At 67.0% G+C, this 57,399-nt stretch carries 48 protein-coding genes (2 of these 48 only partly in view); 23 read left to right on the top strand and 25 right to left on the bottom strand.

The window, feature by feature from the left end:
- The 3 genes from EYF70_RS01710 to EYF70_RS01700 all read left to right on the top strand — a co-directional run.
- Positions 1-577, top strand: the 3' portion of a protein-coding gene (locus EYF70_RS01710) for a DUF2145 domain-containing protein (RefSeq protein ID WP_229420663.1). It extends 218 nt beyond the left edge of the window; 577 of the gene's 795 nt are visible here — the last part of the coding sequence; the start codon falls outside the window, past its left edge; it ends in the stop codon at positions 575-577.
- A gap of 85 nt (positions 578-662) precedes the next feature.
- Positions 663-1,082 carry a hypothetical protein gene (locus tag EYF70_RS01705; protein ID WP_229420662.1) on the top strand — a complete coding sequence of 140 codons (420 nt, stop codon included), beginning with the start codon at positions 663-665 and terminating at the stop codon, positions 1,080-1,082.
- On the top strand, positions 1,079-1,864 hold the full coding sequence (locus tag EYF70_RS01700) for a DUF2145 domain-containing protein (protein ID WP_131143848.1): 786 nt from the start codon (positions 1,079-1,081) through the stop codon (positions 1,862-1,864). Before EYF70_RS01705 ends, EYF70_RS01700 begins: the two co-directional genes overlap by 4 nt.
- 221 nt (positions 1,865-2,085) lie before the next feature.
- On the opposite strand, the gene EYF70_RS01695 is transcribed toward EYF70_RS01700, so the two are convergent.
- From EYF70_RS01695 to pmbA, 4 genes are all read right to left on the bottom strand, one after another.
- Positions 2,086-5,784 carry a TonB-dependent receptor gene (locus EYF70_RS01695; protein WP_131143847.1) on the bottom strand — a complete coding sequence of 1,233 codons (3,699 nt, stop codon included), beginning with the start codon at positions 5,782-5,784 and terminating at the stop codon, positions 2,086-2,088.
- Positions 5,785-6,264: 480 nt separating this feature from the next.
- Complete coding sequence (locus EYF70_RS01690; protein WP_131143846.1) at positions 6,265-7,218, bottom strand: IS1595 family transposase; 954 nt, start codon at positions 7,216-7,218, stop codon at positions 6,265-6,267.
- Between the two features lie 164 nt (positions 7,219-7,382).
- Positions 7,383-8,471 (bottom strand): TRAP transporter substrate-binding protein, encoded by a 1,089-nt coding sequence (locus EYF70_RS01685; protein ID WP_131143845.1) that lies wholly within the window; start codon positions 8,469-8,471, stop codon positions 7,383-7,385.
- A gap of 83 nt (positions 8,472-8,554) precedes the next feature.
- Positions 8,555-9,907, bottom strand: a complete 1,353-nt coding sequence (gene pmbA, locus EYF70_RS01680) for a metalloprotease PmbA (protein WP_131143844.1) — start codon at positions 9,905-9,907, stop codon at positions 8,555-8,557.
- 91 nt (positions 9,908-9,998) lie between these two features.
- Between pmbA and yjgA the strand changes: the two genes are divergently transcribed.
- The 3 genes from yjgA to EYF70_RS01665 are packed head-to-tail and all read left to right on the top strand — an operon-like array spanning position 9,999 to position 11,950.
- A complete protein-coding gene (yjgA, locus tag EYF70_RS01675) occupies positions 9,999-10,616 on the top strand; it encodes a ribosome biogenesis factor YjgA (protein ID WP_131143843.1) in 618 nt (205 codons plus the stop codon).
- Positions 10,597-11,271: a molybdopterin adenylyltransferase gene (gene mog / locus EYF70_RS01670; RefSeq protein ID WP_229420661.1), complete on the top strand. Its 675-nt coding sequence runs from the start codon at positions 10,597-10,599 to the stop codon at positions 11,269-11,271. The genes yjgA and mog overlap by 20 nt, the downstream gene beginning before the upstream one ends.
- 10 nt (positions 11,272-11,281) lie before the next feature.
- Positions 11,282-11,950, top strand: a complete 669-nt coding sequence (locus EYF70_RS01665) for an alpha/beta hydrolase (protein ID WP_131143841.1) — start codon at positions 11,282-11,284, stop codon at positions 11,948-11,950.
- Between the two features lie 295 nt (positions 11,951-12,245).
- Here the strand turns inward: EYF70_RS01665 and EYF70_RS01660 are convergent, their stop codons facing one another.
- Positions 12,246-12,800, bottom strand: coding sequence for a carboxymuconolactone decarboxylase family protein (locus EYF70_RS01660; protein WP_131143840.1), 555 nt, complete (start codon positions 12,798-12,800; stop codon positions 12,246-12,248).
- A gap of 95 nt (positions 12,801-12,895) precedes the next feature.
- Between EYF70_RS01660 and EYF70_RS01655 the strand changes: the two genes are divergently transcribed.
- Entirely contained in the window at positions 12,896-14,233 is a 1,338-nt protein-coding gene (locus tag EYF70_RS01655) for an aspartate aminotransferase family protein (protein WP_131143839.1), read from the top strand.
- On the opposite strand, the gene EYF70_RS01650 is transcribed toward EYF70_RS01655, so the two are convergent.
- From EYF70_RS01650 to EYF70_RS01640, 3 genes are all read right to left on the bottom strand, one after another.
- Positions 14,234-15,079, bottom strand: a complete 846-nt coding sequence (locus tag EYF70_RS01650; protein ID WP_131143838.1) for a fumarylacetoacetate hydrolase family protein — start codon at positions 15,077-15,079, stop codon at positions 14,234-14,236.
- Positions 15,080-15,132: 53 nt separating this feature from the next.
- On the bottom strand, positions 15,133-16,416 hold the full coding sequence (locus tag EYF70_RS01645; protein ID WP_165497551.1) for an MFS transporter: 1,284 nt from the start codon (positions 16,414-16,416) through the stop codon (positions 15,133-15,135).
- A 65-nt stretch (positions 16,417-16,481) separates the two neighbouring features.
- Positions 16,482-17,876: a KamA family radical SAM protein gene (locus tag EYF70_RS01640; protein WP_131143837.1), complete on the bottom strand. Its 1,395-nt coding sequence runs from the start codon at positions 17,874-17,876 to the stop codon at positions 16,482-16,484.
- A gap of 194 nt (positions 17,877-18,070) precedes the next feature.
- Between EYF70_RS01640 and EYF70_RS01635 the strand changes: the two genes are divergently transcribed.
- The gene (locus EYF70_RS01635) at positions 18,071-18,532 is read left to right on the top strand and encodes a cache domain-containing protein (protein WP_131143836.1); all 462 of its coding nucleotides are present in this window, start codon (positions 18,071-18,073) and stop codon (positions 18,530-18,532) included.
- A gap of 105 nt (positions 18,533-18,637) precedes the next feature.
- Positions 18,638-20,317: a methyl-accepting chemotaxis protein gene (locus EYF70_RS01630; protein ID WP_131143835.1), complete on the top strand. Its 1,680-nt coding sequence runs from the start codon at positions 18,638-18,640 to the stop codon at positions 20,315-20,317.
- Positions 20,318-20,351: 34 nt separating this feature from the next.
- Here EYF70_RS01630 and EYF70_RS01625 read toward each other — a convergent pair whose 3' ends face one another.
- Positions 20,352-20,930 (bottom strand): DNA-3-methyladenine glycosylase, encoded by a 579-nt coding sequence (locus tag EYF70_RS01625; RefSeq protein WP_131143834.1) that lies wholly within the window; start codon positions 20,928-20,930, stop codon positions 20,352-20,354.
- A gap of 215 nt (positions 20,931-21,145) precedes the next feature.
- Here EYF70_RS01625 and EYF70_RS01620 point away from each other — a divergent pair, with 215 nt between their 5' ends.
- From EYF70_RS01620 to EYF70_RS01600, 5 genes are all read left to right on the top strand, one after another.
- Positions 21,146-22,006, top strand: a complete 861-nt coding sequence (locus EYF70_RS01620) for an HDOD domain-containing protein (protein ID WP_131143833.1) — start codon at positions 21,146-21,148, stop codon at positions 22,004-22,006.
- A 29-nt stretch (positions 22,007-22,035) separates the two neighbouring features.
- Positions 22,036-23,229: a hypothetical protein gene (locus EYF70_RS01615; protein WP_131143832.1), complete on the top strand. Its 1,194-nt coding sequence runs from the start codon at positions 22,036-22,038 to the stop codon at positions 23,227-23,229.
- Positions 23,230-23,355: 126 nt separating this feature from the next.
- On the top strand, positions 23,356-25,344 hold the full coding sequence (locus EYF70_RS01610; RefSeq protein ID WP_131143831.1) for a CocE/NonD family hydrolase: 1,989 nt from the start codon (positions 23,356-23,358) through the stop codon (positions 25,342-25,344).
- Between the two features lie 167 nt (positions 25,345-25,511).
- Entirely contained in the window at positions 25,512-26,723 is a 1,212-nt protein-coding gene (locus EYF70_RS01605) for a tetratricopeptide repeat protein (RefSeq protein ID WP_229420660.1), read from the top strand.
- 147 nt (positions 26,724-26,870) lie between these two features.
- Positions 26,871-27,686 carry an alpha/beta hydrolase gene (locus EYF70_RS01600; protein WP_229420659.1) on the top strand — a complete coding sequence of 272 codons (816 nt, stop codon included), beginning with the start codon at positions 26,871-26,873 and terminating at the stop codon, positions 27,684-27,686.
- Here EYF70_RS01600 and EYF70_RS01595 read toward each other — a convergent pair whose 3' ends face one another.
- Positions 27,687-28,256, bottom strand: a complete 570-nt coding sequence (locus tag EYF70_RS01595) for an RNA 2'-phosphotransferase (RefSeq protein ID WP_131143829.1) — start codon at positions 28,254-28,256, stop codon at positions 27,687-27,689. It lies immediately after the preceding gene.
- A gap of 51 nt (positions 28,257-28,307) precedes the next feature.
- A complete protein-coding gene (locus EYF70_RS01590) occupies positions 28,308-29,504 on the bottom strand; it encodes a lipase family protein (protein WP_165497549.1) in 1,197 nt (398 codons plus the stop codon).
- Positions 29,505-29,639: 135 nt separating this feature from the next.
- On the opposite strand from EYF70_RS01590, the gene EYF70_RS01585 reads away from it, so the two are divergent.
- Entirely contained in the window at positions 29,640-30,626 is a 987-nt protein-coding gene (locus tag EYF70_RS01585; RefSeq protein ID WP_131143827.1) for a helix-turn-helix transcriptional regulator, read from the top strand.
- A 49-nt stretch (positions 30,627-30,675) separates the two neighbouring features.
- On the opposite strand, the gene infA is transcribed toward EYF70_RS01585, so the two are convergent.
- Positions 30,676-30,936 (bottom strand): translation initiation factor IF-1, encoded by a 261-nt coding sequence (gene infA / locus EYF70_RS01580; protein ID WP_131143826.1) that lies wholly within the window; start codon positions 30,934-30,936, stop codon positions 30,676-30,678.
- A gap of 563 nt (positions 30,937-31,499) precedes the next feature.
- On the opposite strand from infA, the gene EYF70_RS01575 reads away from it, so the two are divergent.
- Positions 31,500-31,736 carry a hypothetical protein gene (locus EYF70_RS01575; protein WP_131143825.1) on the top strand — a complete coding sequence of 79 codons (237 nt, stop codon included), beginning with the start codon at positions 31,500-31,502 and terminating at the stop codon, positions 31,734-31,736.
- Between the two features lie 13 nt (positions 31,737-31,749).
- Here EYF70_RS01575 and EYF70_RS01570 read toward each other — a convergent pair whose 3' ends face one another.
- Complete coding sequence (locus EYF70_RS01570; RefSeq protein ID WP_131143824.1) at positions 31,750-32,247, bottom strand: DNA-deoxyinosine glycosylase; 498 nt, start codon at positions 32,245-32,247, stop codon at positions 31,750-31,752.
- Positions 32,248-32,417: 170 nt separating this feature from the next.
- On the opposite strand from EYF70_RS01570, the gene EYF70_RS01565 reads away from it, so the two are divergent.
- On the top strand, positions 32,418-32,870 hold the full coding sequence (locus tag EYF70_RS01565) for an Mpo1 family 2-hydroxy fatty acid dioxygenase (protein WP_131148833.1): 453 nt from the start codon (positions 32,418-32,420) through the stop codon (positions 32,868-32,870).
- A 6-nt stretch (positions 32,871-32,876) separates the two neighbouring features.
- On the opposite strand, the gene EYF70_RS31805 is transcribed toward EYF70_RS01565, so the two are convergent.
- Positions 32,877-33,008, bottom strand: coding sequence for a hypothetical protein (locus EYF70_RS31805; protein WP_259772411.1), 132 nt, complete (start codon positions 33,006-33,008; stop codon positions 32,877-32,879).
- Positions 33,009-33,175: 167 nt separating this feature from the next.
- Here EYF70_RS31805 and EYF70_RS01560 point away from each other — a divergent pair, with 167 nt between their 5' ends.
- Both EYF70_RS01560 and EYF70_RS01555 read left to right on the top strand, forming a co-directional pair.
- Entirely contained in the window at positions 33,176-34,132 is a 957-nt protein-coding gene (locus EYF70_RS01560; RefSeq protein WP_131143823.1) for a DMT family transporter, read from the top strand.
- Positions 34,129-34,629, top strand: coding sequence for a GNAT family N-acetyltransferase (locus EYF70_RS01555; RefSeq protein ID WP_131143822.1), 501 nt, complete (start codon positions 34,129-34,131; stop codon positions 34,627-34,629). Before EYF70_RS01560 ends, EYF70_RS01555 begins: the two co-directional genes overlap by 4 nt.
- A gap of 176 nt (positions 34,630-34,805) precedes the next feature.
- Here EYF70_RS01555 and EYF70_RS01550 read toward each other — a convergent pair whose 3' ends face one another.
- The 7 genes from EYF70_RS01550 to hutU form a co-directional block, all read right to left on the bottom strand.
- Positions 34,806-36,335, bottom strand: coding sequence for an ABC transporter permease/substrate-binding protein (locus EYF70_RS01550; protein ID WP_165497548.1), 1,530 nt, complete (start codon positions 36,333-36,335; stop codon positions 34,806-34,808).
- Positions 36,332-37,582, bottom strand: coding sequence for an imidazolonepropionase (gene hutI, locus EYF70_RS01545; protein WP_131143821.1), 1,251 nt, complete (start codon positions 37,580-37,582; stop codon positions 36,332-36,334). The genes EYF70_RS01550 and hutI overlap by 4 nt, the downstream gene beginning before the upstream one ends.
- Positions 37,579-38,184, bottom strand: coding sequence for a HutD/Ves family protein (locus tag EYF70_RS01540; RefSeq protein WP_131143820.1), 606 nt, complete (start codon positions 38,182-38,184; stop codon positions 37,579-37,581). Before EYF70_RS01540 ends, hutI begins: the two co-directional genes overlap by 4 nt.
- On the bottom strand, positions 38,181-39,596 hold the full coding sequence (locus EYF70_RS01535; RefSeq protein ID WP_131143819.1) for a formimidoylglutamate deiminase: 1,416 nt from the start codon (positions 39,594-39,596) through the stop codon (positions 38,181-38,183). The genes EYF70_RS01540 and EYF70_RS01535 overlap by 4 nt, the downstream gene beginning before the upstream one ends.
- Positions 39,593-40,348 (bottom strand): N-formylglutamate deformylase, encoded by a 756-nt coding sequence (hutG, locus tag EYF70_RS01530; RefSeq protein WP_229420971.1) that lies wholly within the window; start codon positions 40,346-40,348, stop codon positions 39,593-39,595. The genes EYF70_RS01535 and hutG overlap by 4 nt, the downstream gene beginning before the upstream one ends.
- A 70-nt stretch (positions 40,349-40,418) precedes the next feature.
- Positions 40,419-42,011: a histidine ammonia-lyase gene (gene hutH / locus EYF70_RS01525; protein WP_131148831.1), complete on the bottom strand. Its 1,593-nt coding sequence runs from the start codon at positions 42,009-42,011 to the stop codon at positions 40,419-40,421.
- 11 nt (positions 42,012-42,022) lie between these two features.
- Positions 42,023-43,717 (bottom strand): urocanate hydratase, encoded by a 1,695-nt coding sequence (gene hutU / locus EYF70_RS01520; RefSeq protein ID WP_131143817.1) that lies wholly within the window; start codon positions 43,715-43,717, stop codon positions 42,023-42,025.
- 278 nt (positions 43,718-43,995) lie between these two features.
- Here hutU and EYF70_RS01515 point away from each other — a divergent pair, with 278 nt between their 5' ends.
- On the top strand, positions 43,996-47,052 hold the full coding sequence (locus EYF70_RS01515) for a heparinase II/III domain-containing protein (protein WP_165497547.1): 3,057 nt from the start codon (positions 43,996-43,998) through the stop codon (positions 47,050-47,052).
- Positions 47,053-47,103: 51 nt separating this feature from the next.
- Here the strand turns inward: EYF70_RS01515 and EYF70_RS01510 are convergent, their stop codons facing one another.
- Positions 47,104-48,012, bottom strand: coding sequence for a LysR family transcriptional regulator (locus EYF70_RS01510; protein WP_131143815.1), 909 nt, complete (start codon positions 48,010-48,012; stop codon positions 47,104-47,106).
- Between the two features lie 143 nt (positions 48,013-48,155).
- Here EYF70_RS01510 and EYF70_RS01505 point away from each other — a divergent pair, with 143 nt between their 5' ends.
- The gene (locus EYF70_RS01505) at positions 48,156-49,025 is read left to right on the top strand and encodes an aldo/keto reductase family oxidoreductase (RefSeq protein WP_131143814.1); all 870 of its coding nucleotides are present in this window, start codon (positions 48,156-48,158) and stop codon (positions 49,023-49,025) included.
- Here the strand turns inward: EYF70_RS01505 and EYF70_RS01500 are convergent.
- The 3 genes from EYF70_RS01500 to ada are packed head-to-tail and all read right to left on the bottom strand — an operon-like array spanning position 49,015 to position 52,520.
- Positions 49,015-50,667, bottom strand: coding sequence for an amidohydrolase (locus tag EYF70_RS01500; protein WP_131143813.1), 1,653 nt, complete (start codon positions 50,665-50,667; stop codon positions 49,015-49,017). The two genes, EYF70_RS01505 and EYF70_RS01500, sit on opposite strands and share 11 nt — an antisense overlap.
- 45 nt (positions 50,668-50,712) lie before the next feature.
- On the bottom strand, positions 50,713-51,399 hold the full coding sequence (locus EYF70_RS01495) for a 2OG-Fe(II) oxygenase (RefSeq protein WP_131143812.1): 687 nt from the start codon (positions 51,397-51,399) through the stop codon (positions 50,713-50,715).
- Entirely contained in the window at positions 51,396-52,520 is a 1,125-nt protein-coding gene (gene ada, locus EYF70_RS01490; protein WP_131143811.1) for a bifunctional DNA-binding transcriptional regulator/O6-methylguanine-DNA methyltransferase Ada, read from the bottom strand. The genes EYF70_RS01495 and ada overlap by 4 nt, the downstream gene beginning before the upstream one ends.
- A 127-nt stretch (positions 52,521-52,647) precedes the next feature.
- On the opposite strand from ada, the gene hutC reads away from it, so the two are divergent.
- Together hutC and EYF70_RS01480 are read left to right on the top strand one after the other, a co-directional pair.
- The gene (gene hutC, locus EYF70_RS01485) at positions 52,648-53,382 is read left to right on the top strand and encodes a histidine utilization transcriptional repressor HutC (protein WP_229420658.1); all 735 of its coding nucleotides are present in this window, start codon (positions 52,648-52,650) and stop codon (positions 53,380-53,382) included.
- Between the two features lie 90 nt (positions 53,383-53,472).
- Positions 53,473-57,399: the 5' portion of a PAS domain S-box protein gene (locus EYF70_RS01480; RefSeq protein WP_165497546.1), read on the top strand. Its footprint extends 708 nt past the window's final position; only the first 3,927 of its 4,635 coding nucleotides appear in the window; its start codon is at positions 53,473-53,475; the stop codon falls past the right edge of the window.

The following is a 57,399-nucleotide window of genomic DNA, read 5'->3' as shown; positions in this document are numbered from 1 at the left end:
GCTGCACTATTCGCACATGGGCATCGTGGTGCGCGACCACCCGGCCGGGCGCTGGACCGTCGTGCATGAACTGAACGAGTGCGGCACGGCCGCCTCGGCGCTGTACAACGAAGGCCTGGGCAACTTCTTCCTGTCCGGCCTGTTCCGCCATGATGCCCAGGTAGTCATTCCCGGCCCCGAAGCGCAGGCGCGGCTGGCCCAGCTGGTCACCACCCGCACCGCGCGCCGCCTGCACGATGCCGACTACAACATGCTGTCGTACGCCTGGTCGACGCGCTACCAGAACTCGAACCAGTGGGTGCTTGAAACGTATGCCGCCGCCAGCGCGCCGGCCGGCCAGGTGGAAACGCGCGAGGAGGCGCAGGCCTGGCTGAAGCAGACGGGCTTCGCGCCGATTACCGTCTACGTACCCAGCGTCAAGCGGCTGGGCGGGCGCATGTTCCGCGCCAACGTGGCGTTCGACGACCATCCGTTCGGCCGCCGCATGGCGGGCCAGATCGACACCATCACCACCGATGCGATCGTGCGCTACGTGCAGGCGGTCGATCCGGCGGCGAAGGTGATCACGGTCGAATGACAGGCAGCCTCGCGTTGCCTTAGATCAGCACCGAAGGCCACGGCGGGCAGGATCATGGCGGCTCCCCAACCGCTGGAGTATCGCCATGACTCGCCTGCCTGCCCGGTCCCGTGTTCTTTCCGTTGCCCTGTCCATTGCCCTGTCCTGCTCCACCGCCCTCACTCACGCCCCCGCCCTTGCCCAGTCCGGCCTGTCGCACAGTGTCGGGGAAATTTCCGGCGTCGTCGTTCTCGGTTCGCTGATCGCCGGCAGCGTCGTCGTGGCCGGATCGCAGAAGGTTGGCGATGGCGTCGAACTGGTGGTGGAAAGCGTGGGCAATGCCAGCCGCTCGACGGTGCGCCTGTCCGGCGCGGCCGCCACCGGCCTTTCCGTCGCAGCCGGCACGGTGGTCGACGTCGTCGCCACCTCCACCGGGCATGCGCTGGTCCTGTCGGGCAAGGTCCTCGCCTTCATTCCCAATGAGCTGGGCGAAGTCCTGCTGCATCGCTCCAGGGTGCCGCAATGAAGGCGCTGGTGCCGATGGTGGCGGCCGCGCTGCTGCTGGCCGCACCGTTCGCGCTGGCGGGCCGCAGTTGCGAGGAAGCCCCGCTGCCGCTGGAAGAAGTGACGACGACGATGAAGCTGGCACAGCGCACGCTGAAGGCGCTCGACGACAGCGGCGCGGCCGTGGCCATGATTTCCCGCGCCGGGCAAGACTTGAGCAAGTATGGCCTGGTGTACTCGCACATGGCTTTCGCGGTGCGCGATCATGCGGAAGGCCGCTGGACCGTCGTGCACGAGCTGAACGACTGCGGCACGGCCGGCTCGGACCTGTGGCATGAAGGCATCGGCAATTTCCTGCTGATCGGCCTGCACCGCCACGCGACGCACGTGCTGGTCCCCGGGCCGGATGTGCAGGCCCGGCTGGTAGCACTGCTCGGCACGCGCACGCCGCGCCGCCTGCACGAGCCCCGCTACAGCATGCTGGCCTATGCGTTCTCGACCCGCTACCAGAACTCCAACCAGTGGGTACTGGAGACGCTCGCGGCGGCCACCGCCCCGCCGGGCAAGGTGGAAACGCGGGCGGAGGCGCAGCAATGGCTGAAAGGCGCCGGTTTTGCGCCGCTGACGATCGAGGTGCCGATGTTCACGCGGCTGGGCGGCCGGATGTTCCGCGCCAACGTGATGTTCGACGACCACCCGTTCGACCGCCGCATGGCGGGGCAGATCGACACCATCACCACCGATGCAATCGTGCGCTTCGTGCGTGCATCGGATAGCGCCGCGAGGGTGTTCGTCGTCGATTGACGGCGCCGGGTGTGATCGAAAGTGTTCGTCGTTCAGTCAGCGGAAGCCATTGCCTTGGAGCGACACGAAAAACGGTGACAGTCACCAATTTCCTGGAAATATTTCCGGAAAAATGGTGCCTGGAAGGAGCGATGGCATGCATGCCATCACCGCTTGGCCGGCGGGGAGCGCTCCGCGAAACCCCGGCCAAGCCACCGTTTCTACTGCAACATTTCCCCCCATCAATTGCGCAGGTTGATACCCACCATCAGGCGCCGGCCCGGGTACGAGTAGTCGTTGATGCTCGGCGTGCCGTCGGCGAAGGCGGCGTACTTGCCCTGGCTGTTCGAGGTGGTTTCCTTGCCCAGGTTGCGGCCCTCGGCGAAGATCTCGATCGAGTCGTTGATGCGGTAGGCGATCTTGGCGTCGATGAAGCGGTTGGCATCGCGGAAGTTCGGCGAGCCGGGGTTGTACGGCTGCACGCCGATCCGGCTGCCACCACCGGCGCTCGGGTAGTTGTTCACCGAGTTCGCGCCGCAGGCGGCGATGCAGGTGAAGTACTCGGCGACGGCCTGCACCGCCACGCGGGCCGACAGCTTGCCGTCGTCATACCACAGCGACCAGTTGTACGAGTACTTCGACTCGCGGGCCGGCGGCAGCGGATCGCCCGTGATCAGGTCCACCACGTTGACGGCCGATGTGGCCGAGCGCAGCTTGGTGTAGTTCAGGTCCAGGCCGAAGTAGCGGAAGTGCCAGGGCAGGAACGTGAACGCCGTCTTGGACGAGAACTCGTAGCCCTTGCGGGTGGTGGCGGCGCCGTTTTCCCACGTGTTGTAGCTGAAGTCCACATCATCGAGCGCCGTGCCGGTTTGCGGATCGACCAGGTTGGAACCCTGGAACACCTTCATGCCGCTGACGCCGGTCACCTGCGCCGGGCCGACCTTGCCCTTCTGGCGGAACGCGGTGACGGAGAACATCGAGTCGATGTTCGGATACCATTCCACGGACAGGTTCTGGTTGCGGTTCGACTGCGGCCGCAGCGCCGGATTGCCCACCGTGCCCGAGCAGCGCATGTCCGAGTCGTCACTGCCGGACACCAGCGCGCGCGTCGCGTCGAACGTGCAGGTGCCCGATGGCAGCAGCGAACTGACGCCCGGGCGCGCCACGGACTTCGACTGGTGCCAGCGCACCACCCACTGGTTCGGCACCACCCACAGCGCCAGGTTCCAGATCGGCAGGTAGTCGGTGTCGCTGGCCTCCATCGTGGTGGCGCGCGTGATCGAGGTGGTAGCCGTACCGCCGGCGACGTTCGGGTTCTGCGGATCGAAATTGGCCGTCGGCACGATCGACGTGAAGGTCATGTTGCCGGTGCCTTCGACCCGGGTATTGACGACGCGAACGCCGGCATTGCCGTCGAGCTCCATGCCGAACGGCAGCGGGCGTTCGGAGAACGGCACGTGGTCGAGCGCGAAGTCGGTCATGATGTAGCCGGACTTGGTGCGCTCGCGGAACTTGCTCACCGGTTGCTGGTACACCTTGCCATCCGTGCCCACGCATTCCTTCACGCAGTTGTAGTTCACGTTCGGCGATCCGACCATGCCGAATACCTTCTCCACGTCGATCTCGGTCCAGCCGTTGATCAGTTCGGCCGGGCGATCCTTGGCACCGGCAAAGAACTGGGTGGTGGCCTTCTGCATCGATTGCGCGATGACATCCTGGAACTGCGCCGGCGTCAGCACGGTCTGGCCGGACTGGATCGTCGCGGCGCCATACGAATTGCTCGGTACGAAACCGTACTGGCACGGCTTGCCGCCCGCGCCCAGCGAGCCTGGCGTGTCCTGGCAGGCGACGAAGGTGCTGCGCACGTTCGCCGACGGCACCAGGATCGCGCGCTGGTAACCCGGCTTGCCGTAGTCACCCACCGCCGACTGTGCCTCGTAACCGCCCGCGCCCCAGCTGTTGCCGGAAGTATCGCGGAAATTGAAGCCGGTCTTCAGGCGCGTCAGGAACGGCACTTCGCTGGGCAGCGAGTAGGTCAGGTCCAGCTTCGCGGTGCGTTCGCTGGTGTCGCTGATCTTCGGCGTGAAGGTGATCTGCGGTGCCTGCGACTGCAAGGGCTGCTGGTCGATCGTATAGGCCGGCACGCCATTGAAGACATTGCCGGCCGCCTTCACCTCGGTCAGGGGCGCTGCCGCCGGGCGCACGGTGGCATACTGCGCCGGCGTGGCCGCGGACGGGTTGCCTTGCGGGAAAGCGTAGCTCCACAGGCCGTTGGGCAGCACCGACAGCGTCGCGGGCCCGTAGTTGTAGGTGAAGGTGGTGCGCTTGTCGCCCTTGGTGAAATCGGACCTGGCATCGCCCGCCATGAACTCGGCCAGCAGCCCGCCCCGGCGGAAGGTGCCGCCCAGCTGCAGGTAGCGGCTGCTGGTTTCCATGATGTTGTGGATCTGGTCCGTGCTCATGTTGCCGTCGGCGATCGTGAACCCGGTCACATGGTGGTTGGCGTCGACCGTGACGGAGCGGGGATCGACGTTGACCACCGCGTTCGTCCATGGAAAGTTCTCGCGGCGCCAGGTCGGCGTGGCGTAGCTGTAATAGCCGGAGCCGGCCACCGGCACGAGCGTGCCGGCCGCCTTGTCTTCGGTATAGGCGGCGCCGCTGTAGGTAGGGCTGGCCGTCGATGTGGGATTGACGGACATGCCGCCCAGGCCGTAGGTCAGGAAATTGTCGTCCACGCGGCGGCGCTGGTAGCTGCCCTTGCCGAACACGGTCAGTTCGTCGGTCAGCTTGAAGTCCAGCCGCAGGTCGAATGAACGGCGCTTGTCGATCTGCCGCTTCTGCACATAGCGCAGCTGCAGGGGCGTGTAATCGTTCCACTGGTTCAGGCACGTCAGCAGTTCATTGCCGCGCTGGTTGATCGCGCCGGTGCGGGTGTTGCCTTCCTTGATCGAATTGACCTCGGCCGGCGTCAGGTTGGGGAAGGCCGCATGGCAGTCCGCCTTGCTCTGTGCCGCCGCCGAGCGCTGGATCAGTTCGAGCGGCGTGGCGGCATTGAAGAACCCGCTCCCTGCGGCCAATTGGCTCTGCAGGAATGGCTGGGTGGCGCTGGCGTTGTCGAGGTCGACGGTAGACGGGTTGAATGCGAACGTCTTCTCCGGCGAGTTGTCGAAGTCGATGGCGCGGGCATAGCCGGCGTTGTTGCTGGTCACTTGCGCCGAGTGCCCTTCGTTGCGCAACTGCGAAGCGGAACCGTTGAACACCACGCCGAGGCGGCCGTTCAGGAACTGGTTCGCCAGCACCAGGTTGCCGTCGGGCGTCCAGTCCTTGTTCAGCGAGTTCTGCGAGCCGGCCAGGCGCAGCGAATAGAACGGCTTCTTGAAGTCCAGGCCGGTGCGGGTCTTGATGATGACGCCGCCGCCCAGCGAGCCTTCCGTCATGTCGGCGGTGGCACCCTTGACGATGTCCACGCTCTTGATCAGGTCGGCCGAGATCTCGCGCAGTTCCACGCCGCGGCCACTGCCGCCGCCATTCAGGTCGGTGCCGCCGCCGGCCTGCACGCCCTGGCCGTCGATCTCCACGCGGGTGACGTCCGGCGAATTGCCGCGCACGGCCACGCTGGTGCCTTCGCCAAAGTCGCCGCGCTCCACGGCGATGCCGGCGATGCGCGAAATCGCCTCGGCCACGTTCCGGTCGGGGAAGGCCCCCACGTCTTCCGCGACGATCGAATCCATTGCGGTGGCGGCGTTCTTCTTGCGCTCGATGCCCGACTGCTGCGAGGCGCGGGTGGCCACCACCTGCACCTTCTGGATCGGCTCGGCGGCCGCGCCGGTCGCGCCTTGCTGCGCCAGGGCCGGGGCGCTGGCCGCCATCGACGCCAGCGCCAGCGAAACGGCGGCGCTCAGCGTGCTGAGCCGGATTGGCTTATTGGTGAAACTGTGCATTCGCTACTCCACTTTTTTAATTGAAATCTTGCTCTTGATTACGTGGGTATATTTAAGCGGCTTATTGCAGCGTTACATTGGCCACCCGGCCATCACTCAGCAAGTTGATCGAATTAGAAAGTTGCGAACGCAGCATAAAAATGGCGTCGATTCACCGGCGGGCGGGATAGCGGGGAACTGGAACCGTTATCAATCGGCGAAATGCGCAGCATTTTGCGGAATCGCTCAGCAAGGTGATCGAAGTGACGGTATTTTGCAGTGCACCATTGCGCAATCGACCGCCAGTTGGTCACCGTTGTATAAAACCAAATACGCATATCCAAGTTGGTCGTATAAAACGGCGGAGGTATTCCAAACCGCCAAAAACCTATAGCGTTTGAATATAGCGGAGCCAAAACAAAGGCGCTGTTCGCGTTAATTGGCCTTGCCGTTTGTCACGGAACTTTTTTGCAGGCCGAGCGGGACAAAGAGCCGACGACCCTAGGCGGGCGCCACGGCAGCACGCAACCATTGCTTCGGTGCTGTCAGCTCGGCGGCATCAAGCACACGCTGCCAGCCGGTGTAATTGGCCAGGTAGCGGCTGGCAACACCGTTAAATCGCCGAAGCCAGGTCTTGAAGCGGCCATGCCATCCGTTGACACCCTGGATATGGAGTGCGCCGCGTGCCCGAATGCCGGCACGCAGATTGATCGCCTCGTGTGTGATGCCGGCGTGCTTCGCAAATGCCTGGTACGCCTTGGCCGAATCGCTGATGAGCAGTACATCGGGCGCCAGCACGGGCTTAAGGTGTTTCAACAACTGGCCAGCGGTGACCGGGCCGCGGCCTGTGACGAAGTCGCAGGTTTGCCGGTTGCGGTCGCGGGCGACGAGAATACAGTCCAACTCGCTGCTGATGCCGCGCTGGCTGGCCTTGCCGCCGCGTTTGCGTGGCGGGCGGTTCAAATGCCGTGAGCCCTTCTGTGATTCGAGGTGATATGTTTCGTCAGCCTCGACGATGCCTGATAGCTGCGGACGAGGCGTCCGAAGTAAGGCGGTGATGAAACGGTGGCGCCATCGAAAGCTGGTCGACTTGGCCACCCGGACGCGCTTGGCTGCCGAGCGCACTGGGGTCGACTCGATCAGGCATTGCAGGTAATGCAGCCACTTGTCGCGCAGGCGCAGACGGGCAAGCGGCGTGCCGGTCAAGGCGTTGAAGCTGCGCCGGCACACCACGCAGCGATAGCGCTGCAAGCCACTTGCCTGCCCACAACGGTGAGAGCGCTGGCACCCGCAACGCGGACACGGCGGCCTTCCGGCGGCTTCCTCGATCAGGCGAAGACACTGGCCTGGCTGTTCGACGTTGGCCAAAAAGCCCTGCAGCAATGCGACCTGATCTCCTGAAAGCTGTTGCTGCATCAACGCTTCGATCAGTACTCGAATATCCACCGTGCCCATGTCGCCTCCCGATATGCATGAAGTAGCTCAACAGGAGATCAGATCATCATTCCGACAGGAAGTTCCCTTAATTACCGCGCACAGCGCCAAAACAAAAGCCGGCGCGGTGGTCGACCACGCCGGCTTCATATAACCTCGGAGTATCTTATTTTTCTATCTGGATATTATTTTCCGCGCCCCGCATTGATCAGGTAATTCTGGATCGGCGCCTCGGCCACCGAGGCCCACTGGTTCTGGTCCTGGCGGAATCTTTTCCACGGGTCGTAGATCTTGCGGAACTTGGCGTTCTTCGAGGCTTCCTCTTCCATCACGGCGGTGGAAGTCTTGAAACAGGCATCCATCACATCGCGCGGATAGGTACGCAGCTTGACGCCGTTCTTCAGCAGCCGGGCCAGCGCGGTGGGGTTCTTCACGTCGTATTCGGCCTGCATCGACACGTGCGCCTCGTAGCTGGCCACCTCGATGGCGGCCTGGTACTCCTTGGGCAGTTTTTCCCATTCCTTGATGTTCACGTAGAACGTGAACGAGGCCGACGGCTCCCACCAGCCGGGCGCATAGTAGAACGGCGCCACCTTGAAGAAGCCCAGCTTTTCATCGTCGTACGGGCCGACCCATTCGGCCGCATCGATCGTGCCTTTTTCGAGCGCCGGGTAGATGTCACCGCCGGCCAGCTGCTGCGGCACCACGCCCAGCCGTTCCAGCACCTTGCCGGCAAAGCCGGCCACGCGCATCTTGGTGCCCTTCAGGTCGGCCACCGACTTGATCTCCTTGCGGAACCAGCCGCCCATCTGCGTGCCGGAATTCCCGCCCAGGAAATTGATGATGTTGTAGTCCTTGAAGAACGCGCGCATCAGTTCGCGGCCGCCGCCCTGGTCATACCAGGCGGTGTGCTGGCGCGACGTGAGGCCGAACGGCACCGCGCAATCGAAGGAAAACGTGGAATCCTTGCCGAAGTAGTAGTACGAGGCGCTGTGGCCGCACTCCACGGTGCCGGCTTGCACGGCATCGAGCACCTGCAGGCCCGGCACGATTTCTCCGGCCGCGAACGAGCGGATGGTGAACTTGCCGTTGGTGAGCTGGGAAATGCGCTTGGTGAAGGTATCCGAAGCGCCGAAGATCGTGTCCAGCGACTTGGGGAAGCTGGAGGCGAGGCGCCAGGAAATGGTGGGCTGGGACTGCGCCAGGGCGGGAGCGGCGATGATGCCCGCACCTGCGCCCGCGGCAGCCTTCGCAATGAAGCGTCGACGTTCCATACGGTCTCCTGAGTTTTTTATAGCGTAGGAAAAACGTTACTGCTCAGGACAGTGTAGGGAAACGCCGATGGCGTGGCAACTGTTCAGTTGCCGGCGACGACCATCTTTTCGATCAGGATGGAACCCGTCTGTTTGGTGCCACGGATCAGCACGTCGTTGCCGATGCCGACGATCTGGCGGAACATTTCCTTCATGTTGCCGGCGATGGTGATTTCCTCCACCGGATACTGGATGATGCCGTTCTCGACCCAGAAACCGGAGGCGCCGCGCGAGTAATCGCCCGTCACGTAGTTGGTGCCCTGGCCCATCAGTTCGGTGACCAGCAGGCCGGTGCCCATTTTCTTCAGCATGCCGGCGAAGTCGTCTTCCGGCCGGGTGAGGTTCGACGTGAGCGACAGGTTGTGCGAGCCGCCGGCGTTGCCGGTGGTCTGCATGCCCAGCTTGCGGGCCGTGTAGGTGGACAGGAAATAGCCCTGCAGCACGCCATCCTTGACGACATCGCGGTATTGCGTGCGCACGCCCTCTTCATCGAACGGCGCCGAACCGATGCCGCCCGGCACGTGCGGATCTTCGCTGACCTGCACGTGTTCCGGGAACACCTGCTGGCCCAGCGTATCGAGCAGGAAGGTGGACTTGCGGTACAGCGCGCCGCCCGACGTGGCTTGCACGAAGGCACCCAGCAGGCCGGCGGCCAGCGGTGCCTCGAACAGCACCGGGCAGGTGCGCGTGGTGATCTGGCGCGCGTTCAGCCGCGCCAGCGCGCGCTCGGCGGCATAGCGGCCGATGGCTTCCGGCGTGGCCAGCTTCTTCGGATCGCGCACCGAGCTGTACCAGTCGTCGCGCTGCATGTGGGCGCCCTTGCCGGCGATCGGCGTGGCGGAGATGGTGTGCCGCGAATACGGGTAGCCGCCGATGAAGCCGCGCGAGTTGGCCGACACGAAGTGCGACTGCTGCACGTGCACGCCGGCGCCTTCGCTGTTGGTCACGCGCGGGTCGACCTGGAATGCGGCGGCCTCGGCGCGCTGCGCCAGCACCACCGCTTCCTCGGTGCTGATCGGCCACGGGTAGAACAGTTGCAGGTCGCGCGGGTCACGTTCGAGCAGGTGTTCCTCGGCCAGCCCGGCCGCTTCGTCGTCCGCCGTGAAGCGGGCGATGTTGTAGGCCGCTTCGACGGTGGCGCGCAGCGATGCGGTGGAAAAATCCGACGTCGATGCATTGCCGCGCTTCTGGCCGACGAAGACGGTGACGCCGAGGCCCTTGTCCTTGTTCTGCTCGATCGTCTCGATCTTGCCCTTGCGAACCGACACCGACAGGCCGCTACCTTCGCTGATCTCGACGGCGGCATCGGTGCCGCCGGTCTCGCGCGCATAACTCAATACGTCTCGCGCGATCTGTTTCAACTGGTCCTGGCTGTGGGTGAAATGCGATTCGCTCATAGGGTGTTTTGGTCGGCTAATCTTTAAAACAGTTATCATAGCAGCCGTTTACCGTTTTTACAGGCGCGCCTGAAGTGGCGCGTTTTTCATCATGCCAAATGCAAACCGCGGGGCCGTCGGCTTCGATTCCTCCGAGTTCCAGGAAAAATACGAGCGTCCCTCCAAGACCGAAATGAAACGCCAGTCCGACGCGCTGCAAGCCCTGGGCCTCGAACTGGTGGAACAGCCGCGCGACCGCGTGAAGCGCGTGCCGATGCCGGAGGACGTGAAGGATGCCATTCTGGAATGCCAGAACATCAAGAATCACGAGGGCCGCCGCCGCCAGCTGCAATTCGTCGGCAAGAAGATGCGCACGCTGACCGAAGAGGAAGTGGCCATCATCCAGCGCACCATCGAAGGCTGGAAAGGCGCGTCGAAGGCCGATACGGCCGCGCTGCATGCGCTGGAGCGCCGCCGCGACAAGCTGCTGGCCGACGACCAGGCACTGACCACCCTGCTGGCCGAGCACCAGGAACTGGATGCCCAGCACCTGCGCGCGCTGATCCGCAATGCGCGCAAGGAACAGGCCGAGAACAAGCCGCCGAAGGCGTACCGCGAGATCTTCCAGCTGCTCAAGGAACTGGACGCGAAAACGCGCGGCGCGGCCAAGGCGGCTGCGGATGCCGACGCCGATGCCGAGGATGAGGACGATGACGAACGGGACGAATGACCAGGTGAGCCAGGAGCCGGCCGAGCTCGTGATCGGGCTGGTGTCGGTGTCGGACCGCGCCAGCGGCGGCGTCTACCAGGACGCCGGCATCCCCGCGCTGGAAGAGTGGCTGCGCAGCGCGATCACCACGCCGTTCCGCGTCGAGACGCGCCTGATCCCGGACGAGTGCGCCACCATCGAAGCCACGCTGGTCGAACTGGTCGATACGGTGAAATGCCACCTGGTGCTGACCACCGGCGGCACCGGCCCGGCCCGCCGCGACGTGACGCCCGAAGCCACGCTGGCCATCGGTACCAAGGAAATGCCGGGCTTCGGCGAGCAGATGCGGCAGATCAGCCTGCATTTCGTGCCGACCGCGATCCTGTCGCGGCAGGTCGCCGTGATCCGCGAGATACCCGACGTGTCGCCACCTCATGCCGCGCTGGTGATGAACCTGCCCGGCCAGCCGAAGTCCATCAAGGAAACGCTGGAAGGCTTGAAGGACGACGCCGGCAACCAGGTCGCCGCCGGCATTTTCGCCGCCGTGCCCTACTGCATCGACCTGATCGGCGGCCCGTATATCGAAACCGATGGCGCGGTGTGCAAGGCGTTCCGGCCGAAGTCGGCACTGCGCAATCCACCCGACAACAAGGCAGCGGCCACGCCCCTGCAATGACGAGGACATCATGATCGACGTACTGCCCAATATCGAAGTTTCCACCAACGACAACCCGCAGGTCGCGATCATCTGGATGCACGGCCTGGGCGCGGACGGCAACGACTTCGTGCCGTTCGTGAAGGAACTGAACCTGTCCGGCCTGCCGGGCATCCGCTTCATCTTCCCGCACGCGAACACCATGCCGGTGACCATCAACGGCGGCTATGTGATGCGCTCGTGGTACGACATCGCCCATACCGACCTGGGCCGCCAGGAAGACGAAAAAGGCCTGCGCGCCTCGCAGGCGCAGGTGGAAGCCCTGATCGCCCGGGAAAAATCGCGCGGCATCCCGGCCAGCCGCATCATCCTGGGCGGTTTCTCGCAAGGCTGCGCGATGACCTTGCAGACCGGGCTGCGCCACCAGGAAAAGCTGGCCGGGCTGCTGTGCCTGTCCGGCTACGTGCCGATGGCCGACAAGGTGGCCGCCGAGCGCAGCCCCGCCAACCAGGACACCCCGATCTTCCTCGTGCACGGCCGGCTCGACCCGGTGATCCCGATCGCCCGCGCCACCGCCTCGCGCGACCTGCTGAAATCGCTGGGCTACCAGGTCGAGTGGCATGACTACTACATGCAGCACTCCGTGTGCCCGGAAGAAGTGAACGACATCTCCGGCTGGCTGCACAAGATCCTGAAGTAAGACTGTCACCGTTTTTCAAAGCGCATGCATTCCCCCCAACAGCAAAGGGCTGGGGTCAGGGGAGGAATACTGGCTTGCAGGCCAGTATCGCTACGTCGGCAAGGAGCGACGCTCCTTGAAACCCCGACTACGCCCCGCCGGGGTGAAGCAGGGGTTTCGCGAAGCATGCTTCGCGCCTGCGCAACGGTGCTGGCATACGTGCCAGCACTCCCCCCTGACCCCGGAATTTGCCCTTGGGTGGACTTAACTTAACGGCATTAGTGACTGTCACCGTTTCTCGCCGCCCTATTTGACATCACTCCGGCAGTGGCGCGGCCGGGGATGGTGGCGCCGCCGTTTGCGCGGCGTTCATCACCATCGCCAGGAACGTGTAGTAGCCACACAATCCCATCAGGTCCGTGACGCCGTGCTCGCCGAACCGGCGCAGCGCGGCGCCATACGTGGCGTCGGACACGCGCCTGTCCCGCTGCAGCTCCATGCAAAAGTCGAACACCGCCTGCTCGTCCGGTGCCAGGCCGGCTGGCGCGCGGCGCTGCGCGATGGCGTCGACGATGCCCGGCGCAATGCCCGCTTCCACCGCGATGGGCGCATGGATCGCCCACTCCACCTGCTGGTTCCAGTGCCGCGCGGTGACCAGGATCGCCAGTTCGGCCAGCCGCGGGCCCAGCGCGCTGCGGTAGCGCAGGTATTCGCCCATCCGCTGCGCATGCTGCATCAGTTCGGGGCTGCGCAGCAGCGGCACGAAGGGACCGTACAGCGCGCCGCGCGGACCGTCGATGACGGCCTGGGCGGCGACGTGTTGTTCCGGCGTCATATGTTCCGGCGCAATCGGGGGCAGGCGATCTGTCATGTGGGAAATACTCGCTGAAGGCACGAGATAAATCAATACCACGGTGTTTCCTCAAGGCTACTGTCGCCAGGACAAGCCACCACGACGAGGACACCATGAGCAAGATGATCCACCGGAACCTGCGCCATACGCCACCCACCGCCGTGTGCGCGTTCGGCATGTACCTGCGCGACAGCAAAGGCAATACCTACCTGGATGCGAGCGGCGGCGCGGCCGTGTCGTCGCTGGGCCATGGCCATCCGGACGTGCTGGCCGCGATGGGCGCGCAGATGAAAACGACGGCCTACGCGCACTCGGGCTTCTTCACCACCGACGTGGCCGAGGAACTGGCGCAGCGCCTGGCCACCGATGCACCGGGCGACCTGAACAACGTGTACCTGGTGTCCGGCGGTTCCGAGGCGGTGGAATCGGCGCTGAAGATGGCGCGCCAGTACTTCGTCGAGAATGGCGAACACGAACGCCGCATCTTCATCGCCCGCCAGCAAAGCTATCACGGCAATACGCTGGGCGCGCTGGCACTGGGCGGCAACGAGGCGCGCCGCAGGCAGTTCGAACCGCTGCTGATGGACGTGGCGCGCGTGTCGCCATGCCATGAATACCGCTATCGGCCGGCCGGGCAGGAAGTCGCCGAATACACCGCCGGCCTGCTCGCCGAGCTGGAACAGGCCATCCTCGAGGTGGGCCCGCACAGCATCATCGGTTTCTGCGCCGAACCCGTGGTGGGCGCCACGCTGGGCGCCGTGCCGCCCACGCCCGGCTACTTCAAGGGCGTGCGCGCGCTGTGCGACAAGTACGGCATCCTGTTCATCGCCGACGAAGTCATGTGCGGCATGGGCCGTACCGGCACGCTGTACGCCATCGAGCAGGATGGTGTGGTACCGGACCTGGTCGCGCTCGGCAAGGGCCTGGCCGCCGGCTACCAGCCGATCGGCGCCGTGCTGGCGCGCGACCACGTGGTGGAACGGCTGCGCGGCGGCAGCGGCGTCTTCCAGCACGGGCACACGTACAACGCCCACCCGGTGGCGGCGGCCGCCGCGCTGGCCGTGCAGAAGATCATCAAGCGCGACTGCCTGCTGGGCGCGGCCACCGTGCGTGGCACCACGCTGCGGCGCATGCTGCGCGACGCCTTCGGTACGCATCCGCACGTGGGCGACATTCGCGGCCGCGGCTTGCTGGTGGGGCTGGAACTGGTGCAGGACCGCGAAACGAAGCGCCCGTTCGACCCGGACCTGAAGCTGTTCGCGGCGGTGAAGGAGCAGGCGATGGACTGCGGGCTGATGGTGTACCCGATGGGCGGCACGGCCGACGGCAGGCGCGGCGACCATATCCTGCTGGCGCCGCCCTTCATCGCCACCGAGGCGGACCTGGCGCAGATCGTCAACCGCCTGTCGGATGCGCTGGGCCGGGCCCTGGCGGCGATCCGGCCGGCTTGATCAGAACTGCTGGAACCCGATCACATCCTGCTGCTGCTCGCCCAGCCCGGCGATGCCGAGCCGCAGCAGGTCGCCCTTCTTCAGGAAGCGCTTGCGCGCCATGCCCACGCCGGGCGGCGTGCCGGTGGCGATGATGTCGCCCGGTTCCAGCGTCATGAACTGCGACAGGTACGAAACGATCTGCGGCACCTTGAAGATCATCGTCGACGTGTTCCCCGTCTGCATGCGCTTGCCGTTCACTTCCAGGTACAGGTCGAGGTCGTTGACGTCCCATACTTCATCGCGCGTGACGAGCCACGGGCCGACCGGGCCGAACGTGTCGCAGCCCTTGCCCTTGTCCCACTGGCCGCCCCGTTCGAGCTGGAACTCGCGCTCGGAGACATCGTTCACCACGCAGTAGCCGGCCACGTATTTCTCGGCATCGGCTTCGCTGACATGGCGCGCGCGGGTGCCGATGACGACGCCCAGTTCCACTTCCCAGTCCGTCTTCTTCGAGCCCTTGGGCAGCATCACCGGATCGTCCGGGCCGGACAGGCTGGTGATCGCCTTCATGAACACGATCGGTTCCTTCGGCACCGGCAAGTTCGATTCGGCCGCGTGGTCCGCGTAATTGAGGCCGATGCCGATGAACTTGCCCACCTTCCCCACCGGCACGCCGAAGCGCGGATTACCGCGCACCAGCGGCAGCGTGTCGTGCGGGACCTTGGCGATCTTCTTCAATACCTTGTCCGACAGATTGGCGCCGGCGAGGTCGCCGATCACGCCAGACAGGTCGCGCAGCCTGCCTTCATCATCGATCAGGCCCGGCTTTTCCTTGCCGACGCGCCCATAACGAACCAGTTTCATTTTCTCTCCTACACATGATGCGGCGAAAGCGGGCCAGGAGCCTGCGCTTCCGGTCAAAGCGGAGATTCTACAGGGTTCGCGAGAAGCGGCCTGCGCCGGCGCCGGAAGAAGCGGACGATGCCTGGCAATTGCAGCATCACCAGCAGCAGGAACGCGGCCCGGTAGGCGGCGGCCGGATAGCGTTGCGCGGCGTCCGGCGGCCACAGGTCGACGACCAGGCCGAAGCCCGCCTGCACGAGGAAGGCACCGGTGAAGATCAACAGGTTCAGGCACGTCGCGGCACGTCCCGCGAGTGCCGGCGGCAGCGCCCGCGCGACGATCGTATATTCGATGCCGGTGACGGTGCCCACGAGGGCGAACAGCACGGACAGCATCGCACAGTAGGAAAACGAAGCAGGCGAAGCCGCGGGCTGCCAGGCCACCACGAAGCCGCACTGCACCGCGACGAACAGCGCGACGCCGATGCCGGCCACCGTGATCGGTTCGGCGCCGCGCCGGCCCGCCCATTCGGTCACCGTGCCCACCGCGATCGCGCCGAAGATCACGGCGGCCATGCCGATGGACAGCAGCCATGCCACGTCCTGTTCGGAGCACCGCCCCGCGTCCGTCAGCCAGCGCCCGATCCACAAGCCCTGGATGCCGAAGAACACCGCGTGCGGCACCAGCACCAGCGACGCTGTCTCGCGGAATGCCGGGTGGCGGAATACCTCGGCGAGGTCCGCCATGCCGAAGGCCTGTCGCGGCGCGGCCGGCTGCGCGGGCGCCAGCAGCAGCACCAGCAGCGCCACGCCCACGCAGCACAGCGCCAGCACGACGAACAGCGCGCGCCAGTCCGCGTGCTGCAGGAACAGGGTGACGGGCAGCGTGGACGAGGCCGCGCCCAGGCCACCGGCGGCGATCAGGTAGCCCTGCACCGACGGCATGCGTTCCGGCGCGACCCACATGGCGATCGCCTTCACCGCGGCCATGAAGCAGCCGGCCAGGCCGAGCCCCATCACCGTGCGCGCGGCCAGCAGCTGCGCGAAGCCCGTGCCGGACGCGAAGGCGAACGTGCCCGCGGCGGCCAGCAGCAGCATCGGCACCTGCACCCGGCGCGGCCCGAAGCGGTCCAGCGCGACCCCGACCGGCAACTGGGCCAGCGCGAACGCCAGGAAATAGGCGCTGGTGAGCAGCCCCAGGTCGCCCGGCGTCAGCGCCGCCGTGTCCACCAGTTGCGGCGCCAGCACCGCGTTCACCGTGCGCAACAGGCAGGACAGGTAATGCCCCAGCGCGAAAGGCAGGAGCGCGAGACACAGCATGGCCGGCCCGGACAGCCGCCCGCCAGGTATGCGGGCCATCGGCGCCGTGCAGGTGGGCGCAGGATGGAGGACAGGCGAGGATACGGACGCGGGTGCGGCCATGGTCAGGCGGCGTTGCCCTGCGAGGTGCACGAGCGCGCGCTGGTGATCGGGATCACCTTGCGCTGCGGCGGCACGTGCAGCGCCTGCGGCGCGTCGTCGGTCTCGAAGAAGAATTTCTCCTTGCCGAAGGCGGGCTTCAGGTGATCGAGCCAGGTGGCGTTCTCGTCGTACTTGGCGAAGAAGGGCTTCTTCACCCAGTCCGGATTGCGCGCCTGCAGGAACTGCAGCGCGAACAGCTTTTCGCCGTTGATGGTCACCACGCCATCGATCGCCACCTTGCCGGGGAAGGCGCTCATCGACGGGCCGCGCACCGTGCGCGCCAGGCCGGACACCATCTGGTAAGCCTGCTGGAAGATCTCGTGCGCGCGCGCCAGCGGCAACTGGAAGTATTCGCTCGGCCCGGTGTCGCGCTCCACGAACATGTAGTACGGGATCGCGCCCAGGCGCACGCCGGTGCGCCACAGTTCGGCCCAGCTGTGCGGATCTTCGTTGATGTGGCGGATCAGCGGGCCCTGCATGCGCAGCGTGGCGCCGGTGCCGACGATGCGCTTGACGGCTTTCTGGGCGATGTCCTGGCGCAGTTCCACGGCGTGGTTGTAGTGCCCCATGATCGCCAGGTTCTTGCCGCTTGCGACCACCTTCTCGAACAGGCGCAGCAGGTCGTCCGCATCCCTGTCGGTGACGAAGCGCTGTGGCCAGTACGCCACGGATTTCGTGCCGATGCGGATGTTCTGGATATGCGCCATGTCCGGCGCCAGCAGCGGCTCGATGAATTCGGCCAGCGAGCGGGTATTCATGACCATCGGGTCGCCGCCGGTGATCAGCACATCCGTCACTTCCTCGTGCGCCTTCAGGTACGACACCAGCTCCGTGGTTTCCCGGGCATCGAACTTCATGTCGTCCATGCCCACGAACTGCGGCCAGCGGAAGCAGAACGTGCAGTAGGCATGGCAGGTCTGGCCCGCGCTGGGGAAGAACAGCACGGTTTCCTTGTACTTGTGCTGCAGGCCCTTCAGCACGTGGTCGTTCACGCGCGGCACGTTGTGCGTCATCTGGCCGGCCGGGTGCGGGTTCATGCGCATGCGGATCTTGTGGACCAGCGCGGCGATCGCGGCATCGTCCTGCTTCACCATCACCAGGTCGCGCAGCTGGCGGTACTCGTCCACCGGCAGCATGTCGCGGTGCGGGAACACCAGGCGGTAGATGGGATCGTCCGGGACGTTGGCCCAGTCGATCAGGTTCTCCATCACATATTCGTTGGTGCGGAACGGCAGCACGTGCGAGACCACCTGCACGGCTTCCTGCTGGTCCGGCGGCAGCCATTGCCACTGGCGGGCCTGGCGGATGCTCTGGCGGGTGTACGGCTTGAATTTTTGCGGGGCGAAATCGGTCGTCATTGTGGATGCTCCGTTGGTTGCTCCGGGTTAAGGGAATCCACATCGTAGACATGCCCCAACTGATCATGTTGCAGTAAATCAATATCCGCACGGAAAATTTTCGTCGCGTTTTCTGACACCTTGCGCTAGCGCAATTTCTCGCCGGCAGCATCGGCGCACAATGGTTTGACCTTGACCAACCACGGGAGCTCCCCATGAAACAAGTACTGATCCGCAGCATGGCCTACCTCGCATTTGCCAGTGTCAGCGCCTTCGTCTTCGCCGCCCAGCCGACCGAGAAGGATGCGATCGCCATGGCCGAACGCGGCGCCGCATTCATGAAGGCCAACGGCAAGGAAGCGCTGATGAAGAAGCTGGCCGCCAAGGACCCGGAATTCGTGCAGGGCGAGCTGTATGTGGACATGCGCGACATCAACACGGGCATTGTGATCGCCCATCCGATCAACCCGTCGATCGTCGGCAAGAACCTGACCGACGTGCCGGACGCCAGCGGCAAGGTGTATCGCCGCGAGATCATCCAGCTGGCCGCCAAGGACGGCAAGGGCTGGGTCGACTACATGTACAAGAACCCGGTCAGCGGCAAGATCGAACCGAAGACGACGTACATCCTGCGCGTCGGCGACGTGGTGCTGGAAGCCGGCATCTACAAGAAATAAAGACGCCGCCCACCGGTCGCGCGCCACGCATCCTTTCTTTACCTCATTGATCCAAGCTTCACTCATCCAAGCTTCATTCATCCATCATCCCTGGCGGGAGCAGTCATGTTGAACAAATTACGAATCGGTCCCAAACTGTTGCTGGCGCCCAGCGTCGTGCTGATCTTGCTGGTGGCCATCACGGCCTGCGCCTGGATCGGCATGGTGCGCCAGAACGCATCGCTGGAAAACCTGGTGCAGGTGCGCGCCGCGCGCCTGAAGGCCACGGCGGACATCGCCGGCGAAGCCAAGTTCGCCCATGCCAACATCTACCAGTTGCTGGCATGGGTCAACGGCAGCTTCGCGAAAACGCGGCTGGACGAGCTGACGGACCGCATCCACTCCCGCCACCGCAGCATCGAACAGCAGCTGGTACAGCTGGCGCGCGTGTCCGACGCCGAGGAGCGCAAGCTGGTCGACGCCTCCAGCCAGGCGCTGATCGCCTATCGCAAGGGTGTGCTGGAAACCATCGAGATGGCCCAGATGGACCAGTCGATCGCCACCAATGCGATGCAGAAGGCGGAGCGCCAGTTCGTGCTGCTCGAAGAAGACCTGCAGCGGCTGGCGGCGCTGGAAAAATCGCTGTCGGAAACGGCGCACGCGGCGGCCAAGGCGGAGTTCCGCCAGCTGGGCATCGCGATGGCGGCCTTGTGCGTGCTGTCGGTAGCGCTGTCATTGCTGGTATCGATGCTGGTGCGCACCGCGCTGCTGCGCGATATCCGCTCGATCGCCGACGTGGTGCGCAGCCTGGCCGCGGGCCGGCTCACCACCGCCAAGCCGAATGCCGGCCGCGACGAGATCGCGGAAACGGCGCGCGTGCTGGACCAGAGCATCGCCAACCTGAACCAGACCTTGCGCACGATCCGCGGCGCGGTGCAGTCGATCGATACCGCTTCCCATGAAATCGCGGTGGGCAACCTGGACCTGTCCAGCCGAACCGAGCAGCAGGCCGGCTCGCTGGAGGAAACGGCCAGCGCGATGGCCAGCCTGACGACGGCCGTACGCCAGAACGCCGAGAATGCCCGCGAAGCGTGCCGGCTGGCGGCCACCGCCACCTCGATGGCGGAAAAAGGCGGCGATGCCGTGTCGCAGGCCGTGACGACGATGGAATCGATCCGCTCCAGCTCGCGCAAGATCGTGGAAATCACCGGCGTGATCGACAGCATCTCGTTCCAGACCAATATCCTGGCGCTGAATGCCGCCGTGGAGGCGGCCCGGGCAGGCGAGCAGGGGCGCGGCTTCGCCGTGGTGGCCAGCGAGGTGCGCACGCTGGCGGCCCGCTCGGCGGCGGCGGCCAAGGAAATCAAGGAACTGATCGCCAGGTCGGTCTCCACGATCGACGACGGCGCCGCGTCCGTCAGCCTGGCCGGCCGCAGCATGGGCGATATCGTGTCATCGGTGCAGCAGGTGAACCACATCATCGGCCGCATCAGCGCGGCCAGCGCGGAACAGGCGCAGGGCATCGCCGAAGTCAACCAGGCGGTCGGCCAGATCGACGACGTCACGCAGCAGAACGCGGCCCTGGTCGAACAGGCCGCCGCCGCCGCCGAAAGCCTGCAGGAACAGGCGGTCAGCCTGTCGCGCGCGGTGAACGTATTCGAACTGGATGCGGTACGCGATCAGCCGGCCCGCGCGCTCCCCGCGAGCGCCCGTGATGACGAACGCCGGGCGACGGACAGCGCGATGCGCGGGCTGCGGCTGCAGGCGCCGGTGCACGGCAGCGACCGCCACCGGCAGCGCGGCTGACAGGGGCACGGCGGCGCGGCGAGCGGCTGGGGCGTTACGGGCGGAACGGCTTGCTCAGGTATGGCGAGCGGGCCACGCCGAAGCGCCACGGTGTGTCCATCGCCTTCGAGATGCCGATGCGGGGACCGGCGGCGACCGGCAACGCCATCGCCTCGGCATCGCGTGGCAGCAGGTGGAACGGCGGCAGCGCCAGCGGCTTGCCGTTGTGCTCGCGCGTGATGCCCAGCGCCTGGCAGACCCGGCCGGGACCGGAAGCCAGCAGCCGCGGATCCTGCAAGCCGCGGCGCGCGGCCATCGTCTCGATCCCGTGCAAGGGTTCGATCGCGCGGATCAGCACACCGGCGCCATGGCCCTCTTCCCGGCACACGAAGTTGAGGCACCAGTGGATGCCGTACGAGCGGTACACATAGGCATGCGCCGGCGGACCGAACATCGCGGCGTTGCGTTCGGTCGGCCCGTTATAGGTGTGGGAAGCGGGATCTTCGCGGTCGTAGGCCTCGGTTTCGACGATCCGGCCGCCCACGCCATCGACCAGCACGGTCACCCCGATCAGCAGCCGCGCCACCTCGTGCGATGGTGCATTGAAGTCAATTCCAGCAAGAAAAGTCGTCATGCGGAGATTGTAGCGCCGCGCCGCGCAAGCCCGCGCCGGGCTCGGTACTCTTGCCGGATCGGCAAGTGCAATCTGTTCGTTTCGCTATCAATCCGGCGCGGATGGGCAACATTCACAGAAGAACACGATAAAAAATCGGTGCAAAATGATATTGCCGTACCGAAACAAGCGATAATGGCACGTTCGTTGACTTTCGCCGCAGTTCCATTACAACCATGACCGCCACCACTACTCCTGCCAGGGAAGCCGCCGTCGAAGACGCCCTGCTGCGTTCGATCCGCATTCCCCCCCGCCCGAGTCTGCTGGTGGACCTGCAGGCCGAGCTGGCCGATGACGATCCTTCGCCGCGCCGCATCGCCCGCATCATCGGCAACGACGTGGGCATGTCCGGCGCACTGCTGAAGCTGGCCAATTCGCCGTTCTTCGGCGCCGCCCGCAAGGCCAAGTCGGTCGAGCAGGCGATCAATTTCCTGGGCATCAACCAGTGCGCGGCCTTGCTGACGGGCCTGCTGGCACGGCAGGCGATCGATGGCGGCAGCGGCGCCCTGAACCAGTTCTGGGACACCAGCGCGCGGCGCGCCGAGTCGCTGGTGTTCATCGCCCGCCGCCTGCGCATCGCCCCGGCGGACATCGCCCACACGTTCGGCCTGTTCTGCGACATCGGCGTGCCGCTGCTGATGGACCGTTTCGCCGGCTATGCCGACACGCTGGCGATCGCCGGGCGCGACACGCTGCGCCGCTTCACCGACGTGGAAGACGCGCTGCACAGCACCAACCACGCCGCCATCGGCTGCCTGCTGGCACGCAACTGGGGCCTGTCGCCGGACGTTTCCTGGGCCATCCTGCACCACCACGACTACGCGGTGCTGGACGACGACGCCACCGACGACGCGATCCGCTCGCTGGTGGCCGCCTCGGTGCTGGCCGAACGGGGCATTGCGCGCTACCATGGCAACCGCGATTCCCTGGAGTGGGAAAAAGGCGGCGAACCGGCCTGCCGCCACCTGGGCCTGGATGCCGGGGAGGCGGAAGACCTGCTCGAGGAATTGCACGACACCTTCCACATCGATCACTGACGATGCCCGCTCCGGGCATCTGGAAACCCATGCCCAAGAATAAAAAGCCCGTTCCCCGCAAGTCCGCCATCCCCGCCGAAGAAAAAGAGGAAGTCCAGGTCGCCGCCCTGTGCGCGCTGGCGCTCGAGCTGGCCGAACAGGAAGACAGCGAGACGCAGGCCGACGCGCTGCGCCAGAAGGAAGCGGAGTTCCAGCGCCTGCTGCGGCGCTACCTGAACGGCAACCACGACGACCTGCTGTACGGCGCCATCGACCTGGCCAGCCACGAGGATATCGGCGCCTGGCGGCTGCTGCGCGGCGCCGTCGAGGAAGCGGCGGCGTCCCTGCAGATCCGCCGGGAGAATGCACCGGCACTGGAAATCGATGTCTTCGCCATTCCCGTCTTCGTCGGCAGCACGGGCGGCCTGGTCGAAGCGGAAGGATTCCAGGACGACGAGGCCTACGAGGCGCTGCTCGACAGCATGAAGCAGGCCGGCCTGGAAAGCCCGAAGGCCAAGCTGGTGCTGGTCCGCCATGCGTACGACGCGGCCGAGGCCAGCGCCATCACCTACAGCCAGCTGCACGCGATGGCGCGCGAAGCGTCCGCCGTGCTGGGCAACAAGAAGGTGGCCGAGGCGCCGGCGCTGGAACGCAGCATCACCGGCTGGAGCGGCACCGCGTTCGGACCGGACGATGCGGCGGTGGAACTGCGCTTCCTGGTCGGCTTCTCGCAAAAGCACGCCGACGATCCGTTCTACGCCGTGCCGGCCGGCGAGGCGCAGGCCGATGCATGGTTCGAGGCCCGGATGGAACGCTACCGCCGCTGGACCGGGCAAGCCGCGCCGCTGGTGCAGCGCCTGCTCGCGCCGGCCGGCCGCCCGTTGCAGCTGAACTTCCTGTACCAGGACCTGTTCTTCGGCGCGCGCCAGCAGGGCCTGGCGGAACAGGCGATGCTGGCGCTGATGGCCACGCTGGGCGGAGCGCTCGACGGGCATGGCGGCCCGTTCCGCGCCATCGTCGGCCCGGCCGACGTGCAGGGCGACATGGTGCTGCGCGTGCAGCTGTTGGGCGGCGACGGCGCCGTGGTGGCCAGCGGCGAACGGCCGCTGGAACTGGGCAGCGACCTGGCCGTGGAAGTCGACGACGTGCGCGATGCGCTCGCCACGCTGGGCGTGGAAGACGTGGCGGTGGCTTCCCGCTTCGATGCGCAGGGCAACGCCATCGATCCGCGCCCGCTCCAATAGTCCTGACGCATCGGCCCGCGCATCGGCCCAGGCTGCGCATCATGCCGAAGTACCATCCGGCACCCGGGGCGCGTTTCCACTTCGGCTACACTGCACGCTTCTTGTGTTGACCGAACGAAGGAAACGATGTCCCGTCCCCTGCCCGCGCCGCTCGGCGCCCTTGCCCTCTCCCTCGCTGTTCCCCTCGTCCTTGCATTCGGCGGCGTCCAGGCTGCCGGGCTGGCCGTCCACGATGATGCACCGGCCAAGGAAGCCAAAAGCGACCTGGCCGAACGCTACACCAAGTACGAATACCGCATTCCCATGCGCGATGGTGTCAAGCTGTTCACCGTGGTCTACGTGCCGAAGGATACCGGCCGCAGCTATCCCTTCCTGATGCAGCGCACGCCGTACAGCGCGGGCGTGTACGCGGGCGAGCAGCTGCGCTACGGCGTGAACTTCATGCCGAAGCAGATCGGTCCGTCGAAGGAATTCGAGGAAAGCGGCTACATCTTCGTCAAGCAGGATGTGCGGGGCCGCTTCATGTCCGAGGGCAAGTGGCAGGAAATGACGCCGCACGCCAAGGCGCAGCGCCTGGCGGGCGAAGGCAACGAATCGCAGGACATGCACGACACCGTCGAGTGGCTGCTGAAGAACGTGCCGAACAATAACGGCAAGGTCGGCATCCTCGGCATCAGCTACCCCGGCTTCTACACGTCGGCCAGCATCATCGATTCGCACCCGGCCATCAAGGCCGCGTCGCCGCAGGCGCCGATCACCGACCTGTACATGGGCGACGACGCCTACCACGGCGGCGCCTTCATGCTGGCCGCCAACTTCGACTTCTATGCCGCGTTTACGGAGGAACCGAACCCGACACCGCTGCCGAAAACCTGGGGCGACTTCGACTACGGCGTGCCGGACGGCTACGATTACTTCCTGCAGCGGCTGACGCTGGCGAACATCGCGTCGAGCCTGTCGGACCGGCAGCGCACGCTGTTCGCGCCGATGATCGAGCACACCACCTACGACGACTTCTGGAAGAGCCGCAATATCGCGCCGCACCTGAAGAATGTGAAGGCCGCCGTGCTGACGGTGGGCGGCTGGTACGACGCGGAAGACCTGCAAGGGCCGTTCACGACCTACCACGCCATCAAGAAACATAACCCGTCCACGTTCAACGGCCTGGTGGTGGGCCCGTGGGTGCACGGCGGCTGGGCCGGCGGCGACGGCAAGAGCCTGGGCCGCGTCCAGTTCGATGCCAATACGAGCGACTACTTCCGCAAGCAGATCCAGTACCCGTTCTTCGAGCAGCACCTGAAGGGTGTCAAGCCGGCCAGGGCGATCGCCGAGGTGACCGCCTTTGAAACGGGCACCAACGTGTGGCGCCAGTACACCGCGTGGCCGCCGCAGGCGGCGAAACCGCGCATCCTGTACTTCGGCGCGAACGGCGGGCTGGGCTGGCAAAAGCCCGCCACGGCGGCAGACCGCGACAGCGGCTACGACGAATACGTCAGCGACCCGAAGAAGCCGGTGCCGTTCGTCGGCTACCCGGCCACCGGCGTGCCGAAGGAATACATGGTGTCGGACCAGCGCTTCGCCGCCACCCGGCCGGACGTGCTCGTCTACCAGACCGAACCGCTGGAAGACGACGTGACGATCGCCGGCCCCGTCACGCCGAAACTGTTCGTGTCCACCAGCGGCACGGATGCCGACTGGGTGGTCAAGCTGATCGACGTCTACCCGAACGAGTATCCGGGCGGTGACGAGGAGCGCCAGCGCGGCAAGGATGTCCCGGCGCCGAAGCTGGCCATGGCCGGCTACCAGCAGCTGGTGCGCGGCAATCCGATGCGCGGCAAGTTCCGCAACAGCTTCGAGCGGGCCGAGCCGTTCGTGCCGGGCAAGGTCGAGGCGGTCAATTTCCACCTGGGCGACGTGCACCACACGTTCCGCCGCGGGCACCGCATCATGGTGCAGGTGCAAAGCTCGTGGTTCCCGCTGGTCGACCTGAATCCGCAGACGTTTACCGATATCCCGACGGCCAAGCCGGAGGATTTCAGGAAGGCCACGCAGCGCGTCTACCATGCGCCGGAAACGCCTTCGGGCCTCCAGCTGCTGGTGATGCCGTCCCGCTGACGGCGCGGCTTTGACAAGCGAAACGGCGGGGAGGATACTGGCCTGATCGGAGGGCCGCCATGTCTACTTGTCCGCTCGTTTCCCTGCCGGCTGATTTGCACGCTGATCTGCACGCTGATCCGCACGCCGATCGGCCGGCTGATTTTCATGCCCCCTTGCCTGCTGATTTGCACGCTGATCCGCACGCCGATCGGCCGGCATCCCTGCTCCGCATCGCGCTATCGGCGCTGGCCCTGCTGATGGCGTTCCTGCTGTCCGGTTGCGCGACGGCGCCCGCCCCCGAGGAGGCGCCGGGCGAGCTGTTCGCCGATCACCTGTTCGGCCCTTCCACCGCCACGCTGACCGAAGCGGAAATCTTCGGGCTGACGCCGGCCATGAAAGCCTATGTCAAGGAAGTGCAGCGCCACCGCCGGGGCCGCGAAATCCGCCGCGCCCTGTTCGAAGCGCTGTACCAGCGCGACGGGCTGCAGCTCGAATACGATTCCGCGCTGACGCGCACCGCCGCGCAGGCCTTCGCGGCGCGCCAGGGCAATTGCCTGTCGCTGGTCATCATGACAGCGGCGCTGGCCAGCGAGATGAACATTCCCGTCGTGTTCCAGGACATGCCCGTCGACGATGCGTGGAGCCGCAGCGGCGACCTGTACTTCAACAGCGGCCACGTCAACCTGAAACTGGGCCGTATCCTGCGCGAGAGCGTGTCTTCCTACGACAGCGCCACCTACATGGTGGTCGACTTCCAGCCGCCGCCCGATCGCCGGCCCGTGGAAGGCAATCCGATCAGCCGCCAGACGGTGGTGGCCATGTTCATGAACAACCGCGCTGCCGAGGCGCTGGCCCGCGACCGCTTCGACGAAGCCTACTGGTGGTCGCGCCACGCGATCGTGGCCGACCCCTCGCTGCTGTACGCCTACAACACGCTGGCCGTGGTGTACCGCCGCCATGGCAATCCGGCGATGGCCGAACGCACGCTGCGCTGGGCGCTGGATCGCGAGCCGAAGAGCACGATGGTGTTGAACAACCTGGCCCAGCTGCTCGATGCCGAAGGCCGCAAGGCCGAAGCCACCGTGCTGCGCGAACGGCTGGCCCGGCTGCAACCGGTCACGCCGTTCTATTACTTCAACCTGGGCCGCACCGCGATGGCCATGGGCGACTGGCAGCGCGCCCGCCAGCTGTTCGAACGCGAATTGCAGCGCGACCCGGACTACCACGAGTTCCACGCCTGGCTGGCAGCCGCGCTGCGGCAATTGGGCGATCACCGCCGCGCCGACCAGCACATCAAGCGGGCCATGGCGACCAGCACTACACGCACCGACCACGCGCTGTATGCGGCCAAGCTGGACCGCCTGCGCGCCCACGCGGCGCAAACGCCTTCCCAGTGAGGCGGGAGGCCAGCTTCAGGCAACACCCATAGCGAGAACGCAACAACATGCGCGACGCCCGGCCCGGTTTGGCGGTAGACTGGGCTCATGAGTACTTCACGCAAAGTTGCCGCCGCTGTCGGCGTAGTTGGTTTCCTTTGGGCAGGCATGGTTTCCGCAATCGCGGCCGGCCAGCGCAAGCTGCTGTTCAATCCCACGCTCGTGCGCGAGGTGCAGAGTCCGCGCAGCAGCGCGCACCGCACGCGCGCCGTGGTGCTGCGCGCGCACGACGGCACCCGCCTGGCCGGCTGGCTGATGACGCCGAACACCCCGGGGCCGCACCCGGCCGTGGTGTACTTCGGCGGCCGCTCGGAAGAGGTGTCGTGGGTGGTGCGCGATGCCGGCAACCTGTTCCCCGGCATGGCCGTGCTGGCAATGAATTACCGCGGCTACGGCGATTCGCGCGGCGAACCGGGCGAAGAGCACATGGTCGAGGATGGCTGCATGCTGTTCGACTGGCTATGCGGCCGCCGCAATGTGGACAAGGGGCGCGTTGCCGTGATCGGCCGCAGCCTCGGTTCCGGCGTGGCGGTGCAGGTCGCCAAGGAACGGCCGGCGCACTCGGTGGTGCTGATCACGCCGTACGACTCGATCCTGGCGCTGGCCCAGCGCCGCTTCCGCGGCGTGCCCGTCAGCTACCTGCTGCGCCACCGCTTCGAATCGATCAAGTACGCGTCGCTGCTGTCGGCCCCCACCTATGTGCTGCGCGCCGCCAGCGACGACGTGGTGCCGCACATGCACACCGACGTGCTCGTATCGAAACTGCTGCGCGTGCACATGGACGAGACGATTCCCGAATCGGATCACATGAACATTCCCTATTTGCCGGCCACGCAGCAGAAGATCGCCCACTTCCTCACCACGCAGTTCACCCTCACCCAGCCGCTGCAGCCGGTGCCGGACGATACGCCGACGGCGGCGTGATCACTTCGCGGGAAAACCGCGCTCGAAGCCGATAAAGCGCACCGGCACCGCGCCGGTCAGCCACACGCCGTTGTCGGACCGGTGGAACACCTGCCCGTGCGCATGAAGTTCCCCGGCGCGGATTTCCAGCACGACCGGGACGCCATAGCGCGCGCCCACCCTGAGCGCCGTTTCCCGGTCCGTGGAGAGGTGCACGTGCTGCCGCGAGCCCGGCCGCAACCCCGACTGGCGGATCGACGCGACGAAGCGGCTGGCCGTGCCGTGGTACAGCACGGCGGGTGGCACCGCCGGGGCCAGTTCCAGGTCCACCGAACGCAGGGAATGGCCCTGGCTGGCACGGATCCGCGTGCCGTCTTCGCTGAACGCAAAGCGCTGCTTGTCGTTGCTGGCGACCACTTCGCGCAGGGTGTCCAGCGTGAGCGGGGTACCGTGGCGCGTGGCCTTGTCCAGCAGTTCGGCCACGTCGGCCCAGCCGTTCCGGTCCAGCGCCAGGCCGATCGTATCGGGCGAGTGGCGCAGGATCAGGGACAGGAAGCGGCTGGTGCGTTCGTGGGCAGGCTTGGCGGGCATCGGTGGCAACTCCGGAGGTCGATCCCCCGATGATAGCGGAGCCCCGATCCTCTAGGGAACCGCGCAGCCGTTGTGCGCCGCCTTGCCGGCAAAGCGGTCGGCAAACCAGCCCGGCAGGCGCGCCGCCGCCTCGGGCACCACGGCCGAATGGTCGAGCCCTTCGAACAGGTGGTAGTCGACCGCGTTGCCGGCACTGCACAGCGCGGTGCGCTCGCGCAGCGTGAGGTTTGGCGGCGTGGTCGTGTCCGCACTGCCCTGGTAGATGGCGAACGGCATGGTGCCTTTCGGCGCGAAGTCGTCCACCGCGGTCATCGCATTCCACCACGGCGAACCCGGCACAATCGCATCGGGCTGGTAGGCATCCTGCACGCCGGCCGCGGCGCTCCACACGTCGAAACAGCCATTGGCCAGCACGGGCAGCTGCTCCATCGCCTCCGGCGCGAGGAAGTCGCGGTAGCGCAGCTCGGGGAAGGATGCCTGGATGCCGGGCAGCGTGGAGATCACGTAGCCGGCGTTTTCCGCTGTCGTCATCGAGTTCAGCGTCAGGTCGCGGATGCGCACGGCCGGTGCGACCAGCGCGGCGCCCAGGCCGGTGAATTCGGGCGCATAGGCGGCCGCGATGCTTTCCGCCCACATCGTGGTTTGCCCGCCCTGCGACCACCCGTACATCACATAGCGGTTCGACGCCCGCGCGCCGGGGAAATTGCGGGCCACGCGCAGCATGTCCAGCGATGCCCGCGCATTCGGCTGGCCCGCCATGTAGAACGCCTGCCCGGGCAGGCCCAGGCCGGGATAGTCGCTCATCACGACCACGTAGCCGCGCGCCAGCAATGCGGCAAGGGCCGGCACGCGATCGTGGCCGCCCTCCCTCGTGCTGCGGCGCGACGGCGCGCAGGCATCGGCCAGCCCCGCTGTTTCGTGGTTCCACAGCACCACATCGCGCTGCGCTTCGCCGGCTCCCCGCGGCAGGTAGATTTCGCCGGACACATAGGCCAGCCGCCCCGGCGCGGTTTCGGATACGTAGACGACGTTCCAGCCGCTCGCCCCCTTCGGCGCATCGGTGCGCTTTTGCACCTGGACGATGTCGCCCGCCTGCCGGCCGGCCGGCGGCGTTCCATAGACGTTCCAGAAGTCGGTGCCGGCTACGACCGGCATGCGGGTATCGGCGCCAGCTGCGGCGGCGGCGGCAAGCGGCACGGACAGCAGCAGCAGGCGCAGGCATCGATGCATCGTCGTGATGAGGTTCATTCGGGTCTCCTGTATGGTATCGTTGAATATCAGGCAGTCTGATATTAGATCCATCTTACGGCGGACCATCCGTGCCGGGACCTCCGCAGATGCGGAGGGCAGCAGCAGGCAATCACGCAGAAAAGCGGGGGAACCATGGAACAGGGCTGGACCACGGGATTGCGCGCCGGCGGCGAGCTGCCGCTGGCGCTGCATGCGTCATTCAGCGGCTGCCTGCTGGAACTGCAGGCGCTGGCAAGGCAGGCCGGCGCGGACGTGCTGGTGCGCGAGGCATTGCTGGCGTGGCGCCGGGTGGTGCCGTTCGATGCCGGCTGGTGGGGCGAAGTGGCGAACGATCCGCCGCGCAATATCGTGCACGGCAGTATCGGCCTGGCCGAGTCGTTCGCCAGCGAGTGGAACAGCGTGATCGCGGCGTGCGACACGTTCGCGCAGGGTTCCATGGCGCAGCCCGGCACGGTATTCCGTGCCAGCGGCGGCTACCGGGGACCACCCGGGGCCATCGCCGATTTCATCGACCGCCACGGGCTGCAGGCGATCATGGCGATCACGGTGGACTTGCCCGGCAGCGGCGTGCAGTTCTTCATCGCGCTGTACCGCCGCGATCCGCACGACGGCTTCGGCGATGTCGAAGGCGCGCTGTTCGCGGAGTTCACCCGGCATCTCGTTCAATCGTGGAGGTACAGGCTGGCGGACCTGCGCATGGCGGGGTCGCTGGATGCGCTGGCGTTGAGCGATGCCAGCGGCCGCCTGTGCCACGTGGGCCGGCAGGTGGCCGAGCTGCTGCGACGGCATTGCGGGGATTGGTGCGGAACGGTGTTGCCGCCCGCATTGATGGCGGCGCTGGAGGGTGCGCCGCGCTGTATTCGGTTTGCCGGAGCGAGGTTATCGGTCGGACCGGCAGGCGATCTGGTCGCCATCAGGATGCTGCACGGGGCCTCGGCACTGACGCCGCGCGAGCTGAGCGCCGCGCTGCTGTTCGCACAAGGCCTGTCCTACAAGGAAGTTGCACGTGCGCTGGCGTTGTCGCCGGCCACGGTGCGTACGTACCTGAAGTCCGCCTACGCGGGCCTGCAGGTGACGAACAAGATGGAGCTGGTTGCTGCGCTCAGGCTGTATGCCTGAGTAGTACGCACTGAGTAATACAGACTGAGTAGTGCAGGCTGTACTGCGATCAGCGGCGGCGTGCCTGGTGCGTTGGCGCTGGGCCACGCTTTTCGATGTGACGGAACGTGATACGACCCTTGTTCAGGTCATACGGCGACATTTCCAGCGTCACACGGTCACCCGCGATGATGCGGATGTGGTTTTTCTTCATTTTGCCGGAGGTGTAAGCGATCAGCTTGTGACCGTTGTCGAGATCGACGCGGAAGCGCATTTCCGGCAGGATTTCCGTGACGAGACCATTCATTTCGATCAGTTCTTCTTTAGCCATATTCCCTTTCGATGATGTCCGCATGGCGCGGACGGATGCTGCGGTAATGGATGAGCAACGGTGAAGTAGCCCTCCGTTGCCAGTGCAAGTTACGTAGATGAGGGCGCATTGGGGAAAAAAAAGCCCGCTTGCTGCGGGCTTCGTTTCAATGTGCTACCAATGCTTGTATCGCTGTTTCAGCCCATGCTATCTGCGTGGTGCGAAACTCCGGGGCGCCCGGGCTATCTGCCTGGTGCGGCCGGCGTGTAAATCCGACAAAGTCTGGAACGACAACCCTGCAGGCGGCATTTCTTGCCCAGCCGCGTCACAGCTTTACACTTGCCTGTTCGCGTCGCCTGCTTCGATCGATGCGTATAAATTCACCGACAAACAAAGTATAGCATAAGTTGGTTTGTGCGGCGCACAAAATTATGCGAAGAAATTTTTGGTACCCGTCATGCCCGATAGCGGGCCGTTGCGGCGGCCTGCGCCAACGACGGTAGTTATTCGGCGGACAACGCATTTACGCGATTTGATGCCTAAGCTATATCCTGTGCAAACCCGCTTCCTCACCGGAGAATCCCGTGCCCATCAAAGTCATTGACAGTTATGAGGTCGAGTTCACGGGGGAAGCACTGGAAGGCACGCCACAATGGGGCGCGTACGTGTCGATCTCCGTACCTTCGGCCAACCCCATGCACATGACCGCACTCCACCCAAAGCGGCGCGTGTCGGCCGACCTCGCGCTGATGGACCAGCAGGCAGCCGAGGCGGAAGCGGAACGCGTGGCGATGACGATCCTGGAGGGACTGCGCGGGTAGATCGTTGGCTGCGTCAATCCGTCGCCAGGGTCAACTGCCGCCAGCTGTCCAGCTTTTGCTCGAACGTCATCCCCGCATTGGCTGGCGACGACGATGGCAGCACCACGGTCCGGTACCCGGCGGCGGCGAACTGCGGGGCGAACTTGCCGGATGCCTGGCCGTTGAAGCCCACGGTTTCCAGCTCCGGGCACAGCTGGTGCAGCCGGTCGAAGTCGTTGGCCGCCGGCTTGCGGATCGCCGAATCGAGGCTGCCTTCGCGCTCGCAGGCGCCGAGCACATCCCACAGGCCGATGCGGTGCGCCAGCAGGCGTGGCAGGCGCTCGCCATACGGCAGGGAAACCAGGTCCTCTTCCACGAGTGCGGACAGCAGCCGCCAGAAGTGGTTGCGCGGGTGCGCGTAATACTGCTGCGCCGCCAGCGACGCGGCGCCGGGAAAACTGCCGAGTACCAGGATGCGGATGCCGGGATCGATCACCGGTGCCAGGCCGGTCAGGAGCGGGAGGGAAGCCATGCGCCCGATTGTAACGCCGCTCGCTAGAATAGCCCGACAGGAGGGAACCCATGAGCGAATCGAAGAGCATCGATGACGGGACGCTGCACGGCGCGACGTTACATGCCGGGACGTTACCTGGCGCGACATTGCATGAGGAGATCGTGCATCACGGACCTGCCACCCCACGGATGACCGGCGACACCACGCCGGGTGACCGGACGATCGACACCTTGCTGGCCCGCTACGCCGAAAGCCACCGCGATCCCACCAATGAGCGGATCCATTTCGTGTGCGTGCCGGTGATCGCGCTTTCGCTGCTGGGTCTGTTGTGGTCGGCGCATCCGCTGGCGGCGGCCGCAGTCGCTACCGCGGCGCTGGCCTATTACTGGAAGCTGTCGCGGCCGTTCGCGGCCGGGATGCTGGTGATGGCGCTGGTCATGCTGGGGATCCTGGCGGCGCTGCCGCCGATCGCGGTGCTGCCGCTGTCGATCGTGATGTTCGTGCTGGCGTGGCTGGGGCAATTCATCGGGCACCTGATCGAGGGAAAGAAACCGTCATTCTTCGATGATCTCCGCTTCCTGCTGGTCGGGCCGCTGTTCGTGCTGGGATTCCTGTACCGGCGCTTCCGCATTGCGTATTGAATCGGATCAGGGCGGCGACGCCAGCCGCAGGATGATCACCTGCGACAGCGCCCCCTCGCCGCATGTAATCAGGAGCGCCGCCAGGGCGGCGATGTAACCCAGCAGCGTGATCACTTTCAGCTTCAGTATCCAGTTCATGGCGGCGTCATGGGTGAGTTGGGTGTTCCATCCTAATGGCGTTCTTTTCAATTCCGTTGCCGTCTTTATCTCGCTTGAGACCACTCAAGTGGCGCGGGTGTGACAGCAACACCCGCGCCTTCAAGATGCTCTAGGGCAAGACCTGGCAAACGCCCTATACTGGCGCAATGCCTACTCCCGTTCTTTTCGTTATCGCCTGCCTGATCTGGGGGTCCACGTTCTGGGCCATCACGCTGCAGCTGGGCGACGTGCCGCCATCCGTTTCCGTGGTCTACCGTTTTGCCATCGCCTCGGCCGTGCTGTTCGCCTGGTGCAAGCTGCGCGGCGACAGCCTGCGGCTCTCCTGGCGCGCGCAGCGCTGGACCATCCTGCAAGGCTGCGCCACGTTCGGCCTCAGCTACATCTGTACCTACAGTTCCGAGCAGTACCTCGTATCGGCGCTGGTCGCCGTGCTGTTCGCGCTGATGGTGTTCTGGAACCCGATCCTGAACCGCATGATCCTCGGCACGCCCCTGTCGTGGCGCACGTGGGTGGCGGGAACCATCTCCGTGGTCGGCGTGATCCTGCTGTTCTGGCAATCGATCGGCGGGGCCGTGCGCGATATCCTCGCCGGCGGCCAGGGCCACTTCCTGCTGGGCCTCACGCTGGCGCTGGTGGCGACGCTGGCCAGCACCGTCGGCAACGTGCTCGTGGTGAAGGTCCGCGAACACGATGCGAACGTGCTGCTGACGATGGCCTGGGGCATGCTGTGGGGCACGCTGCTGGTGGCGGCGTGGGTGGTGGCGACCGGCCAGCCCTTCGTGCTGCCGCCAACGGCGCGCTACTGGGGCGGGCTGCTGTACCTGTCGCTGTTCGGTTCCGTGATCGCCTTTGCCTGCTACTTCACGCTGATCGACCGGCTGGGCTCGGGCAAGGCCGTGTATATCGGCGTGGTCACGCCTGTGATTTCGGTGCTGCTGTCGATCCGCCTTGAAAACTTCCGCCCCGGCGTCATCGAATGCCTTGGTATGCTGCTGTGCCTGGCCAGCGTGGCGTGGGCGCTGATCGCGCCTGCTCCGGCACCGGCACCTGCACTGGCAATGGCTGCAGCCATCGAACCCGAATTACTGAAGAAAGCCTCATGAGCGCACTGCATATCCGCCCTGCCCGCCCCGACGACGTGGCCCCGATCCTCGCGATGATCCGCGAACTGGCCGTGTTTGAAAAACTGGAACACATGGTGATCGCCGACGAAGCGATGCTGCACGACGCGCTGTTCGGCGCGCGGCCGCCATGCGAGGCGATCGTGGGCGAGGAAAGCCGTGCCGGCGAGACGGGCGAAGTCGTCACGTTCGCGCTGTTCTTCCACAACTTCTCCACCTTTCTCGGCCGCAAGGGCCTGTACCTGGAAGACCTGTACGTCAAGCAGGATCGCCGCGGCCACGGTTATGGCAAGCGCATGCTGTCGGCACTGGCCGCGCTGGCGGTCGAGCGGCAGTGCGGCCGCTTCGAATGGTCGGTACTGGACTGGAACGCCAACGCGATCACGTTCTATGAAAAGATGGGCGCCGCCGTGCTGCCCGACTGGCGCATCTGCCGCGTCACCGGCGATGCGCTGACCGCGCTGGCATCGAACGACTGACAAAGAACGACCGAGACTAAAACGAGTTGGACAAAAAGAAGCCACGCGGCACTCGGCGGCGTGGCGTAACCCAGTTGTCAGTTGGGAGGGAGGGTGAATCAACGGATTCAATATAGTCCCCCGCTCCCGGCCATTGCCCGGGCTTTTACAAATGCTTACGGGATGCGTGAAAACGCTTACTTCTTGCCTGCAACGACAAGGCGCCGCTCGATCAGCTCGAACAAACCCTGCGTCAGCAGCGCCAGCGCCGCGGCGGGCAGCGCGCCGGCCAGCAGCATCGTGTTGTCGTTCAGCGCCAGCCCCGTGGTGATCCGCTCGCCATAGCCGCCGGCGCCGATGAAGGCGGCGATGGTGGCGGTGCCCACGCTCATCACGGCCGCCGTCTTCACCCCCGCCAGGATGACCGGCAGCGCCAGCGGCAGGTCGACGTGCCACAGGCGCTGGCGCGACGTGAGCCCCAGCGCCAGTGCCGCCTGCCGCAAGCCCGGCGCGATGCCGAGGATGCCGGTGCAGGTGTTGCGCACGATGGGCAGCAGCGCATACACGAACAGCGCCACCAGCGCCGGCACGATGCCGATCGTACCCAGCAGCGGAATCAGCATCGCCAGCAGGGCCAGCGACGGCACCGTCTGCAACACCCCCGTCACCGCCAGCACCGGCTGGCGCAGCCGCGGCTGGAATGCGGCCAGCACGCCCAGCGGAATGCCGGCGATGGCGGCCAGCAGCACGGACAGCGCGACGAGCAACACATGCTGCCCCGTCAGCCTGGCCAGGTCCGGGCCGAACAGCACGCCCGCCAGGGACCGCCGGGCGGCGGCCGGCTCCGGCGTGCCGCCGCCCTTGTCACCGGCCTTGTCATCCCTCTGCCGCGCCAGCCAGCGCCGCGCCACTTCCGCGAACGCCTGCCCTTCCAGCTCGGCGGCGGCATTCATGCCGATCATGTCGCGTTCGGTAATCTTGCCCTCCAGCCCCTGGATGGCTTTCCACGCCTGTGGAAAACGCTGCGCGGCATCGAGGCGATACAGCAGCACGGCATCGTAGCGGGGGAAGTAGACGCGGTCGTCGCGCAGCACCGTCAGGCCGTAGCGGGCGATCTTCGCATCGGTGGAATAGATGTCGATGACATCCACCTGCCGCGCCGCCAGCGCTTCATAGGCGATACCATGATCGAGGCCGCGCGGCTGCTGTGGCAGGCCGTAGCGGCGCGCCAGGCCCGGCCAGCCATCGCCCCGGCCGATGAACTCATGAGAGAGGCCGAAGCGCAGCGCGGGCTGGCGTGCCAGGTCGGACAGCGTGGCGATGCCGGCATCGCCACGCACCGCCAGCGCATAGGTATTGTTGAAACCCAGCGGCACGGCGATGCCGAAGCCCATTGCCGCCAGCTCGCGGCGCATCTGCTCCAGGCTCGATGGCTGCTTGTCCTGCGTGCCGTGTTTCAGGATTTCCTGGTCGATCGTGCCCACGTATTCCGGGTACACATCGATGCTGCCATTCTTCAGCGCCGCCAGCACGATGGCTGTATTGCCGAGTCCCTGGCGGTGTTCGACCTTCGCGTGCGGCGCGGCCGTCTGCGCCACCACCTCGGCCAGGATATAGGATTCCGTGAAGCGCTTGGAGCCGATGCGCAGCGTGCCGTCGTCGGCCCGGGCCAGCGAACCGCACAGCAGCGACCAGGCTGCCAGGACAACGACGACAGCGGCCCTCACGCAGCGGCCACCGGTGTCCGCCACACTCCGCCATTGACCACCGCCGCGCAGGGATTGAAGCCGATCGCATAGCACAGGTCCGCCGGACGGGCGATGCGCCACAGCGCGAAGTCGGCGCGCTTGCCCACTTCCAGCGTGCCGATGTCGCCATGCAGGCCGAGCGCGCGGGCGGCGTGGACCGTGGCCCCGGCCAGCGCTTCGCGCGGCGTAAGGCGCCACAGGGTGCAAGCCATGTTCAATGCCAGCAGCAGGGATGTCATCGGTGAAGTTCCCGGGTTGTTGTCGGTGGCGACCGCCATCGGCACCCCGGCCGCGCGCAAGGCGGCGACCGGCGGTGGCGTATTATCCCGCAGAAAGTAATACGCGCCCGGCAGCAGCACGGCGACCGTGCCGCTGGCCGCCATCGCGGCGATCCCCGCTTCGCCCAGGTGCTCCAGGTGATCGGCCGACAGCCCGCGGTAGCGCGCCACCAGTTCGGCGCCCCCCTGGTCCGACAATTGTTCCGCATGCAGTTTCACGGGCAGCCCCGCCTGGCGGGCGGCCTCGAACACGCGTTCCGTCTGCGCCGCGGTGAAGCCGATGCGCTCGCAGAAGGCATCCACCGCGTCCACCAGCCCTTCGCGGGCCAGCGCGGGAATCATCGCGCACACCGCGTCGATATAGGCGTCGGCCCGCCCGGCATATTCCGGCGGCAGCGCATGGGCACCCAGGAACGTGGTGGCGACGCGCACCGGCAGCTCGCCGGCCACGCGGCGCGCCACGCGCAGCATCTTCGCTTCGTTTTCCAGGTCGAGGCCATAGCCGGACTTGATTTCCAGCGTCGTCACGCCTTCGGCCAGCAGGCTGCGGATACGCGGCAGGCTCTGCGCCAGCAGGGCTTCCTCGTCCGCCGCGCGGGTGGCGCGCACGGTGGACATGATGCCGCCGCCGGCACGGGCGATGTCTTCATAGGTGGCGCCGTTCAGGCGCGCCTCGAACTCATCGCTGCGGTTGCCGGCGTGGACGATGTGCGTGTGGCAGTCGATCAATCCCGGCGTGAGCCAGCAGCCATGCCCGTCGCGCACTTGCGCCGCGCTGCCGTGCGCGGCCGCCTCGGCGCGCGGCCCCAGCCAGGCGATGCGGCCATCGCGCACGGCGATCGCGCCATCGGGGACCGTGCCGTATTCGCCGCCCTCTCCCGCTACGCCCTCCACACCGGCAAGGGTGGCAAGGTGGACATTCTCGATCAGCAGGTCCCATCCACTCATTGCCAGGTGGTTCCTTCCCCGTCTTCCTCGGGAATGATGTCGACGATGTAGACGGTGGCCTGCGGCGCTTCCAGGACCCAGTTCTCGTCGCGGTCGAGCACCACGGCATCGAAGCGCACCATGGACATGCGTTCGCGCTCGCTGTGCACGGTGAGCGTGTCGCCGTCGGCCAGGAACAGCACGGTCAGGGCGCTGCGCCGCTCCAGCTCGGAATAATCGCGGAACACGCGGCGCTCCACCTGGTGCGAACAGCGATCGCGCCGCGTCATCACGTTGAAATCCACGGTGGGGATGCCGTCCACGGTGGCGGAAACCGGCATCTCGCCGGGGAACGCCACCACCGGTTCGCGGTCGCTGAGCGCCACCCGGCGTTCGTTGCCCACGTCGAGCACCACGCTGCCGCCATCGACCAGCGACAGCGTGCGGTCGACGCCGGGAAAGGTGGAAAACGGGCCGCTCTGGGCAATCGTCGCCAGGCTGATGCGGAAGTCGAAATCGTCCAGGGTGGCGCCGGGCGGCGACGCCAGGATCTCGGTCGTGCAGCCGCCGCCATTCTTCCAGGGCGTGGGATGCAGGCTTGCATACTGTATCAGCGTGGTCATGATCGCAGCTCGCGCAGGTTGGTCAACGTTTCCTTGAAGCGCGCGGCGATAGCCGCCTGCGCCACGTGCTGCCCGCCGCGGACCACCCACTGCCCGCCGGCCAGCACATCCTTCACCAGGTTGTCGTTGCCGCTGAAGATGAAGCCGTTCAGCAGCTCGGGCGGCGCGGACACGTTCGGATGCGCCTCGTCCAGTACCAGCAGGTCGGCGCAGCAGCCAGGCGCCAGCGCGCCCACCCGCCTTCCCGCGGCCTGCGCGCCCCCGGCCAGGGCGGCGCGCCAGAGATGGTCGCCGACACGGCGCTCATCCGTTGTTCTCATTGTGTGCGTTGCAACGGCCACGTTGCGCCGCTGCCCCGCCAGCCGCTGGCCGTATTCGAGCCAGCGCAGTTCTTCCACCGGGCTGGTGGACACGTGGCTGTCGCTGCCGATGCCGAACCGGCCGCCCGCCGCAAGGAACGGAGCGAGCGGGAACAGGCCGTCGCCCAGGTTCGCTTCCGTCGTGGGGCACAGCCCGGCGACGGCGCCGCTGGCGGCGATCGCCGCCACTTCATCATCGGCCACGTGCGTGGCGTGCACCAGGCACCAGCGCTCATCGACCGCCAGATTATCGTACAGATATTGCACGGGGCGGCGCCCGCCATGGTCGACACATTGCCGCACTTCGGCCACCTGCTCGGCGATATGGATGTGCACCGGCCGCTCCGGCGGCAGCGCCGCCAGCAGTTCGCGGATCTGCGCCACCGAGGCGGCGCGCAGCGAATGCGGCGCCACACCCACTTCGACCATCGTACCGCGCAGCGGTTCCAGGGCCGCCACGATCGCCAGCACCTCCGCCGGGCCGGAGCGGAAGCGGCGCTGTTCATCGCGCAGCGGCGCCTCGCCGAAACCGGCGTAGCTGTAGAGCACGGGCAGCATGGTGATGCCGATGCCGGCATGGCGGGCAGCGGCGATCACGCGCCGCGCGGTCTCGGCCACGTCCGGATACAACGCGCCATCGGGCGCGCGGTGGACATAATGGAATTCGCAGACCGACGTATAGCCATGGCGCAGGCATTCGGCGAACAGCTGGGCGGCGATGGCTTCCATCTGCTCCGGCGTGATGCCCAGCGCGAAGCGGTACATCAGGTCGCGCCAGGTCCAGAAGCTGTCCCCGGTGGATCCCGCGTCGTCCCCGGCGATTTCCGTCAGTCCCGACAGCGCGCGCTGGAAGCTGTGCGAGTGCAGGTTGATCATGCCGGGCAACACATATTCCGCCGTGTCGATGGGGGACGTGGCGGCCGCGCGACTGGCGGCCAGCGCGCCGGCATCCGGCGCCACCGCCGTAAAGCGGCCATCGCCGTCCCATTCCAGCAGCACGTCGCGCCGCCAGCCGTCCGGCAACAGCGCGTGGCGTGCGAACAGGGCCGTCACGCCGTGCTCCCCTCGCCGGCCCACACCGCCGCCGCGCCGAGCATCCGCCGCAGCAGCGGCTGCACTTGGCCCGCCAGGTCGGGGCGCCAGGCGAAGGGCGCGGTCTCGTTCATGTAGGTGCTTTGGCACATTTCCAGCTGCAAGGCATGGATGCCCGCCGCCGGCCGGCCATGGATGCGCGTGATGTGGCCACCCTTGAAGCGGCCGTTGACGGCGATCGTGTAGCGGCCATCGGCCCGCGCGGCGCCGGTCACGGCTTCCATCAGCGCGGGGGCGCAGCTGGCGCCATCCGCGCTGCCGAAATTGAGGTCCGGCAGCTTGCCCTCGAAGAAGCGCGGGACCACCGACGCGATCGAGTGCGCTTCCCACAGCACCACCCTGCCATGCAGGCGCAGCAGCCGGTCCAGCTCGGCTTGCAAGGCCTCGTGATACGGCTGCCAGTACAGCGCGAGGCGGCGCCGCACTTCCGCGTCGTCCGGCGCCCGGCCCGGCTGGTACAGCGGTTCGCGGGCGAAGGTGTCTAGCGGGCACAGGCCGGTGGTGTCCTGGCCCGGATACAGGTTGGCGTTGTCGGCCGGGCGGTTCAGGTCGATCACATAGCGCGACCAGTGCGCCGCCAGCGTCGATGCCCCCAGCTCCCGCGCGAAACCGTACAGCTCGCGCAGGTGCCAGTCGGTGTCCGCCTTCAGCAGGGCCGCCGGCGTCATGGCGGCGGCGATATCGCCCGGGATGGCGGTGCCCACGTGGGGCATCGACACCAGCAGCGGGAGCGTGCCCGCGTCGGCATGGTAGTTGGCGCTGTCGGTCTGCAAGCGGGCCTCCTCAAGGATGCAGCGGGGTAAACAGCTGGCGGCAGTCGGCGGAGAGGGCGCCCTCCAGCACCAGCCGTTTCGCCGCCTCGATATCGGGTGCGAAGTAACGGTCCGCATCGTAGAACGGCACCTGCCGCCGCAGCTGGGCATGCACGTGTTCCAGGTGCGGCGATGTCTTCAGGGGCCGGTGGAAATCGATGCCCTGGGCGGCCGCCAGCAGCTCGATGCCGACGATGGCCGCCGTATTGTGCGCCATCTCGTCGAGCCGGCGCGCCGCGAACGTGGCCATGCTCACGTGGTCTTCCTGGTTGGCGGAGGTGGGCAGGCTGTCCACGCTGGCCGGATGCGCCAGCGACTTGTTCTCCGAGGCCAGCGCCGCAGCCGTCACGTGGGCGATCATGAAGCCGGAATTGACGCCCGGCTCGCGCACCAGGAACGGCGGCAGGCCGGACAGCGTGGCATCGATCAGCAGCGCGATGCGGCGTTCGGCGATGCTGCCGATCTCCGCGATGGCCAGCGCCAGCGTATCGGCCGCGAACGCCACCGGCTCGGCATGGAAATTGCCGCCGGAAACGATCGTGACGGTATCGCCGGTATCGCCGCCTTCCCGGAACAGCAGCGGATTGTCGGTGACGGCATTCGCCTCGATCAGCAGGGTGCGGGTGGCATTGCCGATCAGGTCCATGCAGGCCCCCATCACCTGCGGCTGGCAGCGCAGGCAGTAAGGGTCCTGCACCCGTTCGTCGCCCAGCAGGTGCGAGGCGCGGATCGCGCTGCCCGCCACCAGCTGGCGGTAGATCGCAGCGGCCGCGATCTGGCCCGGCTGGCCGCGCACCTCGTGCACGCGGGCGTCGAACGGCGCGTCGCTGCCCTTGGCGGCATCGAGGGACAGCGAACCGGTGACGATGCCCGCTTCCAGCAGCCGCTCGGCCATGAACAGGCCGTGCAGCGCCAGCGCGGTGGAAGCCTGGGTGCCGTTGATCAGCGCCAGCCCTTCCTTCGGCGCCAGCACCACCGGCGCGATGCCGGCCGCGGCAAGCGCCTGGTGCGCCTCCATCAGCTCGCCCTTCACGCGCACCGGCCCAACGCCCAGCAGCGCCAGCGTCATGTGCGCCAGCGGCGCCAGGTCGCCCGAGGCGCCGACCGAGCCCTTGACGGGGATGGCCGGCATGATGCCGGCGTTGTACAGGGCCACCAGCGTGTCGATGACGCTGGCGCGGATGCCGGAAAAACCGCGCGCCAGGCTGCCGATCTTCGTCAGCATCAGCAGGCGCACCACATGGTCGGCCATCAGCTCGCCGGTCCCCACGGAATGCGACAGGATCAGGTTGCGCTGCAGCTGCTCCAGCTGGTCGTCCGGAATGCGGGTCTTCGCCAGCAGGCCGAAGCCGGTATTGATGCCGTAGGCGGCGTCGCCTTTTTGCACGATCGCGTGCACGGCCCGGGCGGCGGCATCGATCTGCGGATACGCTTCGGGCGCCAATGCGATCGGGCCATGGGCCATCCACGCCGAACGCAGGTCGGCCAGGGCCAGCCGGCCGGGAATCAGGATCAGGGACGAGGTCGAGATCGGGGTCGAGGTCGAGGTCGAGGTCGGGGTCATCTTTTCAACAGTCATGATTGCTTCAGCATGGGCAGGTTGAGGCCATTGCGTTGTGCGCAGGCGATCGCGGAGTCGTAGCCGGCATCGGCGTGGCGCATCACGCCGGAGCCGCTGTCGTTGACGAGCACGCGCGCCAGCCGGGCCGCGGCGGCCTCGGTGCCATCGGCCACGATCACGACGCCGGCATGCTGCGAGTATCCCATGCCCACGCCGCCGCCGTGGTGTAGCGAGACCCAGGTGGCGCCGCCGGCCGTGTTCAGCAGCGCGTTCAGCAGCGGCCAGTCGGACACCGCGTCGCTGCCATCCTTCATGCTTTCCGTTTCGCGGTTCGGGCTGGCCACGGAGCCCGTATCGAGGTGGTCGCGGCCGATCACGATGGGCGCCTTCAGTTCGCCGTTTTTCACCATCTCGTTGAAGGCCAGGCCGGCGAGGTGCCGCTCGCCCAGGCCCAGCCAGCAGATCCGCGCCGGCAAGCCCTGGAAGGCGATGCGTTCGCGCGCCATGTCCAGCCAGCGGTGCACGTTGGCGTGGTGGGGGAACAGTTCCTTGATCTTGGCATCGGTCTTGTAGATATCTTCCGGATCGCCGGACAGCGCCACCCACCGGAACGGCCCGCGCCCTTCGCAGAATTGCGGCCGGATGTAGGCCGGCACGAAACCGGGAAAGCCGAAGGCATCCTGCACGCCCTCGTCGAACGCCACCTGGCGGATGTTGTTGCCATAGTCGACCACGCGCGCGCCCAGCGCCTGGAAGTCCAGCATCGCCTTCACGTGCACCGCGCAGGATGCCGCCGCGGCAGCTTTCAGCCCGGCGTGCCGCGCAGGTTCGGCACGCGCCGCCTGCCAGTCCGCCACGCTCCAGCCCTGCGGCAGGTAGCCGTTGATCAGGTCATGCGCGGAAGTCTGGTCGGTCACCAGGTCCGGCACCAGCCCGCCCTCGCGGGCGCGCCGCACCAGTTCCGGCAGCACGTCGGCGGCATTGCCGAGCAGGCCGATCGAGATCGCCTCGCCCCGCTCCTTGTGGGTACGCACCATGTCCAGCGCTTCGTCGATGCTGGCGGCCTGCTTGTCCAGGTAGCGCGTGCGCAGCCGGAAATCGATGCTGCTCTGCTGGCACTCGACGGTCAGCGACACGGCACCGGCCATGGTGGCGGCCAGCGGCTGCGCGCCGCCCATGCCGCCCAGGCCGGCGGTGAGCAGCCAGCGCCCGCGCAGGTCGCCGCCGAAATGCTGGCGGCCCGCCTCGGCGAACGTTTCGTAGGTGCCCTGCACGATGCCCTGCGTGCCGATGTAGATCCAGCTGCCGGCCGTCATCTGGCCATACATGAACAAGCCCTTGCGATCGAGCTCGTTGAAATGTTCCCAGTTGGCCCATTTCGGCACCAGGTTCGAATTGGCGATCAGCACGCGCGGCGCATCGGCATGGGTGCGGAACACGCCGACCGGCTTGCCGGACTGGATCAGCAGCGTTTCCTCTTCGCCCAGCTCCTTCAAGGCGGCCAGGATCGCATCGAAGCATGCCCAGTCGCGCGCGGCGCGGCCGATGCCGCCGTAGACCACCAGCGCCTGCGGGTTCTCGGCCACTTCCCTGTCGAGATTATTCTGGATCATCCGGTACGCCGCTTCGGCGCCCCAGGTCTTGCATGTCTTGTCCGGACCGCGCGGGGCGCGGATGTCGCGGGTGGAATCGAAGCGCGGGTCGTTCATGGCGTCTCCAGGAAGTTGGCGGATCAGGGTTGGCGGATCAAGGTTAAAGGATTCCTACAGCATAGGTTGTCTATACAACCTTGGTCAAATGGTTTTTCGACGGCGCCGCTCGCCGGGCAGGCGTTTCGGGACGCCATGTCGCCCGGGACACCGCGACTGGCCGCCAAAGTCAAGTGGTTTCCACGCCGCGCCGTGTGCGTGTGCACGGCGGTGAGAATCAGTTAGAATTTTTACAACTTTCGGCCGCTAGAATGGCGACTCACTTCCAAGGAGCTCCCATGCGTTTGCCGCTATGCCGCACCCTGACCGCCGCCGTTTGCCTGGCATTTGGATCCACAGCGCTCGCCCTGCCGGGTACCATCAAGACGGAACGTCCGCGCCTGTATGCAACCAAGGGCGATCTCGAACTGCTCGCCAGCCGCCTGCCGGCCGGACCGCTGCCGCCGAAGAAAGGCACCCTCCGGTTCAAGATCAAGCCAGCGCTGAAAGCCGCCGGCGATCCGGTCGACGGCGTGCTGTTCGGTTCGGGCGGCCCGGGCGACACGCTCCGCGTCCGCCACCTCGATTCCAGCGACGCCGCGGCCGGCCAGCGCGAAGTCGTCCTGCAGGTGAGTTTCTCGAAGGCTGGCTCGACGAGCTATTACGCGCACACGGCTATCCGGCTGCAGCCCGATGTCGAAGCCACGGTGGCCATCAGCTACGACACCGTGCTGAAGAAGGTGACTATCACCTCCAGTGGCACGGTCAATCCCATCGGGTATAACCATGGGGCGTTCAACTGGATTCCCGGCAACCAGGACTTCCTCGCCACGGCCCGCAAGGGCGATGTCGTGACCGCGATGACGATGACCGACGATGCCACTGGCCAGGTCGCGTGGAGCCGGCCGGTCGTCGACTATGAACTGGGCCGGGGCCGTACCGCCCTGCTGGAGTACGCCACCGGCATGGCGACGACCATCGCCAACTGCGCCGTGACGCCGAACCCGCCGGTCAATGCCGAATCGATCTGCGACGTGGCGACCGCCGGCCGCAACAAGATCCTCGACACGGCGAGGACGCTGGCCCTGGCTTCCCGCCTGAAGACCGACCCGGCCTACGCCACCGCGGCAAACCGCTATGTCGACATGATCCTCGCCATCAAGGACCACCAGCCGTGGGGCCTGGCAGCGGGTACCGAATGGTCGATGAACGCGCGCATCGGCGCACTCGGTGTGCTGTACGACTGGTTCTACAACGAACTGGGCGAGGCAAAACGCACCGCCATGCGCGCGGCGATCGTGCAGACGATCCGCACCGATATTCCGCCCTGGTCGGGCCCCGGGCCGGCGCCGTCCGGTTATCCGAACGCGTCGTTCGACCTGATCGGAATGATCTGCGGAACGGCCGTGGGCGTGACCACGGCAGGCACGGCACTCGACTGCAAGGGCACGCCCGACGTGGCGCGCTTCTACATCACCGGCCACCATTTCAGTGCGCAGACCGGTACCGCGCTGGGCCTGCTCGCCATCGCCCAGGACAGCGCCACCAAGGACAACCTGAACGTGCTGCCGATGATCGACCGCATCTATACGCACCTGACGGCAGGCGTCATTCCTGCGCGGGAGTATATTTCCGGGGACGGCGGCCACCACGCCCTGTTTGCGTACGGCGGCGCCGGCGAGATGATCGAACGCATGGTCATGTGGCAGCGCGCCATCGCCCCCGCGCCGGGCCAGCAGATCGCCCAGGCGCAATTTACGGACAAGGTGATCCGGCCATACATCTACGGGCTGCGCAAGGACGGCGCGTTCCCGGCCAGCGGCGACAATTATGAATTCAATCCCGGCGAAAGAGCCCTTGGCTACATGGCGGTTGCCGCGGCCACGCGCGGCGATGCGGTCGCTTCCGCGTTCTATCAGCAGCAGGTAAAACCGCGGCGCGGGGGCTCCGACCTGGTCTGGGATGCCCTGATGTTCCCTGGCAAGCATGCCACGCCGGCGGCCACCAACACCTGGCCGCTGTCGGCACGCTACCAGGTCGCCGGCAATGTCCTCATGCGCGACAGCTGGGACTACGCCAATGCGACGCTGCTCGACTTCAAGTCCACTTCGTTCATCAGCGAGAACCACCATCACCTGGACCAGAACAGCTTCTCGGTGTTCCGCCACGCCCCGCTGCTGCTCGATACCGGTGCCTACGATGCCTACAATTCGACGCACTGGGAAAACTACTATCGCCGCACCATCGCCCACAACACGGTCGTCGTCTTCGATCCCAAGGAAACCTTCTACCGGGGCCCGACGCTGCTGAGCAATGACGGCGGCCAGTGGATCAAGCCGGGCGTGCAGCACTATCCCACCCTGCCCGAAATCAGGAAAGGCGGCACAAACCACCTCGATGGCATCACCCACTACCACGAGGACAAGGATGGGCGCTATGCCTTCGTGACCGGCAATGCCAGCAAGGCCTACTCCGCGAAGCTGGACCAGAATGAAGGCTTCCTGCGCAGCATCGTCTACCTTCGACCGGAGAATCCCGGCGACCGGACATCGATCGTCGTGTTCGACCGCATCCGCACTGCCGGCACGCTGGCCGCGACGTCGCTGCTGCATACGGCCGCCATGCCGGAAACCGCGGCCATCAAGGGAATTGGCAGGGCCGACCCCGGCAGGATCGCGCTCGCCCCCACTGCCGACAACCAGCCTTTGTTGGTGCGCAACGGGCAAGGCATGATGACGGTGGAGCCATTGTTGCCGAGGAACGCGCGGATCACGCTGGCGGGCGGGCTGAATGGCGACGAATGCCCGCAAGTCATGCAGGACGAGGCGCAGACGGAAGTGCCCAAGGATTGTCGGTTCACGGCGCGCTACGGCACGGAAAACGATGGTTATACCTGGACCAACTTCGGGCCCAACACGAAGATCGACAAGAAGAACCGGAGCGACTTCGGCGAATGGCGCATCGAGATCGCGGCGGTGCCGGCCGGGCAGCCCGCGCCATCCAGTCACCAGTATTTCCTCAACGTGCTGCATGTCGAGGACAACGACCCGTTCGCGGACCCTGCCGCGAATACGTCGAAACTCCTCGACAGCAGCGACAACAGCGCCGCCGCGGCCGAGGTCTCGCCGGGCACCCTGGTCGTGTTCGCGAAAAGCGCCCTGCCGCCGGACTCCCTGCGCTGGAAGGCGCCGCAGGGCTGGAAGGGCTCGGTACTGGTCGCCGGCCTGAAGGCGAATCATGCCTACCTGCGGAGGTACGACACCAGCAAGCAGGAATTCGTCCTGACCGTTCTCGGTGCCGGCACCATGCCGGGCAGCACCAACAGCCAGGGCCTGCTGGAGTTCACCCTGCCCTGACGCGCGCCAGGCCCGCCTGCCCGCCCGCGCCATGCGCGGGTGGGCAGGCATTTACCCGGCGCGGATGAAATCGATGAAAGCTTGCAGCGGCGCCGGCACGAGGCGCCGGCCGGGGTAGTACAGGAACGGGCCGGAAAAGCCCGGCCACCACGGTTCCAGCACGGGTTCCAGGTCGCCACGGGCGAGGTATGGCCGCAGCCAGTCCTCGAACAGGTACACGATGCCGGTACCGGCCACCGCCGCGGCCACCGCCAGGTCGGCCCCGGCGCCCAGCCGCACGCGCAGCGGCCCCTGCGGATCGATGCGCACGGTTTCGCCGTCGCGCGCGAATTCCCACTCATTGACTACACCACTGACTGCACCACTGGCAAAGTAGCCCGCCAGGCAGGCGTGCCCCAGCAGCTCGCGGGGATGCGCGGGACGCCCCGCGCGGTCCAGGTAGGCGGGCGACGCGGCGGCGGCGAAACGCTGCACGCGCGGGCCGATGGGCACGGCGATCATGTCCTGCTCGAGCCGCTCCTCATAGCGGATGCCGGCATCGAAGCCGGCCGCCAGCATGTCGACGAAGCTGTCCTCGACGGCGACGTCGACCACGATGTCCGGATACGCGGCGGCGAAGCGCGGCAGGATCGACGGCAGGACCAGCCGCGCCGCGGCCAGCGGCACGTTCAGGCGCAGGGTGCCGGTGGGCCGGTCGCGAAAGGCGTTGACCACGTCGAGCGCCACCTGCACTTCGTTCAATGCCGGCGCCAGGCGATCCAGCAGGCTGCGGCCCGCCTCGGTGGGCACCACGCTGCGCGTGCTGCGGTTCAGCAGGCGCACGCCCAGGCGCGCTTCGAGCCGCCGCACCGCCTCGCTGAGACCGGACGCGCTGACGCCGGCCAGGCGCGCGGCATCGCGGAATCCGCCGGCGCGCGCCACGGTGACGAACGCGTTCAGGTCCCCCAGGTCGACTTTCATGTGCCGCCACCTCTTGTTTGTGGGCGATTCATTGTCCGATTCATTGTGCGTTTTTTCGTACAACCCATGCACACTTTACCGGATTGTCGCGCAGGCGGCACGGCCCTATCCTTCGTTCATACCTACCCACCAAGGAGAACGGCATGTCGAACACCCATCACACGACCTGGCAACTGGGCGACCGCACGGTCAACCGCCTCGGCTACGGCGCCATGCAGCTGGCCGGCCCGGGCGTTTTCGGCCCGCCGAAGGATCCCGAGGCTGCCCTTGCGGTGCTGCGCGCCGCGGTGGCAGGCGGTGTCGATCACATCGACACGTCCGATTTCTACGGACCGCACATCACCAACCAGCTGATCCGCGAAGCGCTGCATCCCTACCCGGCCAACGTGACCATCGTGACGAAGATCGGCGCGCGCCGCGACAGCCAGGGCGACTGGCTGCCGGCCTTCTCGCGCGAGGAACTGACGCAGGCGGTGCACGACAACCTGCGCAACCTGGGCCTGGAAGCGCTGGAGGTGGTGAACCTGCGGGCGATGTTCAGCGTCCATGGCCCGGCCGAAGGCTCGCTGGAAGAACCGCTGGCCGTGCTGGCCGGGCTGCGCGAACAGGGGCTGGTGCGCCACATCGGCTTGTCCAACGTGACGGCCACGCAGGTGCGCGAGGCACGCCGCATGGTGCCGGTGGCCTGCGTGCAGAACCATTCCAACCTGGTCCACCGGGGCGACGACGCGCTGATCCAAGAACTGGCCGCCGGCGGCATCGCCTACGTGCCGTTCTTCCCGCTCGGCGGCTTTTCGCCGCTGCAGTCGGACACGCTGTCGGCCGTGGCGGCACGGCTCGATGCGACGCCCATGGCGGTGGCCATCGCCTGGCTGCTGCAGCGGTCGCCGAACATCCTGGTGATCCCCGGCACCTCGTCGGTCACCCACCTGCGGCAGAACCTGGCCGCCGCATCGCTGGCGCTGCCGGCCGACGCGGTGGCGGAGCTGGACCGTATCGCCGCTATCGCTTGAAGACCTGCCGGCCGCCCAGCCACGTTTCCAGCACGCCGATGCGGCCGATCCGCGCCGGCGGCACCGTGAACAGGTCGCCGTCGGTCACGATGAAATCGGCCCACTTGCCCGGTTCCAGCGAACCGATCACGTTTTCCTGCCGGGCCGCGTAGGCCGCGTCGAGCGTGAAGCAGCGCAGCGCCTCCTTCACGCTCATGGCCTGCTCGGGATACCAGCCTTGCGGCGGCCGGTCCTGCATGTCCTGCCGCGTGACGGCGGCGTGCATGCCCTGGAACGGATTGGGCGACTCGATCGGGAAATCGGATCCGCAGGCGATGCGCGAGCCCTGCTTCAGGAAGGTACGCCACGCGTAGGCGCCACGGATGCGCTCCTTGCCCACGCGCTGCTCGGCCATGTTCTGGTCCGACGTGGCGTGGGTGGGCTGCATCGAGGGAATGATGCCCAGTTCGGCAAAGCGAGGAATGTCGGCCGGCGCCACCACCTGGGCGTGCTCGATCCGGTGGCGCAGGCCGGCGGCCGGGTACTGCTTCAGCAGCGCCGCGTAGCCATCCAGGATCTGCCGGTTGCCGGCATCGCCGATCGCATGCACGTTGACCTGGTAGCCGGCCTTCATGGCCTTGGCCATCCTGGCCCGCATCGCGGCATCGTCATGGAACAGCAGGCCGTGCGTGTGCGGGGCGTCGCTGTAGGGCGCCATCAGCGCGGCGCCGCGGCTGCCCAGCGCGCCGTCGGCGAACAGTTTCACGGACGACAGCGCATACAGGTCGCCGGCATGGCTCTTCAGCGGGCCGGCGGCGGCCAGCCGGTCGAAGTCTTCCCCGGTATCGCCGATCATCGCATAGACGCGGGTGGTCAGCTTGCCCGCATCGGCATAGGCGCGGTACAGCCGGTCCTCGGCCACGCCGATGCCCGCGTCGTGCACGCTCGTCAGGCCCGCGCCCCGCAGCAGCGCCAGCGCGCCATCGAGCGCGGCGCGCGACTCGGCCTCGGTGGGCCGCGGCAGCACGCGGTTCGCCAGGTCCATCGCCGCGTCGACCAGGATGCCCGTGGCATTGCCCTGCGCATCGCGTTCGATCTTGCCCCCGGCCGGGTCCTTCGTGTCTTTCGTGATGCCGGCCAGCGCCAGCGCGCGGCTGTTGACCCATACCGCATGGCCGTCGACGCGGCGCATCAGCGCGGGACGGTCCGCCACCGCCGCGTCGAGCTCCGCGGCGGTGGGAAAGCGGCCCAGCTTCCACGTCTCCTGGTTCCAGCCATTGCCGACCACCCAGCCGCGCTGCGGGTTGGCTTTGGCGAAGGCGGCGATCGTTTTCACCGCGCCATCCAGGCTGGTGGAACTGTACAGCTCCGCGCCAGTGGCGATCTCGCCCAGGCCGAACACGTGGCCGTGCGCATCGATCAGCCCCGGCAACACCGTCCGGCCCTTCATGTCGACATGGGTGAAGCCTTGGGCCTTGGCCGCGACCTCGCGCGCCGTGCCGACCGCCACGATGCGGCCATTCGCATCGAATGCCATCGACTGGAAGCGCAGCAGCCGGTCTTTCGCATCGAGCGTGTAGCCGTTGGCGTTGTCGATCACGGTGCCGGGCGCGGCGTGGGCCTGCAGGGCGAGAGCGAGGGCGGGAAGAAGGAGCAGTCGCATGGCGATCCTTTGGGGTGCGAAAGCCCGGAGTGTAGCGAAGATTTCCTATGTTGCGTCGTGAAAGATGATGCCCAGCGTATGGCGGCTGCCACTGCGCAGCCGCGACACGCCGTGCCGCATGTTGACGCGGTAGACGCCGCGCGTGCCATGCACCGGACGGTGATGCACTGGGAAGATCACGCAGTCGCCCTGCTCCAGCGGCACGACCTCGGCGCGCGACTGCATGCGCGGGCGCTGTTCGGTCAGCACGAACTCGCCGCCGGTGAAGTCGGCGCCGGGCCGCGACAGCAGCAGCGCGGCCTGCAGCGGGAAGACATGCTCGCCATACAGGTCCTGGTGCAGGCAGTTGTAGTCGCCTTCCCCATAGCGCAGCAGCAGCGGCGTGGGCCGGAGCTGCCCGGCGGCGTGGCAGCGCGCCACGTACTCCGCATGGCGGGACGGATAGCGCTCGCCGATGCCGAGCGCCGCATGCCAGCGGTTCGCGATCGCCGCCAGCGGCCCATACAGCGCGGTGCGCAGGGCCTGCACGGGATCCGGCAACGGGTAGCGGAAATACTGGTACTCGCCGCGGCCGAAGCCATGCCGCGCCATCACGATGCGGCTGCGGAACAGGCCGGCGTCGTCGTACGCGGCCGCCAGGGATGCGCAATCGTCCGGCGCCAGCAACCCCTGCACGCGGGCGCAGCCGAAGGCGTCCAGGTCTTCCTCGACGCGTTGCCAGTCGGGGGTCATTCGCGTCCCTCGCGCCCGGTCTCCCGGTCCAGCAAGGCCTGCTTGCGTTCGACGCCCCAGCGGTAGCCGGAAATCGTGCCATCGTTGCGCACCACGCGGTGGCAGGGAATCGCCACCGCGATCGCGTTGGCGGCGCAGGCCCCGGCCACGGCACGCACGCTCTTCGGCGCGCCGACCAGCGCCGCCAGCTCCGTGTAGCTGACCTTGCGGCCCGCCGGGATGGTGCGCAGCGCCTGCCACACACGCTGCTGGAAGGCGGTGCCCCGCACGTCCAGCGGCAGGTCGAGGCCCGTTTCCGGCGCCTCGACCAGGCCGATCACCTGCGCCACCACGGCTTCATAGTCGGCTTCGGCGCCCACCAGGTCGGCGTTCGGGAAACGGTCCTGCAGGTCGCGCGCCAGCGCCGCGGGATCGTCGCCCATCAGGATCGCGCAGATGCCGACATCGGTGCTGGCGACGAGGATCGCGCCCAGCGAGCATTGCGCGATGGCGAAGCGGATGGTGGCGCCGCTGCCGCCGCGGCGGAAGGCGGTGGGGGTCATGCCCAGCGATTCGCGCGAGGTGGCGTAGAAGCGGCCGCTCGAGTTGTAGCCGGCCGCGTAGATCGCCTCCGTTACCGACGGCTGCTGCGCGGCGCCGGCCAGGTGCTCGCGCACGCGCTGCTTGCGCCGCGCCGTGGCATAGGCCTTCGGCGTGATGCCCGTCTGCGCCTTGAAGATGCGGTGCAGGTGGAAGCGGCTGATGCCGCTGGCGGCGGCCAGCGTGGCCAGGTCGGGTTCCTCGTCCGCCGCGTCGATCAGCCGGCAGACCTCGGCCACCAGGGCGGCGTGGCGTTCGGCCAGCGCCGGGCCGTCGGGCTTGCAGCGCAGGCAAGGCCGGAAGCCGGCGCGCTCGGCATCGGCGGGCCCGGCGTGGAAGGCGACGTTGGCGCGCAGCGCCGGCCGGGCCCCGCACGAGGGCCGGCAGTACACGCCGGTGGTGCGCACGGAATACACGAAGCGGCCATCGGCGGCCGCTGCGCGCTCCCGCACGGCGGCCCAGCGGGCCTCGTCGGTAGCGAAGTCGGGTGCCGGGTCGGCGGTGGCGGCGGTGGCGGCGGATGCGGAAGTAAGATTGTCCATGGCGGCTCCAGGCAAACATTGTATGCCGCCATGGTAGGCGGCGCTCGTGCGGCAGGCACCCCGCCGCTTGCTTTTGAATTCGGTAAGGCCCTAGAATGCCGCGACCATGGCAGCAGAGGAGCAGGACTTGGAAGCACGGCACGATGCAGCAGGCACCCCCATCTTCCAGCGGATCAAGGATTTCCTGGTGGCGCAGATCGCCGCCGGGCACTGGAAGGAAGGCGACGTGATCCCCTCCGAGCAGGCGCTGGTGAAGCAGTTCGGCGTCTCACGGATGACCGTCAACCGCGCGGTGCGCGAGCTGACGGCGGAAGCCGTGCTGACCCGCCGCCAGGGCTCCGGCACCTTCGTGGCGCCGCAGAAGGTGCAGGCCACGCTGCTGGAGATCCGCAGCATCGCCGACGAGATCCGCGCCCGCGGCCACACGCACCGCAGCACGCTGCAGCGGCTCGAGCAGGGCCCCGCCCAGGAATTGCTGGCCAAGGGCTTCGAGCTGCCGGCCGCGCACCTGCTGTTTCATTCGATCATCGTTCATTACGAGAACGGCGTGCCGATCCAGGTGGAAGACCGCTGGGTCAACCCGCAGGTGGCACCCGACTACATGGCCCAGGATTTCACCCGCGTGACGCCCAGCGAATACCTGCTGGCGACCGCGCCGCTGCAGGCCGCCACGTACAGCCTGGAAGCGCTGGCGGCGCCGCGCGACATCGCCGACATGCTGGCGATGGAAGCGCGCCAGCCCTGCCTCGTGCTGCGCCGGCGCACGCGCTCGGCCGGCAAGGTGGCATCGCTCGTGACGATGTGGCATCCGGGCCACCGCTACCAGTTCGCCGGCAGCGTCGCGACGGGTGCACACGCCTGAGTTTGCCGCTCGGTGTTGTATATTCCCTCTTCATTCCCTGTTCGCCCGTCCCTGTCCGGCCATCCAGGCCGACTTCACGAAAGGAAGCCGTTGCCGCTCCACGCCACCCGTTCCGCACGCCGCCGCCTGTTGCGCCTGGCAGCAGCCCTGCTGCTGTGCGCATGCGGTCCGGCATGGGGGCTGGACCGGGTCAATGTCCAGCTGAAGTGGCGCCACCAGTTCCAGTTCGCCGGCTATTACGCCGCGCAGTACAAGGGCTTCTACCGGGATGAAGGGCTGGCGGTATCGCTGCTCGAGGCACAGCCGGGGAGCGACCCGGTACAGGCCGTGCTGTCCGGCCGCGCCCAGTATGGCGTGGGCAACAGCAGCCTGCTGCTGCACCGCGCGGCGGGCCGGCCGGTGGTGGTGCTGGCCTCGATCTTCCAGCATTCGGCCGCCGCGCTGGTGGTGCGCCGCACGCCGGACGGCAGCCCGCCGCACTGGACCGGCGCCCGCGTGATGCTGGCGCCCGGCAACGACGACGAATTGCAGGCCTACCTGCTGCGCCAGGGTGTCAAGCTGGCCGACCTGAAACTGCTGCCGCACAGCCAGCGGCTCGAGGATCTGCTGGAAGGCAAGGTAGACGCGATGTCGGGCTACATCACGGACGTGCCGTACACGCTGGACCGCCTGGGCGCGCCGTACGAGATGCTGGTGCCGCGCGCGGCCGGGATCGACTTCTATGGCGACAACCTGTTCACCACCGAGCAGGAATTGCGGGAACACCCGGAACGGGCCCGCGCGATGCGCGCCGCCACGCTGCGCGGCTGGCGCTACGCGATGGCGCACCCCGAGGAAATCGTCGACCTGATCCGCGCCCGCTATCCGCAGGGCCATTCGCGCGAACACCTGATGCACGAGGCACGCCAGACCGCCAGGCTGCTGGAGCAGCCGCTGGTCGAACCCGGCTACAGCAATCCGGTGCGCTGGCAGGCGATCGTGAATACCTACATCACCCTGGGCATGCTGCCGCGCAGCGTGCCGCTCGATGGTTTCCTGTACCGCGAACCGCCGCCGCCCCCGCGCTGGCCGTGGATTGCCGGCGGCGCGCTGGCGGCACTGCTGGCCGCCGCGGCCGTCTGGCGGCTGCGCGGCGCGCGCGTGCAGCCCCCGCCGGAGCCTGCCGGGACGGTGTCCGGGCTGGCCGCCGAAGATGCGCTGGAGGCGGCCTGCGAAGCGGCCTGGGAGTGGCATCCGCAAAGCAACGAGGTGCGCCTGTCGCCGCGCGCCGGCGAACTGCTCGGCCATGGCGTGGACGGCTTCGCGCCGCGCGACCGCGATGCCTGGCTGCAGCACGTGCACCCGGACGACCGCCTGCAGCTGATGCACGAACTGTCGCGCATCGCCCTCGATCCCGTCGACCAGACGCTGCTGGTGCACGAATGCCGGATGCGCTGCCGCGACGGCAGTTTCCGCTGGATCGTGGTGCGCGGCCGCGTGACCGAGCACGCCGGTGCGCTGGCCATGCTGGCGCGCGGCACGCTGGGCCCCGTGTGCGACCGCGCGGTGGCCGAGCGGGAGCGCCTGTCCGCCGTGCTGGAGGCCATGCCGGGCGGGATCCTGGTGGCGGACCGCACCGGCCGCGTGAAGCAGGTCAACCGCGCCGCCGCCGCCTGCTTCGGCTACCAGCCGGGCGACATGGCCGGGCTGTCGATGGAACTGCTGGTGCCGGAAGTGATGCGCAGCGCACCCGGGCTGCCGCGCGAACTGTTCTCGCGCCCGAACCTGCCGGGCCGCGTGCTGACGGCACGGCGCGGCGATGGCGCCCACTTCCCCGCCATGGTGCACCTGGCGCCGATCGAGATGGCCGGCCAGGGCCTGTCGGTGGTCTCGGTGCGCGACATGACGCGCCGCCAGCGCACCGAACAGGCGCTGCATGCCAGTTCCGAGCGCTACCGGCTGATCGTGCAGACCGCCACCGAAGGCATCTGGATGCTCGATGCCGGCAACCGCACCTCGTTCGTCAATCCCACCATGGCGCGCATGCTGGGCTACGAGCCCGACGAGATGCTGGGCCGCCCGATGAGCGCCTTCCTCGACGACGAAAGCGTGGCCCAGCAGGCGCGGCAGAACCAGCGCCGCCGCCCCGGCGAGGCCGAACAGGGCGATGCGCGCTTCTACCGCAAGGATGGCTCGTCGATGTGGGGGCTGGTGTCGACCACGCAGATCCATGCCGACGATGGCGTGTACACGGGCACGCTGGCGATGATCACCGACATCACGGACCGGCGCCTGGCCGAGGTGGCGCTGCGCAACTCGAGCCAGCGCATGGCTTCCGTGTTCAATGCCGTCACCAACGGCCTGGTGGTGCTGAACGGCGAAGGCGTGATCCTCGAATGCAACGCGGCGGCGGCCCGCATGCTGGGGCCGGCGGCGGCCAGCGGCGCGCGGCTGTGGCCCGGCACGCACGAGGATGGCCAGCCGTTCGTGGCCGACCAGCACCCCGTGCTGCGGGCGCTGGCCACTGGCCGCTCGGTGCGCGACGTGGTGATGGGGGTCGCGGGCGACAACGGCAATACCTGCTGGCTGTCGGTGAACGCGGAACCGATGCGCGACGAACTGGGTGCCGCGACGATGGCGGTGGCCAGCCTGACCGACATCACGGAGCGCAAGAACAGCGCCGACGCGCTGCGCCAGGGCGAGCAGCGGCTGCAGGAAATCATCCAGATGATGCCGATCGGACTGTTCCTGAAGGGCCCCGACCGCCGCATGCTGCTGATGAATCCCGCCTGCGAGCGCCAGTTCGGCTACACCATGGCCGACCTGCAAAATGGCACGTACGCGCACCTGCACACGCCGAAGGAAGTGGCGGAATTCGCCCGGCGCGACCGCGAAGCGTTTGCGCGCGGCGAGCAGATCGACTACGAGGAAACGCTGTTCAATCCAACGCTGCGCCAGCACCTGACGCTGCGCACGTTCAAGAAGCCCGTGTTCGACGAGCATGGCGAGCCGGTGTACCTGATCTGCATGTCGATCGACATCACTGAAGGCAAGCGCCAGGAGCAGGCACTGCGCGAACTGAACGAACACCTCGAGGAACGCGTGGCGCAGCGCACCGAGCAGCTGGACCAGGCCAAGCAGGTTGCCGAGGAAGCCAGCCAGGCCAAGGGCCAGTTCCTGGCCAACATGAGCCACGAGATCCGCACGCCGATGAATGGCGTGATCGGCATGGCGCACCTGGCGCTGAAGACCGATCTCGACCCGCGGCAGCGCGATTACCTGGAAAAGATCCGCTTTGCCGGCGAACACCTGCTGGGCATCATCGACGATATCCTCGACATCTCGAAGATCGAGGCCGGCAAGCTGGAGATCGAGCAGGCCGAGTTCCCGCTGGACCAGGTGATCGAGACGCTGACGACCGTGGTGGCGCCGAAGGCGGCCGCCAAGGAACTGCGCCTGGATATCGACGTCGATCCGGACGTGCCGCCCGTGCTGCGCGGCGATTCGCTGCGGCTGGGCCAGGTACTGATCAACTACGCCAACAATGCGATCAAGTTCAGCGAGCGCGGCACGATCGGCCTGCGCGTGCGCCGCCTGGGCGGCAGCGACACCCACTGCCTGCTGCGCTTCGAGGTCAGCGACGAAGGCATCGGCATGACGGAACAGGAAATGGGCAAGCTGTTCCAGTCGTTCCAGCAGGCCGACACGTCCACCACGCGCGCCTATGGCGGCACCGGCCTCGGCCTGGCCATCTGCAAGGAGCTGGCGCAGCTGATGGGGGGCGAGGTCGGCGTCACGAGCGTGCCCGGCGCTGGCAGCACGTTCTGGCTCACCGCGCAGCTGGGCGTCGGCAGCGCGCGGACCGACGCGCTGCCGACGGTGCCGGCCGCCGAAGCGGCGTCGCTGAAAGGCGCCCATATCCTCCTGGTGGAAGACAATACGTTCAACCAGCAGATCGGCCTGGAGATGCTGGAAGAAGCGGGCGCGGCGGTCAGGCTGGCCGGCAATGGCGCCGAAGCGCTGGCGGAACTGGCAGAA

It is taken from the genome of Pseudoduganella albidiflava, assembly GCF_004322755.1.
GTDB lineage: Bacteria > Pseudomonadota > Gammaproteobacteria > Burkholderiales > Burkholderiaceae_D > Rugamonas > Rugamonas albidiflava.
Note: the sequence above shows the minus strand (reverse complement) of the source record. Positions and strands in the feature narration are given on the sequence as shown.

What these genes read in the sequence shown, in the direction of transcription:
- EYF70_RS01705 (WP_229420662.1), top strand. Translation starts at nt 663, where the DNA reads ATGACTCGCCTGCCTGCCCGGTCCCGTGTTCTTTCCGTTGCCCTGTCC.
- EYF70_RS01700 (WP_131143848.1), top strand. Translation starts at nt 1,079, where the DNA reads ATGAAGGCGCTGGTGCCGATGGTGGCGGCCGCGCTGCTGCTGGCCGCA.
- EYF70_RS01695 (WP_131143847.1), bottom strand. Translation starts at nt 5,784, where the DNA reads ATGCACAGTTTCACCAATAAGCCAATCCGGCTCAGCACGCTGAGCGCC.
- EYF70_RS01690 (WP_131143846.1), bottom strand. Translation starts at nt 7,218, where the DNA reads ATGGGCACGGTGGATATTCGAGTACTGATCGAAGCGTTGATGCAGCAA.
- EYF70_RS01685 (WP_131143845.1), bottom strand. Translation starts at nt 8,471, where the DNA reads ATGGAACGTCGACGCTTCATTGCGAAGGCTGCCGCGGGCGCAGGTGCG.
- pmbA (WP_131143844.1), bottom strand. Translation starts at nt 9,907, where the DNA reads ATGAGCGAATCGCATTTCACCCACAGCCAGGACCAGTTGAAACAGATC.
- yjgA (WP_131143843.1), top strand. Translation starts at nt 9,999, where the DNA reads ATGCCAAATGCAAACCGCGGGGCCGTCGGCTTCGATTCCTCCGAGTTC.
- mog (WP_229420661.1), top strand. Translation starts at nt 10,597, where the DNA reads ATGACGAACGGGACGAATGACCAGGTGAGCCAGGAGCCGGCCGAGCTC.
- EYF70_RS01665 (WP_131143841.1), top strand. Translation starts at nt 11,282, where the DNA reads ATGATCGACGTACTGCCCAATATCGAAGTTTCCACCAACGACAACCCG.
- EYF70_RS01660 (WP_131143840.1), bottom strand. Translation starts at nt 12,800, where the DNA reads ATGACAGATCGCCTGCCCCCGATTGCGCCGGAACATATGACGCCGGAA.
- EYF70_RS01655 (WP_131143839.1), top strand. Translation starts at nt 12,896, where the DNA reads ATGAGCAAGATGATCCACCGGAACCTGCGCCATACGCCACCCACCGCC.
- EYF70_RS01650 (WP_131143838.1), bottom strand. Translation starts at nt 15,079, where the DNA reads ATGAAACTGGTTCGTTATGGGCGCGTCGGCAAGGAAAAGCCGGGCCTG.
- EYF70_RS01645 (WP_165497551.1), bottom strand. Translation starts at nt 16,416, where the DNA reads ATGGCCCGCATACCTGGCGGGCGGCTGTCCGGGCCGGCCATGCTGTGT.
- EYF70_RS01640 (WP_131143837.1), bottom strand. Translation starts at nt 17,876, where the DNA reads ATGACGACCGATTTCGCCCCGCAAAAATTCAAGCCGTACACCCGCCAG.
- EYF70_RS01635 (WP_131143836.1), top strand. Translation starts at nt 18,071, where the DNA reads ATGAAACAAGTACTGATCCGCAGCATGGCCTACCTCGCATTTGCCAGT.
- EYF70_RS01630 (WP_131143835.1), top strand. Translation starts at nt 18,638, where the DNA reads ATGTTGAACAAATTACGAATCGGTCCCAAACTGTTGCTGGCGCCCAGC.
- EYF70_RS01625 (WP_131143834.1), bottom strand. Translation starts at nt 20,930, where the DNA reads ATGACGACTTTTCTTGCTGGAATTGACTTCAATGCACCATCGCACGAG.
- EYF70_RS01620 (WP_131143833.1), top strand. Translation starts at nt 21,146, where the DNA reads ATGACCGCCACCACTACTCCTGCCAGGGAAGCCGCCGTCGAAGACGCC.
- EYF70_RS01615 (WP_131143832.1), top strand. Translation starts at nt 22,036, where the DNA reads ATGCCCAAGAATAAAAAGCCCGTTCCCCGCAAGTCCGCCATCCCCGCC.
- EYF70_RS01610 (WP_131143831.1), top strand. Translation starts at nt 23,356, where the DNA reads ATGTCCCGTCCCCTGCCCGCGCCGCTCGGCGCCCTTGCCCTCTCCCTC.
- EYF70_RS01600 (WP_229420659.1), top strand. Translation starts at nt 26,871, where the DNA reads ATGGTTTCCGCAATCGCGGCCGGCCAGCGCAAGCTGCTGTTCAATCCC.
- EYF70_RS01595 (WP_131143829.1), bottom strand. Translation starts at nt 28,256, where the DNA reads ATGCCCGCCAAGCCTGCCCACGAACGCACCAGCCGCTTCCTGTCCCTG.
- EYF70_RS01590 (WP_165497549.1), bottom strand. Translation starts at nt 29,504, where the DNA reads ATGAACCTCATCACGACGATGCATCGATGCCTGCGCCTGCTGCTGCTG.
- EYF70_RS01585 (WP_131143827.1), top strand. Translation starts at nt 29,640, where the DNA reads ATGGAACAGGGCTGGACCACGGGATTGCGCGCCGGCGGCGAGCTGCCG.
- infA (WP_131143826.1), bottom strand. Translation starts at nt 30,936, where the DNA reads ATGGCTAAAGAAGAACTGATCGAAATGAATGGTCTCGTCACGGAAATC.
- EYF70_RS01570 (WP_131143824.1), bottom strand. Translation starts at nt 32,247, where the DNA reads ATGGCTTCCCTCCCGCTCCTGACCGGCCTGGCACCGGTGATCGATCCC.
- EYF70_RS01565 (WP_131148833.1), top strand. Translation starts at nt 32,418, where the DNA reads ATGACCGGCGACACCACGCCGGGTGACCGGACGATCGACACCTTGCTG.
- EYF70_RS31805 (WP_259772411.1), bottom strand. Translation starts at nt 33,008, where the DNA reads ATGAACTGGATACTGAAGCTGAAAGTGATCACGCTGCTGGGTTACATC.
- EYF70_RS01560 (WP_131143823.1), top strand. Translation starts at nt 33,176, where the DNA reads ATGCCTACTCCCGTTCTTTTCGTTATCGCCTGCCTGATCTGGGGGTCC.
- EYF70_RS01555 (WP_131143822.1), top strand. Translation starts at nt 34,129, where the DNA reads ATGAGCGCACTGCATATCCGCCCTGCCCGCCCCGACGACGTGGCCCCG.
- hutI (WP_131143821.1), bottom strand. Translation starts at nt 37,582, where the DNA reads ATGAGTGGATGGGACCTGCTGATCGAGAATGTCCACCTTGCCACCCTT.
- EYF70_RS01540 (WP_131143820.1), bottom strand. Translation starts at nt 38,184, where the DNA reads ATGACCACGCTGATACAGTATGCAAGCCTGCATCCCACGCCCTGGAAG.
- hutG (WP_229420971.1), bottom strand. Translation starts at nt 40,348, where the DNA reads ATGCCCCACGTGGGCACCGCCATCCCGGGCGATATCGCCGCCGCCATG.
- hutH (WP_131148831.1), bottom strand. Translation starts at nt 42,011, where the DNA reads ATGACCCCGACCTCGACCTCGACCTCGACCCCGATCTCGACCTCGTCC.
- hutU (WP_131143817.1), bottom strand. Translation starts at nt 43,717, where the DNA reads ATGAACGACCCGCGCTTCGATTCCACCCGCGACATCCGCGCCCCGCGC.
- EYF70_RS01515 (WP_165497547.1), top strand. Translation starts at nt 43,996, where the DNA reads ATGCGTTTGCCGCTATGCCGCACCCTGACCGCCGCCGTTTGCCTGGCA.
- EYF70_RS01510 (WP_131143815.1), bottom strand. Translation starts at nt 48,012, where the DNA reads ATGAAAGTCGACCTGGGGGACCTGAACGCGTTCGTCACCGTGGCGCGC.
- EYF70_RS01505 (WP_131143814.1), top strand. Translation starts at nt 48,156, where the DNA reads ATGTCGAACACCCATCACACGACCTGGCAACTGGGCGACCGCACGGTC.
- EYF70_RS01500 (WP_131143813.1), bottom strand. Translation starts at nt 50,667, where the DNA reads ATGCGACTGCTCCTTCTTCCCGCCCTCGCTCTCGCCCTGCAGGCCCAC.
- EYF70_RS01495 (WP_131143812.1), bottom strand. Translation starts at nt 51,399, where the DNA reads ATGACCCCCGACTGGCAACGCGTCGAGGAAGACCTGGACGCCTTCGGC.
- ada (WP_131143811.1), bottom strand. Translation starts at nt 52,520, where the DNA reads ATGGACAATCTTACTTCCGCATCCGCCGCCACCGCCGCCACCGCCGAC.